Source organism: Arthrobacter sp. NPDC058127, assembly GCF_042884555.1.
Lineage (GTDB): Bacteria > Actinomycetota > Actinomycetes > Actinomycetales > Micrococcaceae > Arthrobacter.
In genome coordinates, this window is sequence record NZ_JBHVTT010000008.1 from 74,115 (window position 1) to 131,785 (window position 57,671).

A 57,671-nucleotide genomic window follows, 5' to 3' on the forward strand; every position below is an offset into this window, starting at 1 on the left:
GGTCTCGCCGGGGGGGGGGGCCGGGCGGGGGCACGGGGGCGCCCCCGCGTCCCCCTGGCAACAGTGTGGGGGGCCCCCCCCATTGTGTGGGGCCCGCCCCCGCGGGGCGCGCCACCAACACTGCCATGTTCAGCCCACATGCACCCAGGGCCTGCGTGTGATGTCCGGTTCGGCTTCGCGGAGCACTTCGCGGGTCACCGGGGCGATCTCGCCCTCGCCGAAGAAGAGGAACTTGCTCAGGTTGGCGATGGGGTTGCCTTCGGTCCAGCGGAAATAGATGTGCGGCATGAGCCCCGTGACGTCCCGGATGTGGAGGAGTACCGCGGCCAGCGTGTTGGGCACGTTGTTGCTGTGGATCTCCAGGATCTTGAAGCCGTGCCGGACCTTGCCTTCCACGAGGAGTTCCTGCTCGAAATCGGAGCTGTCATCCACGATGATCTCGATGAAGATCGCGTCGCTGTCCACCGGTAAGTGGTTGGCTTGCTGGGCATGCTGCAATTTCAACTGGTACCGGTCGGCGCTCAGTCGCTTCGGCTCGTGCGCGATGATCCGGATGGGGCCTTCCTCGTTGGAGGCCGTGAATTCAAGCGCCTTCTGGTCCATCTTGATGTGCGTAGCCCGCAATTCGAAGGACCGGCGTACCCGCGACGCGAAGCTCACCAGGACAATGCCGAGGATGAACAGGGCCGCGATCCTGATGCCGTCCGGGCGTTCCACCACATTGGCCACCGTGGTGTAGGCGAAGACGACCGCCACCGCACCGAAAGCGAGGGTCTTGCCCCTCTGCTTCTTCCGGCGTGCGGACAGGGTGACTGCGATCGACGCCGAGGTCATGAGGACCAGGACGCCGGTGGCGTAGGCGCCGCCTTGGGCTTCCACGTTTGCCTCGAAGACCAACGTGATGATGAAGCCGACGGCGGTGAAGACCAGGACCAGGGGGCGGACGGCTTTGGTCCACGCCGGGGCCATGCCGAAGCGAGGCAAATAGCGCGGCACGAGGTTCAGCAAGCCGGCCATGGCGGAGGCGCCGGCAAACCAGAGGATGGCGATGGTGCTGATGTCATAGACCGTGCCGAAGCCGTCGCCCAGGAACTGGTGCGCAAGGAATGCGAGGGCTCGACCGTCTGCTTTCCCTCCCGGCTGGAATTCAGCGGCCGGAATCAGGAACGTCGTGATGAAGCTCGAGGCCACCAGGAAGGCACTCATGATGAGTGCCGCCGTCGTAAGCAGTTTGTGGGTGCCACGGATGCGGCCCACGGGATTTTCCTCGGTGTCGCTGGGGCTGCCCTTGATCTGGGGCATGACCGCGACGCCGGTCTCGAACCCTGAGAGGCCCAGGGCAAGTTTCGGGAAGACCAGGAGCGCGATGCCCACCATAACCAAGGGGTTGCCGTGCTGCTGGTTCAGTGCTGCCCACCAATCGGTCACCACATGTGCCTCGGTCACCACGTGCGCCAAACCGACCGCGACGACGACGGCGTTCAGCACCAGATAGACGCCCACCAGCACGACGGCGACGTTGATGGCCTCCTTGAATCCCCTGAGGAACACCACGCCAAGGCCGGCGATGAGCGCCAGGGTGATGGTGATTTCCTGGCCGTGGAGCCATTCCGGGGCAAAGGGGTTTTCGATGGCGTGGGCGCTCGCGTCCGCGGCGGAGAGGGTCATGGTGATCATGAAGTCCGTGGCGGCGAATCCCAGCAAGGCGAGCACGAAGAGTTTGCCGCCCCAACGGGGGAGGAGCCGCTCGAGCATCGCGATGGAGCCTTCGCCGCGGGCGCTTTCGGAAGCCACCCGGCGGTAGACCGGCAGGGCGCCGAGCAAGGTGACGGCGACCAGGACGATCGTGGCCAACGGCGAGACGATGCCGGCCGCAAGCGCCGCAATGGCGGGCTGGTAGCCGAGGGTGGAGAAGTAGTCGACGCCGGTGAGGCACATGACCTTCCACCAGGACTGGGGAGTGTGGCCCTCGTCCGGTTTGCCGTGTGGACCCTGGCGCTTTCCCGAGGTCTCAGGCATTCCGTCGAGCAGCCATCGCTTGAATTGCCCCTGTTTGATGTCGCCCGCGGGCTTGCGCCGGTCAGAGGGTTCGGCCGGCGGCCTGGTCAGCGTTGTCACGTGGTCCTTTCGCGCAGCCTGGAAACTGCTCCAGATGGAGCGTACGGGTGTACCGGGGAGTGGATGCCCGTCTTTATGGAATCTTTACGCCGCTTGTGAGGCGGGTCACTTCTAGGAAAGACGCATTCAAGCATTTGGCATGTGAGCGGCATCACGTAGCATATAGAACGTCCTATGTTGGATGTGACCAAATACGAAAGGGCTACGCATGAATAACCCGCTACTCAGTGACAGGGTCAGGAGGCGGCCGGGATGGAACCAGGGAAGACTTGCCGTCTCCTTGGCAGCCGCCGCAGTTCTCGTGACGTCAACCGTTGTGCCCGCCTATGCCGCGTTGGACCCGTTCCCAAGTCCCAACGTTCCCTCCAACCTTCCGGGAAACTACGCCGAGCAGGTCCTCGCTTCCAACGGCGACAACGCCATCGACCCCGTGCTCGGCAAGTACTACCGGATCGTCGCTCTCGCGGATCTGGGCGACGGAGTCCTCCTGGCTTCCTACGACGGCCGTCCCGATGGGGGCGATTCACCCTCTGCCAACTCCATCGTCCAACGGCGCAGCACCGACGGCGGAAAGACGTGGGGCAGTCCCACGTTCATCGCGCGGGGACAGATGGGCTCAGCGGGCGTACAGAAATACGGGTTCAGCGACCCCAGCTACGTCGTGGACAAGGTCAATGGGACGGTGTTCAACTTCCACGTCTATTCCAAGAACCAGGGATTTGCGGGCAGCTTGCTCGGCAATGACGATTCCGACGCCAACGTGATCAGCTCGCAAGTGTCGGTCTCCACCGACCGCGGACTCACCTGGTCCACGGATCCGGCCAATCAGCCCACACTGCCTGTTCCGTCCGGCTACCCGGCGGGTTCGGCCTACGCCGGGTTCGCGGGTCCGCTGGTCACCAGTACCGTCAAGCCAAACGGCAGCACTGTCAACGGCGTCCCCAACGTTGGCGGCGTGGTCAGCATGTTCGCTTCGTCCGGCGAGGGCATCCAGCTCAAGTACGGGGCGCACGCCGGGAGGCTCATCCAGCAGTTTGCCGGAACCATTGTGCAGTCCGATGGGAGCCGCCAGATCCAGGCGTACAGCGTCTACTCCGATGACCACGGCAAGACGTGGAGCATGGGTAAGCCCACCGGAACGGGCATGGATGAGAACAAGACGGTGGAACTCTCCGACGGCCGCGTCATGTTGAACTCGCGGGACAGTACAGGCGCCAATCCGCACTTCCGCAAAGTGGCGTATTCCTCCGACGGCGGTGTCACGTACAGCACGCCGGTTGCCGAGGCCCAGCTCCCGGATCCGCGAAACAACGGCTCCATCACGAGGATGTACCCGGACGCGGCTGCAGGATCGGCGGATGCCAAGAAGCTGCTCTTCTCCAATTCGCCCACTCCCACCGCCGGCGGCGCGCGGGTGGACGGCACTGTCCGCTACTCTGCCGACGACGGCAAGACGTGGGGCTCCTCGCGCGTCTTCAAGCCCGGAAGCATGTCTTACTCCACCCTGAGCGCCCTTTCGGACGGTACTTTCGGCGTCCTGTACGAAGGTGACAACAACACCATCACCTTCGGGAAATTCGACAAGGCCTGGCTGAGCCCGGTTGCCGCCGTCGTTGTCCCTGGCGCGGCCACCGTCACGAACGGCGGCAGTGCTCAGCTCGGCGTGACCGTCACCAACAACGACAGCTCGCCGCTTCCTGCGTCGACCGTCAGCCTGGATGCCTTGCAGGATTGGACGTCGACGACGGCGCAGCTCGCCGCCCTCGATCCGGGCGCCTCGGCGACTGTCGAGCTGACTGTCACGGCGCCGTCGTACGCCAAAGCAGGTGCGGTCCCCTTGACCGCCAGGTTGAACGTCGGCGGGTCATCGATAACCGCACCCGTATCTGTGACTGTTGCGGGTGGTTCCGCCAGCAACGTGGTGGGCGCCTACATTTTCGGCGCCCGCAATGACGCCGGAAGGGACCTGGCAACCCATCCGTATGCTGTGGGCAGTGCCGTGCCCTACAAGTTCCGGGTGTACAGCGCGGGCAACATTACGGAATCCGTTGTCCCGCAGTCCGGCAACTTCCAGCCGTTCCTGCCGCCAGGCTCGGGCAACTGCCGGTTCAGCGCCCTTGGTGTGTGGGGCAACTACCTCTGCGGCACGCCGCAGCACACCGTGACGGCGGACGAAGTGGCTCAGGGATTCTTCGTTCCCAGCACCGTCTGGCAGGTAACGGGCAGTGGTGCTGCCACCCAGAACTACGCCGTTACGGGTGACGAGGTGGACCTGCTGGTCCGCAATCCCCAAGTGAACGGATCGGTGGTGCCGGCCTTCAACGATGTAGACGGGGACGGGTTTGCCGGTGCGGGAGATACGGTGACCTTCGCCTACACATTGACCAATAGCGGCAATGTGGCGTTGACCGACCTTTCGGTTGCGGTCATCGGATTGTCCAAGCCCACCCTGGCCGTGGGTGAGTCGGTCAACCTCGCATCCACCTATACGCTGACAGACGCCGATATTGCTGCCAAGCAACTCCCGGCGACGACCATCCCGGTCAGCGCGAACAATGGCGCCAAGGTCGCGTCCCTTCAGTTGGCCAGGGAAGCGGTCGCGCTGAAGGTCAAGCCTGCAAAGCCAAGCAGGGAGCCCGCCCTGGCTTCCCAGGAGTTGATCGGCACGAATCCGCCGCTGGACTTGGGGCTCGGAACGGATAAACACCGCAGCGGACAGGCTGTGACGGTCCACAACGTGGAGTATGGCCAGTGGTACTACGTCTATGTGAACAAGCGGAGCTACCGTCTGGGCTGGTTTTTCCCGACGCAGCAAAACACCCTTTCCTTCGTGCTGCCCGACGACGTGAAAACCGGAATGGACAGCCTCGTTGTGCTGGATACCGAAGGCCGTCAAGTGTCATTCGGAGACTTCCAAGTGACGCCCTTCGGGAGCAAGTAGCCCGCGAGGGGACATGAGGTGACGAGCTGGGCCGGGCGCGGGGGTGCCCGGCCTGGTCTTGTTGTGGGGGAGTTGCGGGTCTTTTGCTGGCGTAAACAAGTGATGCATATAAGACAACTTTGAGTGTATGATTGGTGTCACAGTCATACCCCATCCCGCCTATTCACAAAGGAGTGGCGCATTTTGGAAGAGCTTCGTATTGAGGCCAACGGCAACCTTGGTCCCATTGATTCGGCCCGAATCCCGCGCTATGCCGGTGCCGCCACCTATGCCCGCTTGCCCCGCTTGGACCAGGTTTCCAAGGCCGATGTCACGGTAGTCGGCGTCCCCTTCGACTCCGGTGTTTCCTACCGTCCCGGTGCCCGCTTCGGCGCCAACCATGTGCGTGAAGCCAGCCGTTTGCTGCGCCCGTACAACCCGGCCTGGGACGTCAGCCCCTTTGAGAACATCCAGGTTGCCGATGCCGGCGACATGGCCGTGAACCCGTTCAACATCAACGAGGCCATCGAGACCATCCAGCAGAACGCGCTGGATCTGACGGCCAACGGAAGCAAGCTCGTCACGCTCGGCGGCGACCACACCATCGCCCTGCCGCTGCTCCGCGCCGCCGCCGAACGCGCCGGCGAACCCGTTGCCATGCTGCACTTCGACGCCCACCTCGACACCTGGGACACCTACTTCGGCGCCGAGTACACCCACGGCACCCCGTTCCGCCGCGCGGTCGAAGAGGGCATCCTGGACACCGAGGCCATCAGCCACGTCGGTACCCGCGGCCCGCTCTACGGCAAGAAGGACCTCGACGACGACCACCGCTTCGGCTTCGGCATCGTCACCTCGGCAGACGTCTACTACCAGGGCGTCCTGGAAACCGTGGCCAAGATCCGGGACCGCATCGGCAACCGTCCCCTGTACATCTCCGTGGACATCGACGTCCTGGATCCGGCCCACGCTCCGGGTACCGGCACGCCTGAAGCCGGTGGCATCACCAGCCGCGAGCTCCTCGAAATCATCCGTGGTTTCCGTGGGATGAACCTCGTCGGCGCGGACATCGTGGAGGTCGCCCCGGCCTATGACCACGCCGAGATCACGGGCGTCGCCGCCAGCCACGTTGCCTACGAGCTCGTCACCCTCCTGGCCGACAACGCCGTCGAAGGCAACCGCCATGGCGCCCCGAACGGCTATGCCGCACAGGCCCTTGGCCAGGAATCCCGGCGCCCGGCCGGTTTCGCCGCGGCGGTCACGAAGTGACGGACCAGCGCAACGGCGGGGACCTCGTCGTCGAGACCCTTGAGGCGCTCGGTGCGAAGACGGTCTTCGGCATCCCGGGCCAGCACGCCCTGGGCCTGTTCGACGCGATGGGCCGCGGCAAGCTGCATTTCGTGTCCTCCCGCGTGGAGAACAACTCGGCTTTCGCCGCGGACGGGTATTCCCGTGCAACCGGTGAGGTCGGGGTGCTGTTCCTGTCCACCGGTCCGGGCGCATTGACGTCCCTCGCCGGATTGCAGGAAGCGTACGCGAGCGGCGTGCCGATGGTGGTCGTGGCGAGCCAGATCCCCTTGGAGGGCCTGGGGGCGCGCCGGAAGGGCATGCTTCACCAGCTCGATGACCAGAAGGCCTCGGCCGCGAACGTCACCAAGAGCCAGCGCCTCATCCAGCACGCGTCCGGGATTCCGTCGGCCATCCAGGATGCCTGGACCGAGGCCATTTCCTCCCCTCAGGGCCCGGTGTGGATCGAGATTCCGCAGAACGTGCTCCTGGACCCCATCATGGTCCCGCCGGTGGAGGACGCCCTCGCCGAAGCGGCCGACAACCCGCCGCGCGTGGAGCTGATCCGCGAAGCCGTCAAATGGCTCTCGACGGCGGAGCGTCCGGCGATCATCGCCGGAGGAGGCACGCGCCGTGGCCGGGCCGAAAAGTCGCTCTTGTCGATCGCCGAGAAACTCCGCGCCCCGGTGATCTGCACTCCCGGTGGCAACGGAGCGTTCCCGTGGACCCATGAGCTGTCCCTGCAGTCCTGGATCGAAGACCGCCACATGACGGATGTCCTCGAGGACGCCGACGTGCTGATCGTCATTGGTTCCTCCCTGGGCGAGGTTACGTCCAACTACTTCACCTTCGAGCCGCGCGGTCGCATCATCCAGATCGACGCCGAACCCCGGGTCCTGGAGTCCAACCGGCCCGGCCTGGGCATTCGCGCCGACGCGGGTCAAGCCCTTGCCGCCCTCGATTCTGCCTTGGACGATGCGCTTGCTGCGGCGGCGGCCGCGCCGGACTGGCACGGCACCACGCCCGAAGACCTCGTCAAGGAGTCCCTGGCCAAGGTCAAGGCACGGCTTGAAGAGCAGGACCTCGGCAAGGAACTGAAGTTCATGGCCGACATCCGCGAAGCCGTTCCGGCGGACATGCAGACCTTCTGGGACATGACGATCTCCGCGTACTGGGGTTGGAGCTGCTGGGATTCCCGCGAAGGCCAGTTCCACTCGGCCCAGGGCGCCGGCGGTCTCGGCTACGGCTTCCCGGCGGCCATCGGCGGTGCCGTGGGACTGGAAACCGTGGGCAAACCCAGCCGCGTGCTGGCCGTCTCCGGCGACGGATCCTCGATGTACTCGATCTCCGAGCTGGCCACCGCCAGGCAGCACAACATCCCCGTCACGTGGCTCATCGTGGACGACGGCGGCTACGGCATCCTGCGAGAGTACATGGTAGGAGCCTTCGGCAAGGCCACGGCCACCGAGCTCGCCCGCCCGGACTTCGTCAAGCTCGCCGAGGCCTTCGGCGTCCCGGCCCGCCGTGTGGCCCCGGGCGACGTGGGGGACGCGCTCCGGGAAGGCTTCGCCGCGGACGGCCCCAACGTCGTCGTGGTTGAAACCCTCCTCAAGATGTTCGGCCCCACCCACTTGGGCGACTGACACCCCAGACGCTTCCCACCCCGGCGCGAGCTGGCAGATAATGACCCTTTTGTCGAAAGATGAGGGCATTACCTGCCAGCTCGCGCTTGGTGTTTAACGCACATCACGCATCATTAGTTTCCCAAAGCAATCATTTAGGCGTATAGTTGCTTTAGGCAAACAAAAGTGAGGTGTCTTCCATGGCTGTAGCATCCAGCACAGCAACCGAACTCGTCCATCAGATTTTCGATCTCCAGCGGGTGCTGCGTTGCATCGTCACCGCGAACATCGCGAAGGATGCCGACGTCGGGTTCGCCTTGCAGGGCGTGATGCGCTTCATCGGCGAGGGGGAGTCCCGGGCCACGAAGCTTGCATCCCGGCTCGGCGTCAGTCCACCGGTCCTCAGTAGGCACATCGCCGAACTGGAGGAACTCGGTTTGGTGGTCCGGCGACCCGATCCTGCCGACGGCCGGGCACAATTGGTGGCCCTCTCCGAAGCCGGCATCGAAAAGGTCCGGAACTTCGAAGAACAGCGCAGCCTCAATTTGCGGGCCTACCTCGCGGAATGGAGCGAGGAAGATGCCCTGGAGGCAGGGCAGGTCCTGGAGAAATTGACCACATCACTCAACCACTCAGTCCGGGCAACGGCGGCCGGCTCCCACCACTTGAACCACACAGCTTAGGAGCAGCAGCAATGGCAACCCGAATACAAGAACGTTCGACGGCGGTGCCCGCGGCATCCGCGCCGATGACGCACCGCCAGATCATGGAAGCCCTGACAGGCCTCCTAGCGGCATTCTTCACCGCTATCCTGAGCAGCACCATCGTGGCCAACGCCCTGCCGACCATCATGTCCGACCTGCACGGCACGCAAACGGACTTCGCGTGGGTCATCACGGCCGCGCTGCTGGCCAACGCCGCCACGACGCCCATCTGGGGCAAGCTTGCCGACCTCTTCGACAAGAAGCTCCTGGTCCAGCTGAGCATCGTGGTCTTCGTGGCCGGCTCGGTCATGGCCGGCTTCTCCCAGAGCATTCCCTTCCTGCTGACCGCCCGCGTCATCCAGGGCATCGCGATGGGCGGCCTCACCGCCTTGGCCCAGGCCATCATCGGCACCATGATTCCGCCGCGGGACCGTGGCAAGTACTCGGGCTACATGGGCGCCGTCATGGCGGTCGGTACCGCGGGTGGCCCGCTGCTCGGCGGCTTCATCGTTGACAGCCCGCTCGGCTGGCGCTGGACGTTCTTCGTCTGCGTGCCGCTCGCCGTCATCGCGCTCATCCTGCTCCAAGTGACCCTCAAGATCCAGCACATCAAGCGCCCGGCCAAGATCGACTGGTTCGGCTCCATCCTGCTGACCTCGGGCGTGAGCCTGCTCCTGATCTGGGTTTCCTTCGCCGGCAACCCGGACTACTACGACTGGATCTCCTGGCAGTCCGCCCTCATGGTAGGCGGCGGCGTGCTTCTCCTGGCCCTGCTGGTAGTGGTCGAATCCAAGGTGGCCCAGCCCATCATCCCGCTGAAGATCATCTCCCAGCGCACCACCGCTTTGGCGATCCTGGCCTCCGTGGCCGTCGGTATCGCGATGTTCAGCTCCTCCACGTTCCTGGGCCAGTACTTCCAGGTAGCCCGCGGCGCGACGCCCACCGAGGCAGGCCTCCTGACGCTGCCCATGATTGCCGGAAACCTCTTGGGCTCCGTGGCATCCGGCCAGCTGATCAGCCGATTCGGCAAATGGAAGCGATACCTGTTGGCGGGTACCGTGTTCCTTGCCGGCGGCCTTGCCTTCACCGGCACCATCGACCACACCACTGAACTGTGGATCACGTGCTGCTACACCGCCATCTTCGGCCTGGGCCTTGGCTTGCTGATGCAGAACCTGGTCCTTGCGGTGCAGAACACCGTCCGCGCCCAGGACATCGGCACGGCCAGCGCCTCCGTGGCGTTCTTCCGCTCCGTCGGCGGCGCGATCGGGGTTTCCGTGCTCGGTGCCATCATGGCCACGCACGTCAAGGACCTTGCCACCCAAGGCCTCGCCGCTGCACACATTCCGGTGAACGGTGGCTCAAGCAATGCGAGCATGGACCTGACGGACTTGCCCGCCCCGATCCGCGACATCATGCGTGCCGCCTACGGCGATGCGACCGCCCAGATCTTCATGATCTCCGCTGTCATTGCCCTGGTCGCGTTCATCGCCGTGCTCTTCATCAAGGAGGTTCCGCTGCGGAAGACCGTCGACGCAACGCCTGCGAAGGAGCTGCTGGCAAACGCTTCCGGCGAGGCAAGCATGACACTGGACACCTCCACTCTGCCGGTTATCGAATCCGCTGAGTTTGCCCTGGCAGCCGACGACGGCGGCACCCCCTTGGGTGCCACCCGCGCCCGTGCGGCGGCCGAGAAAGAGCACGATGAGCTGGACCTTGAGTTCGCCCGCATCTTGACGCAGGAACGGCCGGACCCGGCCGCGGGCCGGCGCGAAGTCCAGGACCAGCTGGCCCGCACCCAACGGTTGCTGGCCGAGCAGCAGCTTCAGCTGAGCCAAGCACAACGCGAGCTCCAGGCGCGCGTGCACGAACAGCAAGCCACCGCCGTCGAGCAGTCGAAGATCGCCGAGGAATTGGCCGCGCTGCGCAAGGAACTCAAGCGGGAACGCCGCCGCCAGGAAAGGGCTGCCTTGCTACTCCTTGCCGGGGATGCGTCCAGGGCAGGGGAAACCGGGCGGCACGCGGGCTAGGGGGAGTCGCCTCCGCCGCCTGCGGGAGGCGGGCTAACCGCGGCCGGGCCGGGAGCCTGCGGGACGCGGGCGGGGAGCCGCTGCAGCGAGTTTGGAGGCGCTGCAGCGGCTCAGCTACGCCGCAAGGATGATATTTAGCTATCGATATTTCGCTGAGGCAACGGATTTCGTAGAGTTGAGGGACTAATACTGTCAGCGCCTGCTGCTACCTATGTATTAAGTCATTCGCACTAATTCATTCGCGCACTCTCATTAAGGATCCGTGGGCATGCTTGTCACCCTGATACGGCGCTACTCCAAGCCGTATTTGCCGCAGATACTGGCCGTCATCATCTTCCAGTTGGCCTCTACCATTGCCACCCTTTACCTTCCAAGCCTCAACGCAAAAATCATCGATGAAGGGGTATCCCGGGGGGATACCAACTACATCTGGCAAACCGGCGCGCTGATGCTCGCGGTCGCGCTCGGCCAGGTCGTCGCGGCCATCGCCGGGGTCTATTTTGGATCCCGCGTCGCCATGGCCATGGGTCGCGACTTGCGCAGGGATGTCTTCCGCAAGGTCAGCAGCTTCTCGGCCAAGGACGTCAACAGCTTCGGCGCACCCACGTTGATCACCCGTGGCACCAACGACGTCCAGCAGGTCCAGATGCTCATGCTGATGGGCCTGAATTTCATGGTTTCCACGCCCATCATGTGTGTCGGCGGCATCATCATGGCCTTGCGCGAGGACCTCAGCCTCTCGTGGCTCGTCTGGGTCTCGGTGCCCGTCCTCGTGGCCGTGGTTGGTTACCTCGTGGTCCGGCTCATGCCGCTCTTCCGTTCCATGCAGAAGAAGATCGACGCCATCAATGGTGTCCTGCGCGAGCAGATCATTGGCATCCGCGTGGTCCGGGCCTTCGTCCGTGAACCCTACGAGGCCAAGCGCTTCGGTGACGCCAACAAGGACCTCACCCTGGTTTCGGTCAAGATCGGCAACCTGTTTGTCTTGATGTTCCCGGCCATCGGAATGATCCTGCACCTTTCCACGGCGGCAGTGCTGTGGTTCGGCGGCCAAAGGGTGGACGCGGGAAACATGCAGGTGGGTTCCTTGACCGCCTTCCTGCAGTATCTCCTGCAGATCCTCATGGCCGTCATGATGGGTACCTTCATGGCCATGATGATCCCGCGCGCGTCCGTGTGTGCGGACCGCATCGGTGAGGTCCTCGACGTCGAACCCTCCATCCACGATCCGAAGGCGCCCGTAGCGCCCGCGGAAAAGAAGGGGCGCGTCGAATTCCGCGATGTCACCTTCAAATACCCCGGCGCCGAAGCTCCCGTGTTGAGCAACATTTCCTTCACCGCGGAGCCGGGCCAAACGCTCGCCATCATCGGGTCCACCGGCGCAGGCAAGACCACCTTGGTGTCCTTGCTGCCGCGCCTGTACGACGTCGCGTCCGGCGATGTGTTGCTCGACGGCGTTCCGGTCACCAGCCTGGACCGCGACGAGATCACCAGCCGAGTGGCCACCGTTCCGCAGAAGCCGTACTTGTTCTCCGGAACCATCGAACACAACCTGCGCTTCGGCAAGACCGACGCCACGGACCAGGAACTCTGGGATGCGCTGGAAACCGCGCAGGCCAAAGACTTTGTCATGGAAAAGTCCTCCGGCCTCAACCGTCGGGTGGCCCAAGGCGGAACCAACGTCTCCGGTGGCCAGAGGCAGCGTCTCTGCATCGCCAGGGCCTTGGTGACACAGCCCAAGGTCTACCTCTTTGACGACTCCTTCTCGGCCTTGGATGTGGCCACGGACGCCCGCCTTCGCAGGGCGCTGAAGGAAAAGACGCAGGATGCCACGGTCATCATCGTGGCCCAGCGCGTCTCGACCATTGCGGACGCGGACCAGATCCTGGTCCTGGACAACGGCAGAATCGTTGACCGCGGCACCCATGAAGAACTCCTGGAAACGTCACCCACGTACCAGGAGATCGTCGAATCCCAGCTGAGCGCGGAGGAAGTGGCATGAGCGAACAGAATCAGCAAAAGCGCGGCTGGGCCGCGAAAGCCGAAGCAGCGAAGGCTGCGCGCGACGCTGCGGAAGCGAAGGATGCCGACGCAGCCGGTGCCGTTACAGCGGTGGACGATGACGATATCGAGGAAACCGAATACACCCCGGGCGAAGCCGACGGCGGCATGTTCGGCAACCTGCCGGCCAAGAAGGCAAAGGCCTTCGGACCGTCGGCCAAGCGGCTCCTCGGGCTGCTCAAGCCGGAGGCTGCCGGAGTCGTCTTCGTCATCGGCCTCGTGGTGGTCTCGGTCGTCCTGAACGTCATCGCCCCGAAGATCCTCGGCAGCGCCATGGACGTCATCTTCGGCGGCGTCATGGGCAAGCAATTGCCTCCCGGCGTGAGCCAGGCCGCCTTCGCCGAAGGACTCCGCCAAGCCGGCCAGAACAACTTCGCGGACATGGTCTCCAAGATGGAGCTCACCAACAGGATCAACTTCTCCAAGCTCACGTTCCTGATCTCGATCGTGCTCTTGATGTACTTCGTGGCCAACATCTTCCTTTGGGCCCAGGGCTACATCCTGAACAAGATCGTCATGAAAGTCATCAACCGGCTCCGCAACGACGTCCAGGCCAAGCTCAACCGCTTGCCCCTGAACTACTTCGACACCCGCCAGCGCGGAGACATCCTCTCCCGCGTGACCAACGACGTCGACAACGTCCAGCAAGGGCTGCAGCAGGCGTTCGCCCAGCTGGTCAGCTCGGTGCTGACGGTTTTCGGCATCACCATCATGATGTTCATCGTGTCCTGGCAGCTCGCACTCATCGCGCTGGTTGCCTTGCCGCTCTCCGGCGTCCTTGCCGGCGTGATCGGCTCGCGCAGCCAGAAGCTCTTCGCCGCCCAATGGAAGAACACCGGCTCTCTCAACGGCCAGATCGAGGAATCGTTCTCCGGCCACGAGCTGGTCAAGGTCTTCGGGCGCGACGCGGACATGCTGGAGCGCTTCGACGAACGCAACGAAGCCCTGTACAAGGCCTCGTTCGGGGCACAGTTTGTTTCCGGCATCATCTTCCCGGCCATGAACTTCGTGTCCTACCTCAGCTACGTGGGCATCGCCGTCGTCGGTGGTTTGCGTGTGGCCTCCGGGTCCATGAGCCTTGGCGACGCCACGGCGTTCATCCAGTACTCGCGTGAATTCACCCAGCCGCTCGGCCAGATCGCCGGCATGGCCAACATGCTCCAGTCCGGCGTGGCCTCTGCTGAGCGCGTTTTCGAGTTCCTGGATGCAGACGAGGAAATGCCGGAGAACGCGGCCCGTCACCTGCCCCCGCGCACGGACGGCCACGTCGAGTTCGAGAACGTGTCCTTCAGCTACGTCGCCGACAAGCCGCTCATCGAGAACCTTTCCCTCAGTGCGGAGCCCGGACACACCGTGGCGATTGTTGGACCCACAGGTGCGGGCAAGACCACCCTGGTCAACCTCGTCATGCGGTTCTACGAGCTCAATTCGGGCCGTATCACCCTGGACGGGGTGGACATCAAGGAGCTGAGCCGTTCCGAGCTTCGCTCCAAGGTTGGAATGGTGCTGCAGGACGCTTGGTTGTTCGGCGGGACCATCTACGACAACATCAAGTACGGCAACCTCGACGCCACCGAGGAGCAGATCATGGAGGCGGCCAAGGCAACCTACGTGGATCGTTTCGTACGCGCCTTGCCGGATGGGTACCAGACCATCATCGACGAGGAAGGCAACAACGTCAGCGCGGGGGAGAAGCAGCTCATCACCATCGCGCGCGCCTTCGTTTCCGATCCCTCGCTGTTGATCCTGGACGAGGCCACGAGCTCCGTTGACACCCGTACCGAGCTGTTGTTGCAGAAGGCCATGGCTGCCCTCCGCACGGATCGCACGAGCTTTGTCATCGCCCACCGTTTGTCCACCATCCGCGACGCCGACACCATCCTTGTGATGGAAAACGGCAGCATCGTGGAGCAGGGCAACCACAACCAACTGCTCGCATTGCAGGGTGCGTACTACCGCCTGTACATGTCGCAGTTTGCCGGTGAGGATGCCGAGGAAACCGTTGTGGATGACTCGACGGCGGTGCACAGCTGAGCCAGCGAATTACGGTCCACGTGCCGATGCGTTGGGGAGACATGGACGCGTACGGGCACATCAACAACGTCCAGATCGTGCGCATCCTCGAAGAGGCGCGTATCGCGGCCTTCGGTCCGCCCCGCGGTGCCGGACTCCCCGGAGTGGAACCACCGGTCTCCGTCTTCGACTCTGTTGAAGACGGGGTCATGACCCTTGTGGTGGAGCACAAGGTCCGGTACGTCCGGACCTTGGAATACCGGAACATTCCAGCAATCGTTGAGATCTGGGTCGGCGCCGTGAAGGGTGCAAGTTTTGACCTCCATTACGTCATCAAGGATCCCGTGACCGGCCAGGACTGCGTCAACGCGAGCACCCATCTGGCGTTCGTCGACGAGTCCACGGGCCGTGTCCGCAGGCTCACTCCCGAACAGAAGCAGCAGTTGGAGCCCTATCGGGCCTAGCGAAGCATGGCAGCACGCCCTGGGCATTGCCGGTGGACGTAGAGTTTCCCCATGAAACTCGAGATCGTCGCCGTCGGTGCCCAGGGCGCTGCCGTTGCCGCCGAAGAAGGCGCGGACCGGATTGAACTTTGCAGCGCTTTGGAGCTCGGGGGACTGACCCCGAGCCAAGGCCTGATGGAAGCCGCGCAGGAAGCTGCCAACGGACGGCTAGAGATCCACCCGCTGATCCGTAGCCGCCCAGGGGATTTCCTGTACTCCGACGCCGATGTGGACACCATGGACCGCGAGATCCGGTTCCTGCTAACCCAAGGAGCCCAGGGCGTAGTGATCGGAGTCCTCACGGCAGACGGTGACATCGACATCCAAGCCACGCGAAGGCTCACCGACACAGCACTGGAGGCAAACCCCAACGCCCAACTGACCTTCCACCGGGCCATCGACCAGACCCCGGACCCCGCGGTCGCCGTCGAGCAGCTCGTGGAGCTTGGATTCACCCGGGTGCTTAGCTCCGGCGGCGCCGCCACGGTGGGTGCGGGGATCGCGACCCTCGAGCGCATGGTCCAGCGGGCAGCGGGGCGGCTCGAGGTCATGGCAGGCGGCGGACTCGCCCTGGACAATATCCCGGCCCTGCACTCAGCGGGACTAAGCGCGGTCCACTTGTCAGCCAAGACCACGGTTTCCACGCGGAAGAACCGAGGTGACTCCTTCGGCACACCCGGCGAAGCAGACCCGACGGCGTACATGGTCACCAACCGGGACCTGGTGAGGGCTGCCCGCGCTGCGTCCCGCTGACCCAACTGACTAGCATTTGTTGTCGTTTTGGGCGCTGTAAACGACATTAACTGCCAGCTACTTGGGTGGGTCCCTTTACACGGCGGCGACTTGGGTCAAAGATGGGTGAAGTCTTACGATCGAAAATAGCCTCCAGGAGTCACAAAGATGCAAAACCTGAGCTTCTCCACCATCACCCTGAACATGGCGGAGTTGGGTCCCAATAGCCCGCTGCCGGTGGTCATGGCAGAGTTGGACCAGCCGTACAGAATCGGCGACGGCGTCCCGGAGGAACTACAGGCCGCGGCCCGCTACGGCCAAGTGCCGAACATGTTCCCGTACTTGATGCAGGACGGCTACTCCCGCGAGCGGACCGCCCACGACGTGCCCGCCGTCGTGCTGGAGAACAGCAAACTGCGTGCAGTTGTCCTCCCCACCTTGGGCGGCCGGCTCTGGGAGCTCTTCGACAAGGCCTCGGGAAAGCAGCTCCTTCACACCCATGAAACCCTGCAGTTCGCCAACATCGCACTGCGCAAGGCCTGGTTCGCCGGCGGGCTCGAATGGAACATCGGCACCCGCGGGCACTCGCCCACCACGTGCGATCCGCTGCACACGGCGATCGTCAAGTCCCCCGAAGGCCACGACATTCTGCGCATGTGGGAGTTCGAACGCCTCCGCGAGGTGGTCTTCCAAGTGGACATGTGGCTTCCTGAGGACTCGGACGTCCTCCTCACGGCGGTCCGGATCAGGAACCCGCATGACCACGAGGTCCCCATGTACTGGTGGAGCAACGCCGCTGTTCCCGAGACGGCGGAAACGCGCGTGATCGCGCCCGCCACGGAGGCTTTCGGGAGCGATTACACCACCGATATCGCCCGCGTCCGGCCCACGGAACACCAAGGCATGGACGCTACCTGGCTGGTCAACAGCGCGCACGCCGCGGACTTCTTCTTCGACATCCAGCCGGGGCACCGGCATTGGATCGCCGCAGTGGACCACGACGGCGATGGCCTGGCCATGCTGTCCACCAGCCTCCTGCGGGGGAAGAAATTGTTCGTGTGGGGCCAGGGCGACGGCGGGAAACGCTGGCAGGAATGGCTCAGCCCCGGTGCCGGCCCCTACGCCGAGATCCAGGCTGGGCTCGCCCAAACCCAGTTCGAGCATCTGGCCATGCCTGCCGGTGCCGAGTGGAGCTGGGTAGAGGCCTACGGCAACGCCAAGCTGGATCCCGCAACCTCCCACGGCCAGGATTGGGATGCCGCCGTGACCCACGCCAGCACCCGGCTCGAGGACCTCGTCCCGGACGCCGAGCTCAAGGTCGCCCTCGCCGAAGCCGCGCGGAACTATGCCCTGCCCCCGGACGAGATGCTGGTGCGCGGCAGCGCCTGGGGTGCTTTGGAGAGTGCCCGACGACGACACTCAGGCCGCGCGTGGCCGGACGAAATCGGGACTCCCTTCACGGATGATGCAACCCCTGACGCGATCGAGGAAACAGGCCCGTGGCACAGCCTGCTGGACGGGGCGAGTTTCCTAGGCGCCGGGAGTTTCGTGGCTGGAGCCGATTGGGAAGAACTGTTGGCAAAGGATGGCGGAGCGGAAGCGCAGTTCCACCTGGCCACGATGAAGCACGCCCGCCAGGACCTCGCCGGTGCGATCGCCGGGTATGGCGCAGCCCTGATTGCCGACGCACTCTCACCACGTTCCAGGGTCCTCGCCCTCCGTGGCCGGGCCCTTGCGCTGCTTGCCACCAACAAGACCGACGAAGGCTTGGCTGAACTTGCCGCAGCGAGCCGGCTGGAACCGTCCAACCTCCCCTTGCTGAGCGAAGCCATGACCCTCAGCATCCGGCACGGAGACCCCGCCCAAGCACTCGCCCTGGCGAGCGAGGCACCTGCCGGAATGTCCGACGTCGGACGCGTCCGCTTCCTGACGGCGCTCGCCCTCGCGGGCGTCGGCAGGGGCCCGGAGGCGGCAGCGATGCTGCGGGACGGCGTCGAAATACCGGACATCCGGGAGGGTGAGGACGGGATCGCAGCCTTGTGGCAGGAAGTGTGCCCCGGGGAGCCGGTGCCTGCCAGCTACCGCTTTGGGATGCACTGACTTCCGGGGTGCACCGGTGCGGGGCGCATGCGGCAGGAGGAAAGATGTGGGACGCATGTGGCAGAACGTGTGAGGCGGGACGGATGTGGCGGGGGTGCCGACTTTGCTTGGCCAGCATCAAGACAAACCATGTAAGTTGGCATGGTGACTCCCTCCACCAAAACCCCGCTGACCCGTGCCCCCGGTATCTCCAAGGAGATCGAAGATGCGGCGTGGTTCGTGCTGGCCCCGGGGCTGCAAGGCAAGGCCTCGGCGCTCGACGGCAGCACCCGCACTTGGACGGTGGACGCAGCCGGCGAGCTCTTGGAGCGCTTGGAACGCGGCGTCGGAGACTCCAAAGCGCCGATGATGACCAACCTGCGCCAAAACCTGGAAGGGGCCTCGCGCGAGGCCAAATTGCTCGCCGTCGAACTCCTCTTCCTGCAGTCCCTGCCGCTTGCACACGAGGTCAAATCGCTCAAGGTCAAGCGCGCCCGCGTTGCCGAAGCCGCCTCCTGGCTCGATCCCGAACTCGAGCTCCCCAAGGAGCTGTACGAAGGGATGACCGATCACGGCGTCATCCGTGACAGGACCGCGGAGTTCAACTGGACCATCTGGGACCACCTGACCTGGCTGTGCCGATTCGTGGCGCACGTGGATGGCCAATCCAACGCGAGCATCAACAAAGCCCTCAAGGACCCGCTGAAATTCCATGAACTCGCGGCGGCAACCCCTGGGGACCAGCCGGCCATCCGGCGCAGCATCGAATACTTGGCGTGGCCGAGCTACTTCGAGCCCGTGGTCGCCGACGTCGAGCGGCGCGAAATCAGGGACGCCTTCGCCTCGCTCGTTGGCGGTGCCCACGGCGAAACGGAAGCCGACATCACCGCGGATGTCCACCGCATCCGGCTTCACCTGGACGAACAGGCGGGCCAGCGCATCGATTGGTACGATCGCCAGCTCGTCAGCCAGTGGCGCAAAGTGGGAGATCCCGGCCGCCGTGCCTGGCTGCTGCGCACGCACCAGGACTCCGCCGAGCTCCTCGCCGCTTGGCGGGAAGAGGAAAAGGCGACGCTCGACGTCGAACACCTCCGCGAACTCACCGCCGGGGTGACAGCTGGAGTGGTCCAGCATGCCGTGGACGAGGACTACAAGCACCTCGGCTACGTGGAGCGGGAGGACACCAAGACCGCCGTTTTCGCGTTCCTGACCGTGATGAAGCCCGGCGACCTCGCCCTGTTCCAGAACTCCGGAGCCGTCAGGATCGGCGTGGTCCTGGGCGAGCCGGAACACAACGAGGACAACCGCCGGCTCCGCCGCAAGGTGCGTTGGTTCGATGAGACCCACCCGATTGCCGAGGCACCGCGGCACGTCCAGCGCCAGCTCTCCACGTCGGGGATCGTCGTGGACGTTACCAGGGTCATCCAGTCGCTGCAGTCCCTCCTGCCCGCCGAAGCCGAATCCGACGGCGAGGAAACCGCCGCCCCGGACACCGTCGTCGAACCCGTGATTGAAGGGTTCCACCCCCTCACGGAAGAGTTCGCGGCGTCCCTCCACATGGAGCTCGAGCCGCTCAAGGAGATTGCCGAACTCCTCGAGGAGAACCGCCAATTGGTGCTCTACGGCCCTCCGGGAACCGGAAAGACCTACCTCGCCAAGCACTTGGCTGCAGAGCTCGCGGGAGACAGCACCGATGAGCGCGTCAAGCTGGTGCAGTTCCACCCGTCCTACGCGTACGAGGACTTCTTCGAGGGGTACCGGCCGGACAAGACCGACGACGGCCAGGTGTCGTTCAAGCTCGTGGCCGGACCGCTGCGTCGGCTCGCGGAAGAAGCCGCGAAACCCGGGAACTCCAACAAGCCGTACTTCCTCATCATCGACGAGATGAACCGGGCAAACCTGGCAAAGGTTTTCGGTGAGTTGTACTTCCTGCTGGAATACCGCGACGACCGCATCTACCTTCAGTACAGCCCCAACGAACCGTTCAGCCTGCCGGACAACCTTTACATCATCGGCACCATGAACACGGCGGACCGCTCTATCGCCATGATGGATGCGGCCATCCGCCGTCGCTTCGCATTCGTGGAGTTGCATCCGAAGGTGGAACCGATCCGCGGTTCGCTCCGGCGGTTCCTCTCGGCCCGCGGCCTGGACACCCTCAACGCGGACCTTCTTGACGCCCTGAACGACTCCATCGACGATTGGGACCGGGACCTGATGATCGGTCCCTCCTACTTCATGAAGAACGCGGCCCAGAACCCCGCGGGGCTGCGCCGGATCTGGAAGTACGAACTCATGCCACTCCTGGAGGAGCACTACCACGGTCAGTTGAACCGGGCCCAGCTGGAGGAGCGCTTCGGTCTGGACCAGTTGTTGGGTCGACTTGCGGTCCGCTAAGACCGCGCCACCGCGGCCGGCCCGCGCCCCGGGCATCGGAAAGCTTGCGGTCCGGCCGTCCACGAAGGCTCCGGCTGTGCGGCACATCGTCATGGACGAGCTCTCCGGTGGCATCGTGGACAAGCTTGATCCGGAAACCGCGGCCCTCCTCAACTCGAGCGGGCTCGCGAAGGCCTCGCCCATGGGGATGGGCCTCTACCGCATCGAGCCGGTGGGCAAGGTCGGGTCCGTGCGGACGCCGACGGTCCAGTTCGAGGTACGGCCCAAGGACCGCCTTGGCTTGAACCGGCTCCTCTTCCTCCTCAGCTACGCCGGGGACCAGGGATTCCGCGAGGATTCCGTGGCCGCCGTCGAGCACAAGGACCTGTGGAGCGCCCTCGCCGAGTCCCTCGCCCAGTTGGCGGAGCGGGCACTCAGCCGCGGCCCGCTGCAGGGTTATCTCACCGTGGACGAGTCCCTCCGGACGGTCAAGGGCCGCATCCGCATCTCGGACCAGATCTCGCGCCGCCCCGGGATGCTGGTTCCGCTGGAAGTCTCCTACGACGAATTCACCGAGGACATTGCCGAGAACCGCATTCTGCGTGCCGCCCTTGAGCGGATGGGCAAGGTTCCCGGCGTGCGGCAAAACGTCCTGAGCCGCTTGCGGCAGCTCAAGGGAAAGCTCGACGCCGTCACGCGGCTCCAGTCCGGAGCGCCCCTTCCGAAGTGGCAAGCCAACCGGATGAACCTCCGCTACCATCCTGTCCTCCGCTTGGCCGAGCTCATCCTGCGGAATGCCTCTGCGGAAGCGGGCGAGGGGAAGCAGCAGACCGCCTCGTTTGTCGTGGACATGTCCACTGTGTTTGAGGAATTCGTGGGTGTGGCTTTGCGGGCGGCCATGCGGGCACATCCGGGTGAAATGCGGCTTCAATACGGCGCCACCCTCAACGAAGCTGTCCGGGATTCGGACCGGCTCACCGTGCGCCCCGACGCCGTGCATTTCCTGGGTGGCCGGCCCGTAGTGGTGTACGACTCCAAATACGCGTCGGCCACGGATTCCTGGGCCTCGCTGAACGCGGACCACTATCAACTCCTGGCCTACTGCACCGCGCTGCAAGTTCCCACGGCATGGTTGGTCTACGCGGGCAAGGGCGAGATGAAGCTGCGACGGATCCTCAACACGGATATCGACATTGTGGAGTACCCGCTGGACTTGTCGCGGCCACCGGCGGAGATCCTTGCCGCCGTCACGGACCTGGCCCAGCAGTCCTGGGGAGAAGTGGTGCGCCAGGCCCGACTATGAGGTGCTGGTTCTAGTTCCGTCCGGGCGGCAGGCGGACTAGCCTGAGAGAGCAAGTCACTGCAGATGGAGGCATCATGCACGGCAAGAAAAAGAAGAAGTCCTGGAAGGACATGACCCCTGGGCAACGGGTAGGCGTGCTTGTGGTGGGTGCGGGACAGATGGCGTTGCTCATCGCGGCACAACGCAGCATTTCCAAGACACCTGCGGCCCAAATCAGGGGAAACAAAGCTGTATGGCGGGCCGCGAGCTTCATCAATTTCTTCGGGCCGCTGAGCTACTTCCTGTTCGGCCGCCGTCGAGGAACTGCGTAAGCTGATTCTCCAAAGCCGAACGGTCCCGCAGTTCGCATTCCCACACGGTGAGAACCTCCCATCCTGAGGCTCTCAGCAGTTCGCGCTGTCCGGCGTCGCGCTCCCGGGTCCGGTTGCGCTTGGCTGCCCAGAAATCGGCGTTGCCCGTCGGCGCGTGCTGGCCGGCCTTGCAATCGTGGAAGTGCCAGAAGCATCCGTTCACGAAAATCACCTTGCGACGGCCGGCAAACACGAGATCCGGGCTGCCGGGCAACTTCCCGCCCGAGGCCCGGCCATGGAGCCGGTACCGGTAACCCTTGGCATGCAGGAGCCGACGGACCAAGAGCTCGGGCTTGGTGTTCTTGCCCCGGATCTTGGACATGTTCAGGCTGCGTTGCTCAGGCGTCAGCAGGTCGCGGCTCTCGCCCATATCCTCAGTCTACGCAGCGCACCCTGCAACGCTCGCTCAGGTATGTGGGCACTTCCTCGGACGCTCGCTCACGTACGGTGCCCAAGACCAGAACGCTCGCTCACGTATCGGAACGTTTGGCGTGACGCTCGCTCACATGATGTGAGCGAGGGTTGGCCTGGGGGCGGCTTGTTTGTGAGCGAGCGTTGGGTGGAAATGGCCCATAGGTGAGCGAGGGTCGGTGGGGGTCAGGCCGGGACACGGAACGTGAAGGTTGTTCCTTCGCCGGGGACACTCTCAAGGCCAATGGTCCCGCCGTGGGCGTCGACGATTGCCTTGCAGATGGAAAGTCCCAAGCCGACGCCGTGAATGGCCGTATTGCGCACGTTTCCGGCCCTGAAATACCGGGTAAAGGCATCGGCTTGGTCCTGCTTGTCCATTCCCATGCCGGTGTCTTTGACGTGGCACACCAGCCCATTTTCCTCCTGCCGCAGCGTGACGCGCACGTCGCCGCCGTCGGGGGAGTATTTGATGGCGTTGGAGATGAGGTTGTCCAGCACCTGGGAGATCCGGTTGGCATCCACGTGAGCCTCCAGGCGTTCCGGGGCGTCGACCTGAAGCCGCACCCCGCCGTCGTTAGCTTTCGGCCCGGCCGACGCAACGCTTGACTTGACCAGTTCGGATACGTCCACCGCGTGTGGCTGGACGATCATGCGGCCGGAACGGACCGCCAACAAGTCGGAGACGAGGGAGAGGAGCCGGTCAGCGTTTCGTTGCACAATCTGAAGCTGCTCCACCACCCAGCCCGGGAGGTTTTCGGCCTCCTCCAGCACAAGGTCCACGTACCCTGTGATGGACGTCAGCGGGGTACGGAACTCATGGGAAACGTTCGAGACGAAGTCGTCCTTCGCGGCAAGCGCGTCCACCAGCGCCGTGACGTCGCCGAAAACGACCACTGAACCTAGGTAGTTGCCGTCGCAGTCCTTCATGGACCGCGCGCTGGTGGTGAAGGCACGCTGCTCCCTGCCCGTCCCAACCCAGACGAGGTAGTCCGTGAACTCCTGCCTCAACGCTGCACGACGCATCGGCCGGCGATCCGCGTCCGTCGGGGTCACACGGTCGGCGTCGAAAACCAAGACATCTGGCTCGCCGTGGCGATCGGTGTCCCCGGAATCCTCGAGCACCTGGTTCTCCCGCTGCTTGCGGTTCGCCATCATTTCGCGGCCATCGGCGTCAATGGCGACGACGCCAAGGTGGACGGTTTCAAGAACTGTGTTGAGCAATCGTTCCTTCTCCCGGCTGTCCGCCAAGGCGCGGAGCAGTGCGGCGTCCCTTTCCTCAAGGCGCTTCTGCTGGGCGACCATGCTCTGGGTCATCACGCCGATGGAAACGCCGATACCGAGCATCATGATGGGCAGCAGCAATCCCCGCAGCAGATCCTGCGGCGTGTGCGTTCCATGGATGAATTGCGGCGTCCAAATCATGGCGAGTGGCCCCAGGAACGAGACAACCAGGGCCGAGCGTAGATACAACCCCGAGGCGCAGAGCCAGATGACGGGAAAGACAGTCAGGAGGCTGATTCCGATGGGGCTGTCTTGTCCCCCCTCACGCCCTAGCCCGATGGACACCATGTCAAGGAGCGGGACGGTCAGGAATGTTGGAAAGGGGAGTCTGTCCCACGGGACTACCTGGCAGAGGACCCACGCTGCAGCTTGGGTAGCCAGGAAGACGACGAAGAGGGGATTGCCGAGGGTTGCGGGGAAGTAGAGGCCAACCAAGACCGCAGTGAGGCACACCGTCACGGTCAGCGGCAATTGGCTGAGTGCAACGCGATCCTTGAGTGAGTACTCATGGAAGGCGTGCTGAAAAAACATCACCCGGCCGCTTTGGGCGTCCCATTCAAACGGACGTTTCATCAGGCCAAAATTCGCATTTGTTCAAGGTCGCGTCGCATGCCAGAAAGGATACCGGCAGCCCGATATACTTCCATTCGTAGCGGGCTGGGAGGGCTGCAAATGACTGAATTACGGGTTGGGCTCGTCATAGAAGACGATCACGACATCCGGGAATTGGTCCGCGTTGTCCTCAGCCAGGCCGGCTTCGAGGTTCACGTGGCGACTAGCGGGGCGGCCGGCATCCGGGCAGCTCGTGATCTAAACCCACATGTCATCACCTTGGACTTGGGCTTGCCGGATATTGATGGCTTCGAGGTGGCACGCCAGGTCCGGAACTTTTCCGATGCATATATCGTCATGTTGACGGCCAAGGCCGACGAGCTGGATACCCTGCTCGGCTTGGAATCCGGCGCTGATGACTATTTGACCAAGCCGTTCCGGCCCCGCGAGCTTCGCGCCAGGGTGGCCGCCATGATGCGTCGCCCGCGCTCAAGGCCAGCGACAGGGCATATGGCTTCGTCTTCCCAACGGACCTTCCGGCACAACGGGCTGGTATTCAGTTACGCGACGCGGACCGTTTCCATCGACGGCCAGGACGTACGGCTGACCCCAACCGAGTTCGATCTGCTGCACTCTTTGCTTGAGGCCGGCCGCACCGTCTTGAGCAAAGCGGACCTTGTGCGCCGCCTCCGGAACGAACCCTACGACGTCGGGACCTACACGAGCGACGCCGACGAACGGTCCGTCGAGGTCCACATCGGCAATCTTCGCCGCAAGCTCGGCGACGACGCGCAGAACCCGCGCTGGCTGCAAACAGTGCGCGGCGTCGGCTATCGGCTGGCCCCGGCAAAAACATGAATTTCTCGCGTGGCGGGCCGGGGTCACGGTCTCCGGGTCACGCCCCAAAGTACGGACTGAGGTCTGTGGCGGACATTTGCTCACATGATGTGAGCGAGCGTCCGGCCAAAAGTCGCCATATGTGAGCGAGCGTTCGGCCAAAAGTGGCTAGATGTGAGCGGGCGTCCGGCCAAAAGTCGCTATATGTGAGCGAGCGTCCGGCCAAAAGTCGCCATATGTGAGCGGGCGTCCGGGGTTTGGGTCAGCGGCCGACCACCACTGTCCGCGGCGCTTGGAAGGACAGCAGGCGGAGCCACTCGGGTTTCGGCTCTGCCGAACGGATGCCTTGCAGTGCTGCCGCGGTTTCCTGCACGACGACGGCGGCCTCCAGTTCCGCGAGCTTCGCACCAAGGCAACGGTGAATCCCTGAGCCGAACGCCAGCCCGTAGGCCGTAGGACCCTGCCCGGATGACTCGTGGTTCCCCGTGAGTTCGAGGAGGATTTCGGCGCCCGCCGGGATGCGCTCGCCGTCGAGCACGGTGTCCTGGGCGGCAATGCGGCGCCAGGTGGGGACCGAAGACTCAGTCGCGAGGACGTGCCGGATGAGATCCCGGGCCGTGGTGCCGGAGGCAGCGTCCTTCCAGGCAAAGCCTACTGATCCCTCGGCGAGCCGGAAGAACGCCGTGCTGATGAGCTGGGTGGTGGTTTCCTGCCCCGCGATGAGCAGGAAGTAGCCGAGGGAACAGATCTCGGGAGTGCTGAGACCGTGTTCCGCCAAGGACCTGAAGAGATTCCGCCCGGGCGAGGCCACGGCTTCGAGGACGAGTTCCCGCAGCCAGCCGTAGAACTCGGCCGCGCTGTGGGCTAGTTCCAATTGCCGCTCGGGATCCGGCCAGCCCCAGAAGAGCTCGAGGGAGTCCAGGCTCCAGGCTTTGAGCTCCGGAAGGTCGCGCACCGGAAGCCCCAGAAGCTCCAACATCACGATCGCCGGCGGGTAAGCGGCGACGGCCTGCACGAGGTCCACCTGCCCGACTGTTTCCAGCAGCCCAACAGCAGCGGCAGCAGCATCCCGTGCGATCCCGCGGATCCGCGGCTCAAAGGCCCCTACCGTGGCAGGCGTGAAGTACCCGGCCACCACCTTCCGGATGCCCGCATGGGAAGCCGTATCGTTGCTGGCCAGCACCGGCGGCAGCGCGAAGCGCGCCCGCTGCAGCACGCGCAAGGACTGTCCGGACAACGGCGTCACGGCGATCAGCGCATTCGCCGGACTGAAGTTCTCCGGCCGGTGCAGCACCTCCCGCACAGCCGCAGGCTCCCGCAGCACCATATATGGGCACGTCTGGGCGCTGGCAAAAGCCGCGTTCATGACCAGACCCCGTCCAAGCAGTCCAAACCGTCCAAGCAGTCCAAACCGCTCAACCAGTGCACACTCGCCGCCCTGAACGTCACCGGTGGGAGATCCGCGGCGCGCTCAGGCAACACCCCAAGGAGCGGCCGCAATGCACCGAGGGTCGCCCGATTGCCGTGTTCCAGTACGCCCGGGTTGTCCGGCCAGGTTCCCAGGACCACGCCATGGATGGCCAGGTCCCGGCGTTCCAAGGCCTCGAGCGTCAGCGCCGTGTGGTTCAGGGTTCCCAACGCGGGGCGGGCAACCACCACAAAAGTCGCGTCGTTCCCAAGGTGACTTCCCAGATCTGCCAGCGTTCCGCCGTCGGGGTCCAACTCCACGAGGAGGCCGCCGGAACCCTCCACAAGGACATGGTTATGCGTGCTGGCCAGTTCGCGGACGCGCGCGGCATGTGCCGACAGCGGGGGCAGCGTGACTCCGTCCAGCGCCGCTGCGGGCACAGGGGCGAGGGGTTCTCGGAGCACGACGCCGGCCTCGGACGTGAGCGGTCCGGCCAGGCGGGTGATTTCGGCACAGTCGGAGTCGCCCGCCCCGGCGCCGCTCTGGCACGGTTTGTACACGGCCACCGAGCGGCCGTCCGCTTGCAGTGCGGACGCAAGCGCCGCCGTCGTGACGGTCTTGCCGACGCTGGTGTCCGTTCCGGTGACCAGCACGATGTGTGGCAGTTTCATGGCGTTTCCTCCAGGATGCGTCGCAACGTTGCGCACGCGTAGTCGATGTCGTCGGGCGTGAGGGTGGCGCGGGCCGTCAGCCGGAGGCGCGAGACGCCGTCGGGAACCGATGGCGGCCGGAAGCAGCCGACGCGGACACCCGCCACGTGTGCCGCCTGGCTCGCCGCAAGCGCGGCAGCGGCGGACGGCATGGGAACGGATTGCACGGCACCGGCCGTCTGAATCGGCGCGCCAACGGCCCCGACGGCGGCGCCCGGCCGCTGTAGTGTTGGCGCGGGTAGCGCAGGCGCCAGTCCCGCCGTGAGGCTGGCGGCGTTCCGGTGGACGGCCGCGGCGCGCCACGGTTCCGTCCGGATGATCCCGACGGCGGCCAGCGCGGCAGCAGCCGACGACGGCGCGAGCCCGGTGTCGTAGATGAAGCTGCGGGCCCGGTTGACGAGGTGTTCGCGGAGCAGGGCACTGCCAAGGACGGCACCGCCTTGGCTCCCGAGCGACTTGGAAAGCGTCACGGTCAACACCACGTTCGGGTGGCCTGAGAGATCCGTTCCGGCAACCGAACCGTGACCTTCAAACGCGCCGCGGCCGGCAACGCCGAGGCTGTGGGCTTCGTCCACGAGGAGCATCGCGTCGTGCTGTTCGGCCAGTGCCAGCAGCCGGGGGAGCGGGGCGGCGTCGCCGAAGACGCTGTAGATGGACTCCACCGCGATCAGGGCCCGAGGTTCCGTGCGCCTGCGCAAGTGGTGCTCGGTTGCGCCGAGATCGTTGTGCGGGACCGTTTCCACCCTCGAACGGCTCAAGCGGAAACCGTCAATCAGCGAAGCATGGCAATGTTCGTCGGCCACAATGAGGGTCCCGGGGCCGCCGAGCGCGGTAGTGACGCCCAGATTCGCCAAGTACCCGGAGGAGAAGACCAGCGCCGATTCCATGCCCGTGAGGTTCGCGAGCTCGGACTCGAGTTCCAGGTGTAGCGCCGTGGTACCGGCAACCAGCCGCGAGGACGTGGCACCGGTTCCCCAACGGCCGATCGCCTCCCGGGCAGCCTCTGCCAGCCTCGGGTCCGTCGCGAGGCCAAGATAGTCGTTGCTCGCCAGATCCACCCCGGAGTCCCCGCCGAGGCGCGTCATGGGCGTGCGGACGAGGCCCCGGCGCTCGCGGACCTCGGCTTGCTGTTCCAACCACGCGGTCATGGACCTGCTCATGGGCCGTGCACATCGGCCACGGCCGCCACCATGCCTTCGGCCATCCGCCGGACCTCCTCGGCGGTGCTGATGTATGGCGGCATCGCGTAAACAAGGTTCCGGAACGGCCGTAGCCAGACTCCGTGCCCGACGGCGGCACTCGCCACTGCGGCGACGTCGACTTCCGTGTCCAACTCGATGACGCCGACGGCGCCGATCGTGCGGACCTCCTTGACGGCGTCGAGCGCGCTGGCGGCATCGAGGCCGGCCGCCAGGCCCGAGCCGATCCGGGCCACATCGCGGCGCCAGGTGCCGTCGTCGAGGATTCCCAGGCTCGCGTTGGCCACTGAACACGCGAGCGGATTGCCCATGAACGTCGGGCCGTGCAGTAAGGCACCCGCAGCGCCGCTCGAGACCCGGGCGGCCACCTCGCCCGTGCAGAGCATCGCGGCGAGCGTGAGGTAACCGCCCGTGAGGGCTTTGCCGACGCACATGATGTCCGGAACCACCCCGGCATGCCCCGCGGCGAACAGCTCGCCCGTGCGGCCGAAACCAGTGGCGATCTCGTCGAGGATCAGGAGGATCCCGTGCCGATCGGCGATGTCGCGGAGGATGCGCAGGCATTCGGCGGCGTAGACGAACATGCCGCCGGCGCCTTGAAGCACGGGTTCCACGATGATCGCGGCCAATTCGTTGGCGTGCTCTTGGGCGAGAGCTTCGGCTTGCGCCTGCCATTCCGCGATTTCCTCGGGTGGCGCGCCCGCGGCGGGCGGCCGCTGGGCGAACACATTGGCGGCGAGCAACCCGGGGAACGCCGAATGCATGCCGTCCACGGGGTCGCAGACTCCCATCGCCGCGAAGGTGTCGCCGTGGTAACCGCCGCGGATGCTGAGGAAGCGTTGCCTCTTGGGGAATCCCGAAGCGGTCTGGAACTGCACCGCGAGCTTGAGCGCCACCTCAACGGACACCGATCCCGAATCTGCCAGGAAAACCCGCTCCAACCGCGGCCGATCAGCCGCGGAAGGCGCCATGGCAACCAGCCGTTCGGCCAGTTCCACGGCAGGTTCATGGGTGAGGCCGCCGAACATCACATGGCTGAAGGTGTCTAGTTGGCGCTTCGCCGCGGCATCCAGGACGGGATTCCGGTACCCGTGGATGACCGACCACCAGGAGGACATGGCATCGAGCACCTCATGCTGACCGCCGGTTTCGTCGCGGAGCCGCAGCGTCACGCCGTCGGCGTCTTCGACTTCCCACAATGGCAGCGTCCCCGACGCCGGAGCATACGGATGCCAGAGGCTCGCCCTATCTCGCTGGATGACGCTCATGGCGTGACCCGGCCGTGGCGCGAGCATTCAGCGGTCCAACCGAGCGGTGTGACCTGGACTTTCATGCGGCGCCGGCATTGGGCGCAATAGCGGGGAGGTTCCATCGCGAGGCGCTGCTGGCAGCCCTGGTGAGCGTCCGACGTCGGGCGCTCGCCTTGCGCTACCGGCTCGCCTTGCGCGTCTTGCGTGGCGGGACCGCCGCAGTGCCCGCAGAAGCTCGGTGTGTCGGTGTTTGGAACAGTGGCGTTCACAGCGACTTCTGGAGTTCCTTGATGGGCATGTTCAGCTCGACGAGGAGGTTGAGGTCGGCGTCGGCGGGTCGGCCGAGTGTGGTGAGGTAGTTGCCGACGATCACGGCGTTGATGCCGCCCATGAGGCCTTCGCGCGTGCCGAGGTCGCCCAAGGTCAGTTCCCGTCCGCCGGCGTAACGAAGGACGGTCCTCGGCATGGCGAGGCGGAACGCCGCGATCGCGCGGAGGGCGTCTTTGCCGTCCATGATTCCCTGGTTTTCGAGGGGCGTCCCGGGGCGCGGATTGAGGAAGTTCAGTGGGACTTCGTGGGGTTCGAGGGCTGCGAGCTGGCTCGCGAGTTCGGCGCGCTGGGCGTTGGTCTCGCCCATGCCGATCAGGGCTCCGCAGCAAAGTTCCATGCCGGCTGCCTTGACCATGTTGCAGGTCTCGAGGCGTTCCTCGTAGGTGTGGGTGGTGACCACTTCGGGGAAATAGCTGCGCGCGGTTTCGAGGTTGTGGTTGTAGCGGTGGACGCCCCATTCGGCGAGCTGGTCCACTTGGCGCTGGGTGAGCATGCCCAGTGAACAGGCGATGTTGATGTCCACTTCCGCGTTGATCCGGTCGATCGCGAACTTGATCTGGTTCATGAGCTTGATATCCGGGCCTCGGACGGCTGCGACGATGCAGAACTCCGTGGCCCCGGTGGCAGCGGTTTCCTTGGCGGCCTTCACGAGCTCGGGGATGTCGAGCCAGACGCCGCGGACCGGACTGTCAAACAGGCCCGATTGGCTGCAGAAGTGGCAGTCTTCCGGACATCCTCCGGTCTTGATCGAGATGATTCCCTCAACTTCCACGTCCTCGCCGCAATGCTCCAAGCGGACTTCGTGGGCTAGCTGAAGGGCTTCGGGAATGGCCTCGTCCGGGAGCTCCAGGATCTCGAGCAGTTGGGATTCGCTGAGGCCTTCGCCTTTCGCGAGGACTTGCTCGCGGGCTGTTTCCAGAATCGGAAACGCGGATGTACGCCTTGGGTTTGGCTGGGTGGTCATGATGCTCCTCGGCCGTTACTTGCGGGGGATGGTGCGTTCCTTCATGACGGTAGTGGGACTGTGGGGCGGCGATTTTGTTGGACGTCCACAAACCCGGGGCTGCAATCTTGGCGGCCGACTCGCTGGATAAGTTACAGCGCGGAAACATCGTGGTGACTCCGTGGTTCCATCCCGTCGATAGCGTCAAGGCCATGTTCAGAGGGGAAACATGTCCAGACGAAGAAAGTTGCGGGGATGACTGACGATTCGAAGACAACGCAAGTGCTTGAACCCCCGATGGCGGGTGGCTCCCCGGTGGGGGTCGCCGTCGTCGAACCTTCCGAGGCGCTAGGCTCGGGGAGCCGCGCGGCGGGCAATACCGATGCGATGAGCGCGGCGAAGGAGAGCCTGGAGGACTACACCCTCAGGTTCGCGCCACGGTCCTACCGGAAGTGGGGTGCGGGCGTCGTGGCGACGAGTGCGCTCGGTGGGATCGCCTATTTGGCTGATTTCTCGATCGGCGCGAACATCGGTATTTCGTACGGCACCGTGAACGCTATTTTGGGAATTGTGGTGGCGGCGGTGGTTATTTTCGCCACGGGATTTCCCTTGGCCTACTACGCCGCCCGGTACAACATTGACCTCGACCTCATCACGAGGGGCTCCGGATTCGGCTATTACGGCTCGGTGGTCACCAACGTTATTTTCGCGACGTTCACGTTCATCTTCTTCGCGCTCGAGGGTTCCATCATGGCGCAAGGCCTGGAACTTGGCTTGGGCATCCCGCAATGGCTCGGTTACGCGGCGTCCACGCTTATTGTCATTCCCTTGGTGATTTACGGGATGAAAGCCTTGTCCAAATTGCAGGTGTGGACCACTCCGTTGTGGCTGCTGCTCATGGTGGTCCCGGTGGGGTATTTGGTGATTTCGCACCCGGAGAGCATCGGGGACTTCTTCGCGTATACCGGCAAATCCGGCGCTGAAGGCACCAGCCTGGCCTCCGTGATGCTGGCCGCGGGTGTTTGCCTGTCACTCATGGCGCAGATCGCGGAACAGATTGATTACCTGCGCTTCATGCCACCCAAGACCGCCGAAAACAGCGGTGCCTGGTGGCGTGCCGTGATCCTGGCCGGTCCGGGCTGGGTGATCTTCGGCGCGATCAAGCAGATCGTGGGTATGTTCATTGCCATCTACCTGATTGCGACCCTGGATCCAGCCGCGTCCGTCCACGCAAACGAGCCCGTGCACCAATTCCTTGGCGTGTACCAGGAAATGATGCCGGCCTGGCTGGCGATGACCTTGGCCGTGGTTCTCGTGGTCATTTCCCAGATCAAGATCAACGTGACCAACGCCTACTCGGGCTCGCTCGCGTGGACCAACAGCTTCACGCGTATCACCAAGAGCTACCCGGGCCGGATGGTGTTTGTGGTGGTGAACCTGGTGATTGCGCTGGTGCTGATGGAAGCCAACATGTTCGAATTCCTGAACACCATTCTTGGTTTCTACGCGAATTGCGCCATGGCATGGGTTGTTACCGTCGCGTCCGATATCGCCATCAACAAATACTTGCTCAAGATTTCGCCCAAGGTTCCCGAGTTCCGCCGCGGCATGCTTTACGCCGTCAACCCGGTGGGCTTTATCTCGATGCTGGTTTCGGCCGTCGTCTCGATTGCCGTGTTCTTCGGCGCTTTCGGCTCCGCTGTCCAGCCATACTCGCCGATCTTCGCTGTTGGGCTGGCGCTTGTGCTGACGCCTGCACTGGCTGTGTTGACCCGCGGGAAGTACTACCTGCGCCGCTCCGACGACGGAATCGATCTACCGATGTTCGACGCCGACGGCAACCCGAGCGACGCCAAGCTTTTGTGCCACGTGACGGGCCTGGAGTTCGAGCGTCCGGACATGGTCCGCTCGGCCCAGGACGGGCCCGACGGCGAGCCGCAGTTCATCTCGTCGCTCGCCTTGTCGACGGATAAGTCGGGGGAGTTGGTACTGCCGGCTCAAAATTAGGCGGGAGTTCGACAGGTTCCATAGGCCTCGACGACGGATGGGCGGCCTGGCCGCGGTCCCGTCGTCGAGGCCTTTGGCTTGTCTTTGTTGTGTCTGTTGTGTTGCGCCGCGCTGGTGAAGCGATGTCGTGTAATGAGCCGGAGCCTGTGGATAACTTTCCCGCCACGATGGGCAATTGAGTTACCCTTTTGGGAAACGTTTAGTCTTGAAAACTATTTGGGGATAGCAAACCATGACTCCACGCACCTCGATTTCCGCTCGCTCTTTCATCATTGGCAGCCTCGCAACGGCGTTGACGCTGACCGCTTGCGGGAACAACACCCAGCCGCAGTCTGCGTCACCTACGGTTTCCGCTTCAGCCAGTGCCACGGCTACGCCCTCTCCGACCTCGACGGCTGCCTACAAACCAGCGGATGCCAAGGGGAAAGCGGAGAACGTGCCCATTCCGGTGCTGCCGGAGGCCGCGAAGGCGAACACGAAGGAGGGCGTGGAGGCGTTTGCAGCCCATTGGTTTCAGGTAATGGGTTATGCGTATCAGACCGGCGACATTGGGCCGCTTACAAAGATCACTGGAGCAAACTGTGAGATGTGTGAAGGGGTCAAGAGAGCCGTTCCGAAGGCCTATACCAGCGATCGCTGGATTAGCGGTGGCATCTTTTCAACGCCGTCGGTTTCGTCTACCTTCAAGCCGCAACCCGATCAGAGCATTCCGGTAGTTGTTCAAGTAATCCAGAGCAAGATCTACTACTGGAGCCCGGACGGCACTGAATATCGGAAACCGACTGAGGCGACGAACACGGGCAACGTTGCATTCTTACGATTTGTCGATGGTGTTTGGAGGCTCGACGCAGTGAATCCCTTGCAATGAGCCGGGGAAGCTGGCTCCGAGTCAGCCTAGGTTCGATATGGCTTTTTCTCTTGGTCAGCGTTGGTGAGCAGCCAGCTGGCGCCGTAGCTGATAGTGAAGAGATTGGCTGGACCAACCTCGGCGTAAAACCGATTGTGTACGTCCGTGACCCGGAAACGGGGGATCTTGTGCCGTCCCCACCAAACTATGTCAGCGACGACCCCAACCAATACAAGGCAGACCTCCAATGCCAGGTTGATCAGGATTCGCTGGCGAAGAAGTGCCTACCTGGTCAGTTGCAATGTCCGCCTCGTGAGGCTGGCGGAAAACCAGGCACGGCGGTCATTTGGAAAGTCGCTCCGAAGTCGGTTTCGAACCCGGTGTGGACTGACTGGACTCCCAACGGAAGTGGCCCGTCGTGCCTCTACGACGAAAAGCCAGAGGATCTCTTGCCGAAAATTGCTGCAAGGATTGAGAGCGACTTCCGCAACCTTCCGATCAAACCGGCGGAGCTGAGGGCCCAGCCAAGCCCGCACACGCTCAAGGGCGCTGAAACAAACATCTTCGCGGACGCCGTTGAGCAGCAATTCGATGTGACGATCCTTGGCCAGCGAGTCCACATAGTCGCAACTCCAGTCGAGTACACCTATGCGTATGGGGACGGCAACAGTCTCGGGCCAACCCCCTTTGCTGGCGGGCCGATCCCAGAGGAACAATGGGGCCAAAAGACGAGAACGAGCCATGTGTATCAACAGACCGGTGACTTTCAGTTGTCCGTGACCACCACCTTCCGCGGCACCTACTCCGTGAACGGCGGCCCGAACATGCCGATTCCGGGCACAGGACAGTTTGCATCGCCGCCACAGAGGGTGAGCGTGTGGAGGTCGATCACGCGCAACTACGCCGACAACTGCATCGTGAATCCGCGGGGCGAGGGTTGCCCAGGCGTCCCCTAAAATGAAGCGCCTACGTCCGAAGTTCCCTGTCGATCCTGTCCATTCGTGCCCGCACCAGCTGGAACCGTGAATCGTCGGGAGCCATGAGACTCGCCAAGGTCATCGCGGCTTCGGAATCGTCCGAGCCCATGTCCGTGGAACACCAACGGCTGATCAGTTCAGCATCACCGCTTGCCCGAACCGACGCGGCGACAGCCTGGTCCAGCTCGTCGCGCATCAGCTCTATGGCCAGGGTTACCGAACGGTTCAGGATGCGCCCTGAATACGCGGCCACGGCATCGTGCACCCGTCCGGCCCGCAAATGCTCGGCGACTAGTCCGGCGTCGGTCACTACTGTCACGCCCGGAGCAAAACGGTACGGATTCGCCTCCACCACATTTCCGAGCAACGCACGGATCCGGTGCATCTCCGTCCGGATGGCCGTGGCGGCACCATCTTCGCCATGCAGTTGATACGCGAGCTCATCGGCGCTCCACCCCTGTGTCCTGGAGGCAAGCAACGCGAGGATCTCCGCCCGGCGCAGCGTCACCGGAAGCCGGCCGCCGCCGTCGAGCTCTGCCGTCGGCTTGTCGCCGAGCAGCCCCAAAAATAGCGTCGAAGCTATGCCGGGACGAAAGTGCCCGACGGCGGCGCGCTGACTCGGGTCCGCCGTCGCGCCTTCCGACCGTAGGAGCTCCTCCGCGAGCCGGACGCCGCAACGCACCATCCGCAGGCTATCCGGCGTCACCGAATCGATGGGCCCCGACACATCCAGGATCCCGACAATGTCCCCGGTGAAGGGGTCGCGGATGGGCGCTGCGGTGCATGCCCAATCGTGGTGGGTCCGGACGAGGTGCTCGGCGGAGAAGAGCTGGGCGGCGTTCCCCGAGATGAGGGCCTCGCTGATGGCGTTGGTGCCGACTCCAGCCTCGGACCAATCGGCACCCTCCACGAATTCGAGGGAGTCGGCCTGCCGCAGCGCGGAACCGCTGCCGATTCTCCAGAGCACCTCGCCATAGTGGTCGGTGACGATCAGCAGGTGGCGGCCCGCGGCGGACTCATCGGCAAGCAACTGCGAGAGCGCCGGAACCACGCTGGCCAGGCGGTGTCCTTTCCCGAGGGAACGGGCTTCGGCGACTTCATGACGGTGGGCCGGGCTGTGCCGATCGGGGTTGATGCCAAGCGCGATGGACCGCTGCCAGGACTCCACGAGGGACGTTGGCAATAACGGATGAGGGGCGCCGGACAAGGCAGCCTCGTGGGCCATGCGGAGCGTCTTGGCGTATTCCAACGGCGAAGAGAAGCGCAGTCCCGGATCTGGGATCAGCGCGCTCGGGCCGTGACGCATGCGCAAACTCCCAACTCGCCATTGAATCGCTGGATCGACGGCCCAAACCCGCGTGGGAACAAGGAGAGGAGCCCGTGTCACCCGATTGTAACCCCCTGCGGCATCTACTTGTGATGCGAGTCACTCACCGGACAGTTGCCACGGAACCGGGAATTGGCTCATCGTCAGCGATGGAAAGAGGAGAAATGCCTGAGACCGCAAACGGCATGGCCGAGGCTTGGCTGGCGCAGTTCGATGAGGCGCTGCGCAGCAACAACACCGAGGCTGCACTGGAACTGTTCGAAGACGAATCGTATTGGCGCGACTTCGTTTCCTTCACATGGAACTTGAAGACCCTCGAGGGCAAGTCCGAGATCAAGCGGATGCTGGACGCCACGCTCCCGAACGTGCAGCCAAGCAACTGGAAACTCGCCGAAGATGCTACGGGCGATGCGGCGAACACCGAGGCCTGGATCGACTTTGAAACTGCGCAGGCTCGTGGCCACGCACACCTTCGGCTGCGCAACGGCAAGTGCTGGACCCTGCTCACCACGATGCAGGAACTCAAGGGTTTCGAGGAAAAGAAGGGCCCTAACCGGGAGCAAGGAGTGGCCCACCACATCAGCAAGGGCCGCAAATCCTGGCTCGAACTCAAGGAAGAGCAAGAAGCCAAGCTTGGCTACGAGGAGCAGCCCAACACTGTCATCATTGGCGGCGGCCAGGGCGGGATCGGGCTCGGAGCGCGGCTGCGCAGGCTCGGAGTCTCCACCATCATCGTCGAGAAGAACGAGCGCCCGGGCGACTCCTGGCGCAACCGCTACAAGTCGCTGCACCTGCACGACCCCGTCTGGTACGACCACTTGCCCTACATGAAGTTCCCGGACGACTGGCCCGTCTTCGCAGCCAAGGACAAGATCGGCGATTGGCTGGAGCACTACAGCCGGATCATGGAACTGAACTACTGGTCCAAGACCGAGTGCGCCAACGCCCGGTGGGACGAGGACCGTGGCGAGTGGGAAGTCAGCGTCATGCGCGACGGCGAACCGATCACCTTGCGTCCGAAGCAGCTGGTGTTCGCCTTGGGCGTCTCCGGGTACCCGAACGTCCCCGTGTTCGACGGCGCCGAGAGCTTCCTGGGGCAGCAGTACCATTCCTCCAAGCACCCAGGCGGCGGTGACTGGACCGGCAAAAAGGCCGTGGTGATCGGCTCGAACAACTCGGCTCACGATATCTGCGCAGACCTGTGGGAACACGGCGCCGAGGTCACCATGGTCCAGCGCTCGTCCACGCACATCGCCCGGAGTGAGTCCCTGATGGACCTGGCGCTCGGCGATCTCTACTCGGAAAAGGCGCTAGCCAACGGAGTCACCACAGAGAAAGCCGACCTTCTCTTCGCTTCCTTGCCGTACCGGATCCTGCCAGAGGCCCAGATTCCGGTCTACCACCAGATGGCGGAGCGCGACGCCGAGTTTTACTCCCGGCTTGAGGCGGCCGGTTTCGATCTCGACTTTGGAGTGGACGGCTCGGGCCTCTTCCTGAAGTACTTGCGACGCGGCTCCGGCTACTACATCGACGTCGGTGCATCCCAGCTGATCATCGACGGACGCGTGAAACTCGCGAACGGCCAGGTCAGCAAGATCACCGGGAACGCCGTCGTGATGGACAACGGCACGGAACTGGAAGCCGACGTCATCATCTACGCCACCGGCTACGGCTCCATGAACGGCTGGCTCGCCGACCTCGTCTCACCCGAGGTGGCCGACGCCGTCGGGAAATGCTGGGGATACGGTTCCGACACACCCAAGGACCCCGGCCCCTGGGAAGGAGAACTGCGCAACATGTGGAAGCCCACCAACGTGCAGAACCTCTGGATCCACGGCGGAAACCTGCACCAAAGCCGGCACTACTCCAACTACCTGGCCCTGCAGCTCAAGGCCAGGGCGGAAGGCCTGCCGACCCCGGTGTACGAGCTCCAGCCATCGCACCACACTCGCTGAAGCGGTAAACACGCACGTTCGACGGCGGCACCCAGCCTTTCCGCGGAAGGCGGGGGCCGCCGTCGTCGTGTGATCCGCGTCTCAGCAGGAATAGTTGCAGGCGCGCGGCAGTTGCCCCCAGTGGACCCGTTCCCGTTTGAAAGGCACTGCCCATGTTGTTTTCTCCTTTGACTCTTGGCGAGATTGAACTTTCCAACCGCTTGGTCATGGCGCCGCTGACCCGTGTCCGATCGGGCTCCGAAGGAATTCCCGGCCCGTTGGTTGTGGAACACTACCGGCAGCGTGCCTCCCTCGGGCTGATCGTCAGCGAGGGCACCTACCCGACGCCGGCAGGCAAGTCCTACCCGGGCCAGCCCGGCCTCGTCACGGAGGAACACATCGCGGGCTGGAAGAAGGTGACAGACGCCGTCCATGCTGAAGGCGGCCGGATGTTCGCCCAGGTCATGCACGGTGGGCGCGTCTCCCACGCCGACATTACTGGCGGGCATGAGATCGTGGCACCCAGTGCCGTGGCCATCGACGGCGAAGTCCGCACGCCGAATGGCAAGAAGCCGTACCCGGTGCCCCGCGAACTGAGCACTGATGAACTTCCCGCAGTGATCCAGGAAATCGTCACGGCATCCAGGAACGCCATCGAGGCAGGATTCGACGGCGTCGAACTGCACTCTGCCAACGGTTACCTGCTGCACGAATTCCTTGCCCCCAACACCAACGTCCGCACCGACAGCTACGGTGGCTCCCCGGAAAACCGGGCCCGCTTCGTGATCGAGACGGTCAACGCGGTGGTTGAAGCATTGGGCGCCAACCGGGTGGGCATCCGGATTTCCCCTGAGCACTCGGTCCAGGGAATCGCCGAGACCGACCCCGCCGATGTCCGCGCCACCTATGAAGTCCTGGTGGACACCATCGCCTCGCTCAACCTCGCCTACCTCAGCATCCTCCACCATGATCCCAAGGGTGAACTCGTGCAGGACCTGCGCGAGCGTTTCAACGGCACGTTCCTGGTGAACACCGGCTTCGGTGTAGTGACCACTCGGGATGAAGCCCTGGCACTCGTGGCCGACGGCCACGCCGATGCCGTGGTGGTTGGCCGCCCGGCCATTGCCAACCCGGACCTTGCGCGCAGGTGGCGTGAGGGCCTCCCGCTCAACGAACCGGACCCGTCCACGTTCTATGGCGAAGGCGCCAAGGGGTACACCGACTACCCGTTCTACGCCAACTAGAACGCCTGAACCCCGACGGCGGCACCTGCGAAAGGTGCCGCTGTCGCGGTTTAACCGAGCGGGAGGGGCTTCAGAGTCTGTCCCGGGCGTCCGAGGCCACCACAAAGGGACCATTCCTATAGGATTTGTCTATGAAACTCGCTTCCTCACGGGACCGCGCCCCTGGCCGACCCGTCAGCCGCCAGGTTCTCGCCGACCACGTCTACGAGGAACTTCTCGCGTGGCTCATGGACGGCCGGCTCGAACCAGGAGCCGCGGTCAGCATCGACGGGACGGCGCGGGAATTGGACGTTTCGCCGACACCCGTGCGCGAGGCACTGGCGCGGCTGGAGCACACAGGCATGGTCCGCCGGGTCGCCCTCAAGGGTTACAGGGTGGCCCCGGTGTTCACGCGCGAGGATTTTGCCGAACTCATGGAGGCCAGGCTCGCGATTGAGCCCGTGAATGCGCGCTTGGCGTGCAGCCGGATCACGCCGGAGGATTTGGCGGCTTTACGAGAGGCTGTGAAGGACCTGGAGACTGCTCCTCGAGGCCCGTCTTTCGTGGAATTCCGGGACTATCTAGAGGCCGATGAGCGCTTCCACAAGCTGATCGCCGAGCAGTCCGGCAATCAATTCATGCTTGCCGCCTACACCGCGCTGGGCGGCCAGGTCCAGCGGTTCCGGCTGTTCGGGGGAGTGGGCATCACCGACGCGGACCAAGCCATCGCGGAACACCAAGCGGTGCTCGACGCGCTGGCGAGCGGTGACCCGGAACAGGCCGCAGCCGCCATGGCCGACCACGTGCACAAGGTCCGGGCCCGGGCCATCGCCGACGCTCCCGCTGACTAAGCCATCGCGGGCCCGGGCCATCGCCGACGCTCCCGCTGACTGAACCGTCGCCTACAGGCCGAGTCCGACGGCGATAAAGACGGCGACCCGACGCCGCCAGACCCTCAAGGCCCGTCTAACGGCGGGCCTTTTTGTGTGCGTGGCGAACGCGATATCTCGTGACCCTCTTCACAAACATATGTAAGACATATAGGATCTTTGATGACGCTAGGCGGGGTGCGAAAAGGCGGGGCCGGCCTGCGGAAATCCGAACAAATATGTTGACAGCCTCGTCCAGATAGTAAATCCTATAGGAAACAGGATTCCACGAAGGAGTGAAAACTATGGCTTACACCGCCGAAACCTGGCCCATCACCGCGGCCCTGCTCCAGTTCCCCGGCACTGACGCAACCGGACAGCACATCAACGACGCCGATGCTTCCGCTTGGGCTGAGGTCCTGCAGGAAGTCAAGGACGCAGGATTTGCCAACGCAGACCTCACGGACAGCTGGGTCCGCCCCGGCGACCTCAGCAAAGAACGCCTCGCCGAGTTCAAACAGACCGCAGAACACGTTGGCATTGGCATCCCCGTCATCTCGGCCATCCGCCGCAGCGTCATTCACGCCCGCGACTGGGCAGAGAACCTGGCGTACAGCCACCGCACCATCGACGCCGCGGCCGAATTGGGCTGCGAGGTTGTCTCCTTCGGACTCCACCAGGCCATCTCCGCCGAGCAGCAGAAGCAGCTGTGGTTCTGGACGGTGGAAGGCTACAAGGACCCGGTGGGGGACAAGGAAACCTGGGGCAACGCCGTCGTCCGCTTGCGGGAACTCGGTGAGCACGCCGCGGAAGTCGGCATTCTCCTGTCCCTCGAAATGTACGAGGACACCTACCTCGGCACCGCCGACTCTTCGGTCCAGCTGGTGCAGGACATAGGGCTGGACAACGTTGGCCTCAACCCGGACCTTGGCAACCTCATCCGACTCCACCGTCCCATCGAGGACTGGCGCGAGATGGTAGCCAAGACCCTGCCGTACTCCAACTACTGGCACATGAAGAACTACATCCGCGACGAAGACGTGGCCCGCGACAGCTACATCACCATGCCTGCGCCGATGGAGAGCGGCCTCATCAACTATCGCGAGGCCTTCAAGCTCGCGCTATCGGTAGGCTTCCAAGGCATCCTGTGCACCGAGCACTACGGCGGCGACGGGCTCAGCGTGACGGCGAGCAACCAGGAGTACCTCCGGCGGCAGGTCCTTCCGAGGACAGAGAACTACGTCCTTGGCCAGAGCCAGGTTGCCCAGGGCCGGCAGCTGCCTTCCGGCCGGACCACCCCCGCGACAGCCCAGCAGTCCGCATCCTCCGAACTGGCTGGCGTGTAGCCATGACAAGGATTTTCGACAACGCCGCAGACTTCGCGGACGATGCTTTGGACGGATTCGTCGCCGCCAACCGCGGCTATGTTGCCCGCGTGGACGGCGGAGTGGTCCGTTCCACCGAAGTCCCCTCCGGACAGGTCGCCCTCGTGGTGGGCGGCGGCTCGGGACACTACCCTGCGTTCGCCGGACTGGTCGGGCCGGGCCTGGCAACCGCCTCGGCGTGCGGCAACATGTTCGCCTCCCCGGCGGCGGGCCAGGTCTACCGCGTAGCCAAAGCAGCCAACGCCGGAGGCGGCGTCCTGCTCAGCTACGGCAACTACGCAGGCGACGTTTTGCACTTCGGCCAGGCTCAGTTGCGCCTCAACGCGGAAGGCATCGAGACCCGCACCGTGACCGTTACCGACGACATCGCCAGCGCTCCGTTGGACCAGATCGAAAAACGGCGGGGAATCGCGGGCGATCTCACGGTCTTCAAGATCGCCGGCGCCGCGGCCGAAGCGGGACTGGACCTCGACGCCGTCGAGCGCTTGGCCATCAAAACGAACTACCGCACACGCTCGCTGGGGGTGGCGTTCGACGGTTGCACCCTCCCGGGCGCATCGGATCCGCTGTTCCACGTTCCGGCGGGCCAGATGTCCCTTGGCCTCGGCATCCACGGTGAGCCAGGCATCTCCGAGCACAAAATGCCCACCGCTTCCGAGCTCGCCGAACTGCTCGTCTCCAAGCTCCTCGACGACAAACCGGACGACGCCGGAAACCGCGTGGTGGCGATCGTCAACGGCCTCGGCACCGTCAAGTATGACGAACTCTTCCTGCTCTTCGGCAAGATCGAAAAGCTCCTCAGCAAAGCAGGCCTCACCGTGGTGGAGCCCGAGTGCGGCGAGCTCGTGACAAGCCTGGACATGTCCGGTCTTTCGCTCACGCTGCTTTGGCTGGACGAGGAGCTCGAGCAATATTGGGCAGCACCCGCGGACACCCCGGCATTCCGCAAGGGCAACCTCGCGCCCCGCCGGCCCCGCAAGCAAGGGAGCGTCGCCGCGGTGGACGAGTCCGACGTCGAGCAGCCCACCGCGGCTGCCGCCGGACTCGGGCGGCAGGCCGTGGCCGTTCTCGCCCAGGTGCGGGACGTCGTCGTCGAGCATGAAGAAGAACTCGGCAAGCTGGACGCGATTGCCGGCGACGGCGACCACGGCATCGGCATGCGACGCGGCGTCGACGCGGCCTTCGCCGCCGCCGAGACGGCAAGCGGAGCATCGGTGGGGCGGATCCTGACGGCGGCGGGCGAGGCCTGGAGCGAACGCGCCGGCGGAACCTCGGGCGCGCTGTGGGGTTCGGCGATCATCGCGGCAGGACAGGCGCTCGGCAACAAAGCGGGCTACTCCGGCGAGGATGCCGCGGCTGCCGTCACCGGCTTTGTGGACGCGATCACCGAGCTTGGCAAGGCCGAACCTCGCGACAAGACCATGGTGGACGCGCTGCTGCCGTTCCGGGATGCATTCCTGACAGAGTTCGACGCCGGAGCCCCGGTTGACCGGGCCCTCGCGGCTGCTGCTGCGGCAGCCGAGGCCGCGGCAGCTGAGACAGCCGGCTTGCGTCCGCTCAAGGGCCGGGCCCGTCCGCTCGCTGAGAAGAGCCTGGGCCACCCTGATCCCGGTGCCGTCTCCTTCGGGCTGATCACGGCGAGGATCTCACAACATATCGATTCACAGCTGGGCGGTTCACTGCTAGCGCCCCCAGCAGGAAACGGAGTTAAAGCATGACCACATCAGCAGGCTGGCGGATCATCGTCGGCAACGACGAAGCCGGCGTCGAATACAAGCAGGCACTCATGGCACTGCTTGAAGCCGATCACCGGGTGGCGTCCGTAAGCGACGTGGGGGTCGGGGCCAACGACTCCACTGCCTACCCGCACGTTGCCGTGGAGGCGGCACGCAAAGTAGCCGCGGGCGAAGCGGACCGTGCCCTGTTGATCTGCGGAACGGGCTTGGGCGTGGCCATCGCGGCCAACAAAGTCCCCGGAATCCGTGCCGTCACCGCGCACGACAGCTACTCCGTGGAGCGTTCGGTCCTCAGCAACAACGCCCAGGTCCTGACGATGGGACAGCGGGTGATTGGCTTGGAACTGGCCAAGAAACTCGTGGGCGAATGGCTGGGCTACCACTTCGACGAGACATCATCTTCCGCCGCCAAGGTGGACGCCATTTGCTCCTACGAGCCCGATTACACAAAGGCAGTGTGACATGACTGAATCAACAAGCAGCGCCGCAGGCGACGGAAGCGCGGCCCGGAAGATCGCCGTCGTCGGCTCCGGTTACATGGGCGGCGGGATCGCGCAGGTGCTGGCCCTCGGCGGGGCACGCGTGGCGTTGGCGGATGTGTCCGCGGAAATCGCGCAGAAGAACTACGACCGCCTGCTGGTGGAGTCGGACGAATTCGTGGCCGCGGGCCTCTTTCCTGAAGGTTCCACGGCAATCCTGAAAGCCAATCTGTGGGCCGCGAAGGACATCGAAGAGGCCGTGGTGGACGCCGACTTCATCGAAGAAGCCGTTCCAGAGGTCCTCGACATCAAGCACCAGACCCTCGCCCGGATCAGCGCGGCCGCCCGTCCTGACGCCCTGATCGGCTCCAACACCTCCACCATTTCCATCGCCGATCTCGCCGAGGCCGTCGTCGGTCCGGAGCGATTCCTGGGCGTGCACTTCTCCAACCCGTCGCCGTTCATTCCCGGCGTCGAGATCATTCCTCACGCCGGCACCACACCCGAGACCGTGGCCGCGTCCCGCGAACTGGTCCACGCGGCCGGCAAGCAAACCGCCGTGGTCAAGGACGTCACTGGTTTCGTGCTTAATCGGCTGCAATACGCGCTTTTCCACGAGGCCGCGCAGCTGGTGGAGCAAGGGATCGCAACAGCGGACGACGTCGACACCCTCGTCCGTACGACGTTCGGCTTCCGCTTGCCGTTCTTTGGTCCATTCGCGATCGCGGATATGGCCGGACTGGACGTCTACAACTTCTGCTACAAATCCCTGCAGACCGGATTCCCGGAACGCTTCGCCACCCCGAAGATCCTGAGCGACCTCGTCGAGGCGGGAAAGCTCGGGACCAAGACCGGCGCAGGATTCCTCAACGTTCCGGCGGAACGCACGCCCGAACTCATCGCCTACCGGAACAAGGCCTACGTGGCCATGCAGAAGCTCCTCGACGAGCTCGGCCCGGCCCCCATCAACTAGTCCCGACATTCACAGGAGAATACCCATGAGCACCTTCCCCGCAGAACGCACAGCAATCGTCACCGGCGCCGTCTCCGAGCGCGGCATCGGCCGGGCTACCGTCAACTACCTCGCAGCACAGGGCTGGAACATCGGCATCATCGACCTCGACGACGCCCTCTGCAAGAGCACCGCGAAGGAAATCGCCGCCGAATATGGCGTCCAGGCCTATGGCGTGGGCGCCAACGTGGCCGATGAAGCATCCGTGCGCTCGGCGATCGACACGCTCGAGGCCGAGCTGCCGCAGATCGTCGCCCTGGCCAACGTTGCCGGCGTCAGCTCACCCATCGGATACCTGGAACTCGAGCCCGCCGAGTGGAACCGCGTCCTGAACATTAACCTCAACGGCGTCCACTACGCCACCCGCCGCGTGGCCGAGTCCATGGTCAAGAACCGGATCGGACGCATCGTGAACATCTCCTCCGTTTCCGCCCAGCGCGGCGGCGGGACGTTCTCCAAGACCCCGTACTCGGTGGCAAAGGCCGGAGTCATCGGCCTGACCCGCGCAACCGCCCGCGAACTGGGTGAGTACGACATCACCGTCAACGCCATCTCTCCCGGCCCGATCGACACCGACATCATGGGCGGCACCCTCAGCGAGGAACGCAAGGACGAACTCACCAAGGACCTCGTGGTGAACCGCGTTGGCTCCACCCGGGACATCGCCGCCGCCATCGCCTTCCTCATCAGCGAGGACTCCGGTTACATCTCGGGCCAGACGCTGAATGTCGACGGCGGCTTGTACATGCACTGATTCCGGACCGCACCACCCTTTGACATGCCCCAACCCTGACTACTCAGCTCTGATTACTCAACAGTCTTTACTCAAAGAGGAGTTTCGATGTCCCTTGCCAGTTTATCCACGAAGGAGATGCTGGATTCGCCGGTCCTGAGATCGGCGATCCGCAAGGCTGCCACCCGGCTCATGCCGATGCTGGTCATCCTCTATGTGGTCTCCTTCCTCGACCGCACCAACGTTGGTTTCGCTGAAGCCGCCCTCGGCGCGGACAAAGGCGTCTCGGCCGGAGCGTTCGCGCTCGGGGCCGGCATTTTCTTCATCGGTTACGCAATCTTTGAAATCCCCAGCAACCTGCTGCTCAAAAAGGTCGGCGCCAAGATCTGGCTCGCCCGGATCGCGATCACGTGGGGCCTTGTTTCGGCCTGCTTTGCTTTCGTCCAGGGCGAGACATCCTTCGTGATTCTGCGGTTCCTGCTCGGCGTGACCGAGGCGGGACTGTTCCCTGGCGTCATCATGTACCTGGCAGAGTGGTTCCCGAACAAGGTACGCGTGCAGATGTTCGCGATCTTCTACCTCGCCCAGCCGTTCTCCCAGATGATCGGCAACCCACTCTCCGGCTGGCTCATCAACATCGGCGACCAGATTCCGGGCGTCCGTGGTTGGCAGGTCATGTTCTTCACCGAGGGCATCCTGGCCGTGCTCGCTGGCGTTGCGGCGTTCTTCTTCCTGATCAACGGGCCGGAGAAGGCCAAGTTCCTCAACGTCGACGAGAAGTTCGCGCTCAAGGAGATCATGGCGCAGGAAGACACGGTCAAGGATGAAACGGGGCCGCGAGGCGTGTTCGCAGCGATGCGCAACGGCCGCGTTTGGTACTTCACGATCATCTACTTCTGCCTGCAGATCGCCGTCTACGGGGTCACCTTCTTCTTGCCGCAGCAGGTTTCCTCGCTGACCGGCCAGAAGGTGGGCCTCGCCGTCGGCCTGCTGATCGCGGTTCCGTGGTTCTTCGGCATCTTCTCCTGCTACCTGATCGGCCGTGCGGCGAACACCGTTGCCAAGCGCCGCATGTTCGGCACCGTGCTGTTCCTGTCCACGGGTGTCTGCATCCTCGGTTCGGCGTGGGCCGGGACCAACCACCAGCCGGTGCTCGGGCTGATCTTCATCACGCTCGCGGTGTGCAGCTTCCTGGCAGTCGGTCCGGTGGTTTGGGCCTACCCGACGGCGTTCCTCGCCGGCTCCGCGGCCGCCGCCGGTATTGGCCTGATCAACTCGCTGGGTAACCTGGGCGGTTTCGTGGCCCCGATCCTGCGGACCGCGGTCAACAGCGCCACCGCCGACCCCACGGGATCGGCCGGCGTCTACGCACTGGGAATCCTTCCGTTCCTGGCGGCCGCCATGATGCTCGGCACCCGGGCGTTCAAGAACAAGGCCGACGATCTCCTGGGCAAGTAGTCCCTTGTACATCGGTGTCAGCACCAAGATGTACATGGGCTACCGGCACAGCATGTCTTGGCTGGAGCAACTCCGAAATGAAGTGGACGCCCGTCCGGCCCTGGTGGCCGGGCGGGTGGTCCCGTTTGTGATCCCGTCGTTCCCCATGCTGCCCGACGCGGCCCGGATACTGGAAGGCTCTCCGCTGCGCCTGGGCGCGCAAAACTGCGGCTGGGCTGAGGGTCCGTGGACGGGTGAAGTGTCACCGTCATTGCTGGCGGAGCTCGATGTGCGGCTCGTTGAGATCGGACACGCGGAACGGCGGCGGCATTTCGCCGAGGACGACGCCGTGGTCGCCTTGAAGGTCCGGGCCGCGGTGGACGCCGGGCTGACCCCGCTGTTGTGCGTCGGCGAGGAGGCTGTCGCCGATCCGGCAGTGTCGGCGTCGTTCGTGTTCCGGCAGATCTCCGCCGCCGTCCGGGGCGACTGGGCGACGGCGGCCCGCCTGGTTATCGCGTACGAACCGGTGTGGGCCATCGGCGCGGCCGAGCCGGCCCGCGCAGCTTACGTGTCCGACGTCGTCGCTCACCTCCGGGGCTTGCTCGCCGAACATGGCCTCGCCGAGCTGCCGATCATTTACGGCGGCTCGGCCAAACCGGGGCTCCTGCCCGAACTGCAGGGCGTGTCCGGACTCTTCCTAGGCCGCTTCGCGCACGACCCCGCGAACTTCGGGGCTGTACTCGACGAAGCGCTGGGCTTGCCCAAAGCCCTGAGCTTGCCCAACTGAGTCGCATTTGTTGTCGTTTTCAGGCCTCATAACGACAACTAATGCGAGTTAGCTGGGTCGCCACGCTGGCATAGTCCGACAAAACCGCCCAACTGTTCCAGCCCTTCCGGCCGGGTGGGCAGGTAGTTTGTCAGCTCCGGTGAGCGTACGACGACGGCGCGCCACTGACCGCGCGACACCGCCACATTGATCCGGTTGCGTGAGAGCAGGAACTCCATGCCGCGCGGTACCTCGGCTGCAGCGGACGCAGCCATGGACACGATCACGACGGGGGCTTCCTGGCCCTGGAACTTGTCCACGGTCCCGACCCGCACACCGCGAAGTCCGGCCGCCCTCAGTTCGTGTTGGATGAGCTGGACCTGGGCGTTATAGGCCGCCACCACCAGGATGTCCTTTTCAACCAGAGGCCGTTCCTTGGCTGATTCCCGGGAGTCCAGCCACCCCAAGCCAAGGTGTTCCTTGACTTGGCGGACCACCTCCTCGGCTTCTTCGGGCGACTGGGTGGAGTTGCCGCTGTGCGGGACGTAGACGCATTCGACCCCGGCCCGCACTCCGGACAAACGCCGCCCGGAAGCAGCCGGTGCTGAATGCAGCCGGCCATCGTAGGACAGCTCCGACACGGCAGCACACAAATCCGGGTGCATTCGCCACGACGTCGCGAGGAAATAGCCGAGCTCCGCGGGCAGCGTGTGCATGCCGTGGGCCAGCCAGCCGAGAGCAGACTCGTCGACCGGTTCGGGGTGCTTGCCCTGGGTGACTTGGGGCAATTGCTGTGGGTCGCCGAGGAGCAGCAGCCTCTTCGTTGCCCGGCTCACAGCGAGGGTGTTGGCGAGCGAGAACTGACCGGCTTCGTCGATCACGAGCAAGTCCAGGGACTGCGCCGAGACGGTCCGGCCCGTCATGGTCCATGCCGTGCCGCCGATCAAGCAGCCGCCCGGCGATTCAAGCAGTCGTTCAATGTCGTCCTTGGTCTGCTGGTCCCAGGGAACAGGGTCGTCATGCTTCACTTCCTTGGCGATGAGCGCAGGATGCACCCCCGCCCGCACTGCGGCGTGGAGCATGTTCTCGACGACGGCGTGGGACTGTGCAACAACCCCTACCTTCCAGCCAGCACGCACCAGCCGCGCGACAACGTGCGAGCCAACGTAGGTCTTGCCCGTTCCCGGCGGCCCTTGGACGGCAAGGTATGACCGGTCCAGATCCGACACGGCAGCGGTGATGGCGTCCACATAAGCATCGTCGCCGGATCCGACGGCGGGCAGTTCCGCAAGCGTGGCCAGCCGAGGCGGGATCCGGCGCAACAGGTCCAACGCCGGATCCTTTGGCCATGACGGCAGGCTGGCACGCACCTTGACGGCCAGTTCGCTCAAGGCCTTCCGCTGCCCGTCCGTGTTGACTGGAGCATCGGGCGTCAATGCCATGGGAAGCTGCGAGTATTCCTCGGTACCTTTGGGCAGTCGCTCTGAAATGGTCACAACGTCCGAGACGCCGTCGTCAGGCTCCGAAACCGTGCTGCCGTCATAGGGGTCGTCGGGATCGCGGACCTCGATCACCTCTGTGCCGGACATTCCCGATCTGCCGAGGGCGCTTTCGTTCTTGCCAAGGAAGGCATCGGGGAGTGGAGGCCCGTACATCCGGAAGAACTTCTTACCGGGCGCGAAACCGGAGCCGTCGGCGGCGTGGCCGAACAGCCGTACCTTCCGGGCCGGGTTGCTGCGCGGAGTCGGCTTGGCCCAGTCCGCCAGCACTTCGCCGCCTTCCACGATGAAGCAGTCCCTGGTGTCCTCCCACTCTGAGACGGGCCGGTCCAAGCGGTCGAAGTGTCCCCACCAGAATTGCTTGTCTTCCCGGCGGTGAAATCCAACCGCGGCCGCAACCAGCGACACCGCCCGGTTGTCGTCGGATCGGAGCGCTTCGTCCGGCAATTCCGCAAGGTAGTCGAGGAGGGCTGTTTCCTCGGGTGCGGCCTCGTACTTGTCCGGCTCGGTCTCCGCGGGTAGCCCGGGTCCCGAAGCAGCCGGAAGACCGGGTTCAATAGAGCGCTCCGCTGCCAGGCCCAGCAGCCAATTCCGCAGTTCCAGGGTGGAGAGGCAGTCGTATTCGTTGTAGTCGGAGATGCCCGCCAGGATTGTTGCCGCTTCATCTTCGCGGTTCGCGTCCCGGGCCGTGCAGTAGTTGGCGTAGGCAACCACGGAGGCTCCGGCGTCGGTCACGTCACCCGAACGCAAATGCTTGCCCATATACAGGGGTTCGAGTTTCTTGATGCTGTAGGAGTCTTCAGAGATGCGGATGCTGTGCCGCACGGTGTCGTAGAGGTCCACCAGCACGCCTTCGCGCAGGAGGTTGTCCACGGCGGCTTCGCCTACGGTGTGGATGACCGACAGGTTCCGCAGCGCGGTTTTCTCATAGGCAGCGTAGTGGTAGATCCGCATATCCGGATACTTCATGCGGCGTTCTTCCACGTAGTCGAGGAAATCGATGAACGCCTGCCGTTCCTCAGCCCGGGAATGTGCCCAGAACGGCTTGAACACCGGAACTTCGCCCGGCTCCGTCGGATTTTCGATCACCCCGAACAAGTACTCCAGTCCCCAGCGGCCGGTTACCGGGTCTTGCCACAGGGGGTCTCCCTCGAAGTCGAAGAAGATGTCTCCTGCGTCGGGCCGGGGGAGCCGGGCCAAGGAGTTGGACCCCAGGACGGAATAGCTGATGCTCTTCGCCGTGCCGGTCTTATCGGTGTAATTGACGGTGCCATCGGGTGTGGCTGTCCCGGTTTGCAGTCGGGCTTGTTCCTGTAGGCGCCGGGTGGCGGAATCGGCGGCGTCGGGCATCCCAGCAAGGGCGTCGATGTTAAAGATCCCTGCTTCGATGAGCTTCTTGCGCCGGGTGATCCTCATTCCCGCCACCATCAGCAGGTCCCTGTGGAGGCGCACTTGTTCTTTGCAGTAGTCGCAGCGACCGCAAGCGGTGATTCCCGGCGCGCCCCATTGGATAGGCTCCAGCCGCGATCGGTGCGAGTCCGTCAAGGCGAGGAAGCGGTCCCGGCGTTCACGGAAGACCGGCAGCACATCGGCGAGCCGGTGGTTGCTGTGCACATAGTCGAAGCCGCCACGGCCGTCCGATTCAGCAGCGTCCCGACCGGCCGCGTCCCGCTGAATGGTGGCACCCAGGACAAGGGTCAGGTCCGGGGCTGGAGTAATTCCGGCCTTGAGTAGCTGCTCGCCGTAGGCCGCTAGTTGCAACAGCGCGGTGACCTTGGCGTGGCGGGCGAGCTTGGTGTCGTACACCGCGTAGCTGCCGTCCGTCTGCTTGACGAGGAAATCGGACCGTCCGTGAAACTGACCGTCGAAGAACGCGGCCTGGAAGACCACATCCGCGCCGGATCGCAACGCCTCGATGGATTCCGCGTGCTTGGCTTGCAGGGTGGCGCGATCCATCGCTTCGGCGGGAACGACGTCGAACACCCCCTTGCGCGCAAGCGGATCCCAAGTGCCGAACTCGGCCACAAAACGGTCCAGCACCCTGTGCTCGTGAATGTCACCCAGCGCGGCGGTCCGTTCCAGCATTTCGTCGACGTCGAAAGCGGGCTTCTCCGAGCGGCCCAGCTTCTCATCCAACTTGCGCAGCAACTGGTACTCGCAGGTGGAGGCCGTCACGAGGTCGCTGGCGGAAAACACCAAATCCTGCGCTTGCCCTGCATCTACCGAATCGAGAAAAAACACCGTGCCCCCAGACCGTTGAGCTGATGAAGCCAAGCTATCAGTGCGGTCCGACAGTAAGGCAGCCCGGCGGTGGGGGCCAGTTCAGGTGCGGGTCAGCGCAGTGGCGGGGGTCAGCCGCCGAAACGGAGGGTGATCACCAGGCCGGCCAGCGCGACCACGCCGGCCAGGAGCATGGCTGCCATCGGATTACCGAAGTTGAGGGTCCATCCCAGGCCAAAGCGACGCGGAACCATCAGCGCCTGGTCTTCACGGTTGATGTAGATCAAACCACCCCGCCAGAATTTGTCGTCCTCCCGGTGGGTCAGGCCCGTGTCCGCCTCGCCCTCGTCCCGCTCACGGTTGTTCCTGGCCAAAACGACGACGGCGACGGCGACGGCTGCCAGGATCGGGAGCACCACTACCATCGGCGCCCACGGCGTGACGGTTCCCGTCCACATCAGCAGCGAGGATCCCAGCATCGCCAGATCGATCATCGCGAGCAATCCGAGGAGCGCCTTGGCGCCCAAAAGCATGTACCGGCGGTGCCAGCGGGCGGAGCCTACCGGGTGCCCCGGGTCGATGTCGGGCCGGCTGCGGAAGAAGATCGCCGCCGCGATACCCACGAGCAGGGCGGTCACGCCGATCTGCACGAATACCAGTGAAAAGGCGGTGCCGATCGATTTGGCGGCCAGGCGGTTGGGCATGCCTTTCGCACCGTAATGCACCGCGAGCACCTCGGGCATGGACGGGTAGCTGATGACGCCGATCACCACCGTGGCGACAATGACGATCAACGCCGGCGCCAGCCAGAGCCAGGGAAAGCGCGGTGGATCGGTCCGCAGCTCGGTATCCACCGCGATGACTTGGTGGACTCCCTTGTACCAGCCCCCGGCTGCCTTGGCGGTCCGGATCTCGTGGTTGGCCAAGAAGAAGCATCCGTACCAGGCGCCGACCAGCACCACCACGGCCAGCGGCAAGAGCAACGTTTCCCCGGTCACGCCGTACATGGCACTACCGACCACTGCGGCGATGATCCCGCTGAGGAGAACGCGCCAGCGGTAGATGCGGGTCTGCCTGACGACGGCCGGATCCTCGGCACGCTCGGCCGGTACCCGAACCCCGAAAGGCACGGTGGGGCTGTTGATCGAGGGCAGCACCAATGCGATGGCGAGCAGTAGTGCTGACAACGCGGAGCTCACGACGATGGCAACGATCATGGCATGTCCTCTGGCTGCGTGGTTCCAAATGAATCGAGTATCGACCGGCAGGACTTGAGAACTTCGTCGGCCGGCAATCCCCTGGCGACGGCTTCGGCCAGTAGGGTCCGTGCCCTCGCAGTCCACTCCGCGCCGAACGGCGGGTCCGCGACCGTGGGGGTCACCACCGCGCCGGTCTTTCGGTTGAGCTGGATCAGGCCTTGCTGGCGCAATAGGTCATAGGCTTTGTTCACGGTGTGGAAATTGATCCCGAAGTCCGCGGCGAGGGTCCTGGTGGCCGGCAACGAGCTGCCCTCGGCCAGCACGCCGTCGGCGATCGCCTCCACGATCTGGTCCCGAAGCTGCTGGTAGATCGGCACGTCGCTGGCCAGGTCTACGTTGAGGATCATCTCTTCCACCTCCGTCTTTATTATATAAGTTATAGAACAAGTAGCGGAAGATTCCCACCTCCCCGGAAAGCAGGCTTCGAATGACCCAGTCTGACGCCCAAACCTCCCAGACCGCCCAAGATCCCGCCTTCGAAGCCGCGTACCAGGCAGCCCGGAAGAGCCTTGGCGAAGGCGGCATCCCCATTGGCGCAGCGCTCGCCCGCGGCGGTGTGGTGATCGCGAGCGGACACAACGAACGTGTCCAAAACGGCGATCCGATCGCGCACGGGGAAATGTCGGCCCTCCGCGCAGCCGGCCGGCAGAAGAGCTACCGGGACACCACGCTCTATACGACCCTCGCGCCGTGTGCCATGTGCACGGGCACCATCATCCAATTCAAAATCCCGCGCGTGGTGGTGGGGGAAGCCCGCACGTTCGGCGGCGAATTCGAGCTCCTGCGATCCCGGGGCGTGGAGGTGGTGGTCCTCGATGACCAACGATGCGTGGACATGATGCGCACGTTCCAGGAAGAGAATCCGGAACTGTGGGCCGAGGACATCGCCGAGTAATCCCACGGGAGCGCCGAGTAGTCCGGGAAGCAACGAGCAAACAGCATCTGGCCACAGCCAAACCCCAAGCGTAGGCTGACAGCATCGGCGTCGGTGCCGGGGGGTCCGCGTCGATACCCAATCGATCAAGGAGGACTCATGAGTGTTGTGCGCGAATTCATGACCACCAATGCCCAGTGCGTCAAGGAAGACCAGTCGCTGCGTGACGCGGCTGTCCTGATGCGCGATCTGGACGTCGGTTCCCTGCCAATCTGCGGCAACGATGGAAAACTCAAAGGATTCATCACTGACCGCGACATTGTGCTCAGGTGCGTTGCTGAGGGATTGGATGCTGACCGGCTGACCGCGGCAGATCTCGCCCAGGGCACGCCGATCTGGATCGATGCCGACGCCAGCATCGACGCAGCTATCGACCTGATGGAAAAGCACCAGGTCCGGCGCCTTCCGGTCATCACCGACCACAAGTTGGTAGGCATCATCAGCCAGGGCGACATCGCCCGGAACTACACCGAGGAACGCGTAGGCGAATTGGTGGAGCACATCTCCGCCAAGACTCCCATGGCGCAACTGGGCTAACCGCAACTTTCGCACCCATCAAGCGTCACGGCCCCCGGGCCGTGGCGCTTCCGCGTGGATCAAGAAGTGCCGGAAGCTAGAGGAACGCTTCCCGCCCGGTGCCTTCCCGCATCACCAGTTCCCCGTCCTCGATGGACACCAGCAGGCTCTTCGCTTTTCCATGGAGCTTCTTGCTGGCGCTTAACTGACGGCTGGTGACCTCGACGCCCACCGTGGATCCCTTCGCCGGCAGCTCCACGGAAATCTCTGCCGCCATTCCCAGCATCTCCCGGGTAGATACGTCGCGCTCGTGGTGGGCCTCTTTGTGGTTGACGGTGACTTCTACGTCATCGGAGTCAAAGCCGTCCTGCAGGATGATGAGCAGTTCTTGCATGATGCGCCTCTTCCTTGAGTAGCATTCCTGACCGGATCAACGGCGGCTCTTTCCACTACAGCACTCCGCGCCGTCTTTAGGTAGGGCAAAATGTCATGGTGACCCATCTTCCCCAGCCCCAGTCAGCACAGCACCAGTCAGCAGACGCCGCCATCCACGCCCTGATCGCCGAAGAGCTCGGTGTAAAGGCCTGGCAGGTCAAGGCCGCGGTTGAATTGCTCGACGCCGGATCCACCGTCCCGTTCATCGCCAGGTACCGCAAGGAAGTCACCGGGACGCTCGATGACACCCAGTTGCGCGAGCTTGAGGAACGGCTCCGGTACCTGCGGGACCTCGAGGACCGCCGTCGAACGGTGCTTGAGGCGATCGCCGCGCAAGGCAAGCTGACCCCGGAACTGGAGGCCGCCGTCGTCGGGGCCGATACGAAGTCGCGGCTCGAGGACATCTACCTGCCCTTCAAGTCCAAGCGCCGCACCAAAGCGCAGATCGCCCGCGAGGCCGGCCTCGAGCCGCTCGCCGACGCGCTTCTCGCGAACCCGCAGCTTGAACCTGAGCGCGAGGCCGCCAAGTACCTCAACGCCGAGCACTCCATTGACGATGCCTCCGCGGCCCTCGCCGGCGCCCGCTCGATCCTCGTGGAGCGGGTCTCCCAGGACCCCGATCTCGCCGAAACGCTGCGCGAGCGGTTGTGGACCCAGGGCCGGATGGTGTCGCGCGTGAAGAAGGGCCAGGAAGCCGAGGGGCAGAAGTTCAAGGACTACTTCGAGTTCTCCCAAGTGCCTTCCGGCATGCCCGGCCACCGCGTTCTCGCGCTCTTGCGTGGCGAGAACGACGGCGTCCTTGAGCTTGACCTCGCCGAGGCAGAACCAGCCGACGACGACGCCCTGGCCGCCGCCCGCGGCCGCTACGAGAACGCTGTGGCCAAGTGCCTCGGGGTCGCCGAGCGCGGCCGGCCCGCCGATTCCTGGCTAGTCCAGACGGCACAGATCGCCTGGCGCTCGCGCATCCTGGACCGCCTGAGCAACGATCTGCGGGGCCGCATGTTCGCGCAGGCCGAGGACGAAGCCGTGCGCGTCTTCGCTGCTAACCTCCGCGATGTGCTGCTCGCGGCTCCGGCCGGCAACCGCGCAACGCTGGGCCTGGACCCGGGGCTGCGGACGGGCGTGAAAGTGGCGGTCGTCGATGGCACTGGAAAAGTCGTAGCCACGGATACCGTCTATCCGCACGCTCCGGCAAAGAAGTGGGACGAGGCTTTGGTGACGCTGGAGCGCTTGGCGCGACAGCACGGCGTCGAACTCGTCGCGATCGGCAACGGCACGGCGTCGCGCGAGACGGACAAGCTCGCGGTGCAGCTCATCAAGTCGCTGGCAGCATCCGGCGGTCCCACGTTGCAGAAACTCGTGGTGTCCGAGGCCGGTGCCTCCGTGTACTCGGCGTCCGCGCTCGCGGCCGCTGAACTGCCGGGCATGGACGTTTCCTTGCGCGGAGCCGTTTCGATCGCCCGGCGTCTGCAGGATCCGCTGGCCGAATTGGTGAAGATCGAACCGAAGTCGATCGGCGTGGGGCAGTACCAGCACGACGTCACGGCGGCGAAGCTGGACCGTTCCCTGGACGCCGTCGTCGAGGACTGCGTGAATGCGGTGGGCGTGGACGTCAACACGGCGTCGCCCGCGCTCCTGGCGCGGGTGGCCGGCGTCGGGCCGCTCCTGAGCGAGAACATTGTGGCGTACCGCAACGAAAACGGACCGTTCGCCAAGCGTGCCGACCTCAAGAAGGTGCCGCGGCTGGGTGCAAAGGCGTTTGAACAGTGCGCGGGCTTCCTGCGGATCACCGGGGGAGCGGAACCGCTCGACGCGTCCAGCGTCCACCCGGAAGCCTATTCGGTGGCGAGGAAGATCGTGGCTGCTGCGCACGGAGCTCCCGTGTCTTCACTGGACCCGCAGGCATTCGTGGACGGGACGTTCGGGCTGCCCACCGTGCGGGACATCATGTCCGAGCTCGAAAAGCCGGGCCGTGACCCCCGTCCGGCATTCGCCGCGGCGACGTTCTCCGAAGGCATCGAGAAGATTTCGGACCTCAAGCCTGGCATGATCCTGGAAGGCACCGTCACCAATGTGGCGGCGTTCGGGGCCTTCGTGGATGTCGGAGTGCACCAGGACGGCCTGGTCCACGTCTCCGCGCTAGCCAACAAGTTCGTGTCGGATCCCCGCGAAATCGTGAAATCCGGACAAGTGGTGCGCGTGAAGGTCCTGGAAGCGGATCCGGAGCGGAAGCGGATTTCGCTCACCCTTAGGCTCGACGACGAACCCGGCACCCCGGGCGGATCCGGTTCGCGGGGCGGCGGGCGTGACCGCGGCCCGCGCGGTGGTGAGCGCGGTGAGCGGCGCCCGGCGCCGCAGGCTGGACAGGGCGGTCGCAAGGCGGCTCCAGCGAAGGCGGCTCCTCAGGCGCCGGTCAACACGGCAATGGCGGAAGCACTGCGCCGGGCCGGGCTGGGGAAGTAGCCGCGGCCCCCCGTCCTCCACGGTGATTTCGAAGCAATGCTGCCGATTCCCGAAGCATGAGTGGCATCATGTAGAAGGTCAGAAGCTTGCGCCAGGGGGAGGCCGTGTTTCGAATGAGCAAGCGGAGGGAACGCTCTCAGACGTCCATGCCCCGATGGTGGCTGCTTGTCATCATCGTCTTGGAGGCCGCTGTTGCCTTGACGGCTGGCCTTCCCTTGATGCTGGGCGAAGAACCCTGGGACGACCTCGGTTGGCCCGTCTGGATTCCGGATGTCATTGCGTTGCTCGTGGTTCCCGTCGTGGTTTTCGCGTCGTTTTCTTTGGTGCGGCAGCAGTTCCGGGAGCGCGCTGAAGCGTCCCGGACCACCCGCCTGATGGATACGGTGCTGACCACAAGCAGGGAGTGGTTGTGGGCCATAGGACCCGACGGGCGCTTCACCTTCTCGAGCCCGGCGGGAGCGGAGTTGACCGGGTACGAGCCTGCCGAAATACTGGGCAGGCATTTCAGCCTGATCATTGATCCCGACGAGCTAGCGGACGCCCTGCAAGCCCTGGCTTCCACCCAAGACACTGCCGCCGGCTGGTCAGGACTTC

At 64.3% G+C, this 57,671-nt stretch carries 44 protein-coding genes (1 of these 44 only partly in view); 31 read left to right on the plus strand and 13 right to left on the minus strand.

Going from position 1 to position 57,671, the window contains the following annotated elements:
• Positions 1–129: 129 nt before the first annotated feature.
• Positions 130–2,118 carry an amino acid transporter gene (locus ACFVTG_RS12825; protein WP_390280927.1) on the minus strand — a complete coding sequence of 663 codons (1,989 nt, stop codon included), beginning with the start codon at positions 2,116–2,118 and terminating at the stop codon, positions 130–132.
• 208 nt (positions 2,119–2,326) lie between these two features.
• Here ACFVTG_RS12825 and ACFVTG_RS12830 point away from each other — a divergent pair, with 208 nt between their 5' ends.
• The 13 genes from ACFVTG_RS12830 (at position 2,327) to ACFVTG_RS12890 (ending at position 22,059) form a co-directional block, all read left to right on the plus strand.
• A complete protein-coding gene (locus ACFVTG_RS12830; RefSeq protein WP_390280929.1) occupies positions 2,327–5,059 on the plus strand; it encodes an exo-alpha-sialidase in 2,733 nt (910 codons plus the stop codon).
• 183 nt (positions 5,060–5,242) lie between these two features.
• A complete protein-coding gene (gene speB / locus ACFVTG_RS12835) occupies positions 5,243–6,307 on the plus strand; it encodes an agmatinase (protein ID WP_390280931.1) in 1,065 nt (354 codons plus the stop codon).
• Positions 6,304–7,968 (plus strand): thiamine pyrophosphate-binding protein, encoded by a 1,665-nt coding sequence (locus ACFVTG_RS12840; RefSeq protein WP_390280933.1) that lies wholly within the window; start codon positions 6,304–6,306, stop codon positions 7,966–7,968. Before speB ends, ACFVTG_RS12840 begins: the two co-directional genes overlap by 4 nt.
• Before the next feature lie 179 nt (positions 7,969–8,147).
• Entirely contained in the window at positions 8,148–8,630 is a 483-nt protein-coding gene (locus tag ACFVTG_RS12845; RefSeq protein ID WP_059388130.1) for a MarR family winged helix-turn-helix transcriptional regulator, read from the plus strand.
• Between the two features lie 11 nt (positions 8,631–8,641).
• Complete coding sequence (locus ACFVTG_RS12850; RefSeq protein ID WP_390280935.1) at positions 8,642–10,681, plus strand: MFS transporter; 2,040 nt, start codon at positions 8,642–8,644, stop codon at positions 10,679–10,681.
• A 268-nt stretch (positions 10,682–10,949) separates the two neighbouring features.
• Complete coding sequence (locus ACFVTG_RS12855) at positions 10,950–12,683, plus strand: ABC transporter ATP-binding protein (RefSeq protein WP_284751458.1); 1,734 nt, start codon at positions 10,950–10,952, stop codon at positions 12,681–12,683.
• Positions 12,680–14,776 carry an ABC transporter ATP-binding protein gene (locus tag ACFVTG_RS12860; RefSeq protein WP_390280937.1) on the plus strand — a complete coding sequence of 699 codons (2,097 nt, stop codon included), beginning with the start codon at positions 12,680–12,682 and terminating at the stop codon, positions 14,774–14,776. Before ACFVTG_RS12855 ends, ACFVTG_RS12860 begins: the two co-directional genes overlap by 4 nt.
• Before the next feature lie 26 nt (positions 14,777–14,802).
• A complete protein-coding gene (locus ACFVTG_RS12865) occupies positions 14,803–15,219 on the plus strand; it encodes an acyl-CoA thioesterase (protein WP_390281084.1) in 417 nt (138 codons plus the stop codon).
• A 51-nt stretch (positions 15,220–15,270) separates the two neighbouring features.
• Entirely contained in the window at positions 15,271–16,011 is a 741-nt protein-coding gene (locus tag ACFVTG_RS12870; protein WP_390280939.1) for a copper homeostasis protein CutC, read from the plus strand.
• Between the two features lie 147 nt (positions 16,012–16,158).
• Positions 16,159–18,090: a DUF5107 domain-containing protein gene (locus ACFVTG_RS12875; protein WP_390280941.1), complete on the plus strand. Its 1,932-nt coding sequence runs from the start codon at positions 16,159–16,161 to the stop codon at positions 18,088–18,090.
• 141 nt (positions 18,091–18,231) lie between these two features.
• Positions 18,232–20,466, plus strand: coding sequence for an McrB family protein (locus ACFVTG_RS12880; protein ID WP_390280943.1), 2,235 nt, complete (start codon positions 18,232–18,234; stop codon positions 20,464–20,466).
• A gap of 91 nt (positions 20,467–20,557) precedes the next feature.
• Positions 20,558–21,748, plus strand: coding sequence for a restriction endonuclease (locus ACFVTG_RS12885; RefSeq protein ID WP_390281086.1), 1,191 nt, complete (start codon positions 20,558–20,560; stop codon positions 21,746–21,748).
• Positions 21,749–21,822: 74 nt separating this feature from the next.
• Entirely contained in the window at positions 21,823–22,059 is a 237-nt protein-coding gene (locus tag ACFVTG_RS12890; RefSeq protein WP_284751463.1) for a PLDc N-terminal domain-containing protein, read from the plus strand.
• Here ACFVTG_RS12890 and ACFVTG_RS12895 read toward each other — a convergent pair.
• Both ACFVTG_RS12895 and ACFVTG_RS12900 read right to left on the minus strand, forming a co-directional pair.
• Entirely contained in the window at positions 22,001–22,468 is a 468-nt protein-coding gene (locus ACFVTG_RS12895) for a very short patch repair endonuclease (RefSeq protein WP_284751464.1), read from the minus strand. The two genes, ACFVTG_RS12890 and ACFVTG_RS12895, sit on opposite strands and share 59 nt — an antisense overlap.
• 227 nt (positions 22,469–22,695) lie before the next feature.
• Positions 22,696–24,363 carry a sensor histidine kinase gene (locus ACFVTG_RS12900; protein ID WP_390280945.1) on the minus strand — a complete coding sequence of 556 codons (1,668 nt, stop codon included), beginning with the start codon at positions 24,361–24,363 and terminating at the stop codon, positions 22,696–22,698.
• Positions 24,364–24,462: 99 nt separating this feature from the next.
• On the opposite strand from ACFVTG_RS12900, the gene ACFVTG_RS12905 reads away from it, so the two are divergent.
• A complete protein-coding gene (locus ACFVTG_RS12905) occupies positions 24,463–25,200 on the plus strand; it encodes a response regulator transcription factor (protein ID WP_390280947.1) in 738 nt (245 codons plus the stop codon).
• 241 nt (positions 25,201–25,441) lie between these two features.
• Here ACFVTG_RS12905 and ACFVTG_RS12910 read toward each other — a convergent pair whose 3' ends face one another.
• The 5 genes from ACFVTG_RS12910 to bioB form a co-directional block, all read right to left on the minus strand.
• Entirely contained in the window at positions 25,442–26,545 is a 1,104-nt protein-coding gene (locus tag ACFVTG_RS12910) for a cytochrome P450 (protein ID WP_390280949.1), read from the minus strand.
• Entirely contained in the window at positions 26,542–27,258 is a 717-nt protein-coding gene (bioD, locus tag ACFVTG_RS12915) for a dethiobiotin synthase (RefSeq protein ID WP_390280951.1), read from the minus strand. Before bioD ends, ACFVTG_RS12910 begins: the two co-directional genes overlap by 4 nt.
• The gene (locus tag ACFVTG_RS12920; RefSeq protein WP_390281088.1) at positions 27,255–28,445 is read right to left on the minus strand and encodes an 8-amino-7-oxononanoate synthase; all 1,191 of its coding nucleotides are present in this window, start codon (positions 28,443–28,445) and stop codon (positions 27,255–27,257) included. Before ACFVTG_RS12920 ends, bioD begins: the two co-directional genes overlap by 4 nt.
• Before the next feature lie 8 nt (positions 28,446–28,453).
• On the minus strand, positions 28,454–29,764 hold the full coding sequence (locus tag ACFVTG_RS12925) for an adenosylmethionine--8-amino-7-oxononanoate transaminase (protein ID WP_390280953.1): 1,311 nt from the start codon (positions 29,762–29,764) through the stop codon (positions 28,454–28,456).
• Between the two features lie 247 nt (positions 29,765–30,011).
• A complete protein-coding gene (bioB, locus tag ACFVTG_RS12930) occupies positions 30,012–31,040 on the minus strand; it encodes a biotin synthase BioB (protein ID WP_284751471.1) in 1,029 nt (342 codons plus the stop codon).
• 234 nt (positions 31,041–31,274) lie between these two features.
• Between bioB and ACFVTG_RS12935 the strand changes: the two genes are divergently transcribed.
• The 3 genes from ACFVTG_RS12935 (at position 31,275) to ACFVTG_RS12945 (ending at position 34,829) form a co-directional block, all read left to right on the plus strand.
• Positions 31,275–33,026 (plus strand): purine-cytosine permease family protein, encoded by a 1,752-nt coding sequence (locus ACFVTG_RS12935; RefSeq protein WP_390280955.1) that lies wholly within the window; start codon positions 31,275–31,277, stop codon positions 33,024–33,026.
• A 232-nt stretch (positions 33,027–33,258) separates the two neighbouring features.
• The gene (locus tag ACFVTG_RS12940; RefSeq protein ID WP_390280957.1) at positions 33,259–33,894 is read left to right on the plus strand and encodes a DUF6318 family protein; all 636 of its coding nucleotides are present in this window, start codon (positions 33,259–33,261) and stop codon (positions 33,892–33,894) included.
• A 50-nt stretch (positions 33,895–33,944) separates the two neighbouring features.
• Entirely contained in the window at positions 33,945–34,829 is an 885-nt protein-coding gene (locus tag ACFVTG_RS12945) for a hypothetical protein (RefSeq protein ID WP_390280959.1), read from the plus strand.
• Positions 34,830–34,839: 10 nt separating this feature from the next.
• On the opposite strand, the gene ACFVTG_RS12950 is transcribed toward ACFVTG_RS12945, so the two are convergent.
• Positions 34,840–36,156 carry a GAF domain-containing protein gene (locus tag ACFVTG_RS12950; protein WP_390280961.1) on the minus strand — a complete coding sequence of 439 codons (1,317 nt, stop codon included), beginning with the start codon at positions 36,154–36,156 and terminating at the stop codon, positions 34,840–34,842.
• Positions 36,157–36,341: 185 nt separating this feature from the next.
• Between ACFVTG_RS12950 and ACFVTG_RS12955 the strand changes: the two genes are divergently transcribed.
• The 10 genes from ACFVTG_RS12955 (at position 36,342) to ACFVTG_RS13000 (ending at position 47,772) form a co-directional block, all read left to right on the plus strand.
• Positions 36,342–38,132 (plus strand): NAD(P)-binding domain-containing protein, encoded by a 1,791-nt coding sequence (locus ACFVTG_RS12955; protein ID WP_390280962.1) that lies wholly within the window; start codon positions 36,342–36,344, stop codon positions 38,130–38,132.
• A 152-nt stretch (positions 38,133–38,284) separates the two neighbouring features.
• Positions 38,285–39,355, plus strand: coding sequence for an alkene reductase (locus ACFVTG_RS12960; protein ID WP_390280964.1), 1,071 nt, complete (start codon positions 38,285–38,287; stop codon positions 39,353–39,355).
• A gap of 131 nt (positions 39,356–39,486) precedes the next feature.
• Positions 39,487–40,185 carry a GntR family transcriptional regulator gene (locus ACFVTG_RS12965; protein WP_390280966.1) on the plus strand — a complete coding sequence of 233 codons (699 nt, stop codon included), beginning with the start codon at positions 39,487–39,489 and terminating at the stop codon, positions 40,183–40,185.
• 323 nt (positions 40,186–40,508) lie between these two features.
• Positions 40,509–41,549 carry a sugar phosphate isomerase/epimerase family protein gene (locus tag ACFVTG_RS12970; RefSeq protein ID WP_390280968.1) on the plus strand — a complete coding sequence of 347 codons (1,041 nt, stop codon included), beginning with the start codon at positions 40,509–40,511 and terminating at the stop codon, positions 41,547–41,549.
• 2 nt (positions 41,550–41,551) lie between these two features.
• Positions 41,552–43,306, plus strand: a complete 1,755-nt coding sequence (dhaL, locus tag ACFVTG_RS12975; RefSeq protein ID WP_390280970.1) for a dihydroxyacetone kinase subunit DhaL — start codon at positions 41,552–41,554, stop codon at positions 43,304–43,306.
• Complete coding sequence (locus ACFVTG_RS12980) at positions 43,303–43,785, plus strand: ribose-5-phosphate isomerase (protein ID WP_390280972.1); 483 nt, start codon at positions 43,303–43,305, stop codon at positions 43,783–43,785. The genes dhaL and ACFVTG_RS12980 overlap by 4 nt, the downstream gene beginning before the upstream one ends.
• A gap of 1 nt (position 43,786) precedes the next feature.
• Positions 43,787–44,776: a 3-hydroxyacyl-CoA dehydrogenase family protein gene (locus ACFVTG_RS12985; protein ID WP_390280974.1), complete on the plus strand. Its 990-nt coding sequence runs from the start codon at positions 43,787–43,789 to the stop codon at positions 44,774–44,776.
• A 25-nt stretch (positions 44,777–44,801) separates the two neighbouring features.
• Positions 44,802–45,569, plus strand: a complete 768-nt coding sequence (locus ACFVTG_RS12990; RefSeq protein WP_390280976.1) for an SDR family NAD(P)-dependent oxidoreductase — start codon at positions 44,802–44,804, stop codon at positions 45,567–45,569.
• Positions 45,570–45,656: 87 nt separating this feature from the next.
• Positions 45,657–47,006 (plus strand): MFS transporter, encoded by a 1,350-nt coding sequence (locus tag ACFVTG_RS12995; RefSeq protein ID WP_390280978.1) that lies wholly within the window; start codon positions 45,657–45,659, stop codon positions 47,004–47,006.
• A gap of 4 nt (positions 47,007–47,010) precedes the next feature.
• Positions 47,011–47,772 carry a triose-phosphate isomerase family protein gene (locus ACFVTG_RS13000; RefSeq protein ID WP_390280980.1) on the plus strand — a complete coding sequence of 254 codons (762 nt, stop codon included), beginning with the start codon at positions 47,011–47,013 and terminating at the stop codon, positions 47,770–47,772.
• Positions 47,773–47,810: 38 nt separating this feature from the next.
• Here the strand turns inward: ACFVTG_RS13000 and ACFVTG_RS13005 are convergent, their stop codons facing one another.
• The 3 genes from ACFVTG_RS13005 to ACFVTG_RS13015 form a co-directional block, all read right to left on the minus strand.
• Positions 47,811–51,491, minus strand: coding sequence for a TM0106 family RecB-like putative nuclease (locus ACFVTG_RS13005; RefSeq protein WP_390280982.1), 3,681 nt, complete (start codon positions 51,489–51,491; stop codon positions 47,811–47,813).
• Positions 51,492–51,601: 110 nt separating this feature from the next.
• Positions 51,602–52,687 (minus strand): DUF1648 domain-containing protein, encoded by a 1,086-nt coding sequence (locus ACFVTG_RS13010; RefSeq protein ID WP_390280984.1) that lies wholly within the window; start codon positions 52,685–52,687, stop codon positions 51,602–51,604.
• Positions 52,684–53,076: a GntR family transcriptional regulator gene (locus tag ACFVTG_RS13015; protein ID WP_284751488.1), complete on the minus strand. Its 393-nt coding sequence runs from the start codon at positions 53,074–53,076 to the stop codon at positions 52,684–52,686. The genes ACFVTG_RS13010 and ACFVTG_RS13015 overlap by 4 nt, the downstream gene beginning before the upstream one ends.
• 80 nt (positions 53,077–53,156) lie before the next feature.
• Here ACFVTG_RS13015 and ACFVTG_RS13020 point away from each other — a divergent pair, with 80 nt between their 5' ends.
• Entirely contained in the window at positions 53,157–53,624 is a 468-nt protein-coding gene (locus ACFVTG_RS13020; protein ID WP_390280986.1) for a nucleoside deaminase, read from the plus strand.
• A 138-nt stretch (positions 53,625–53,762) separates the two neighbouring features.
• Positions 53,763–54,200, plus strand: a complete 438-nt coding sequence (locus ACFVTG_RS13025; RefSeq protein WP_284751490.1) for a CBS domain-containing protein — start codon at positions 53,763–53,765, stop codon at positions 54,198–54,200.
• A 76-nt stretch (positions 54,201–54,276) separates the two neighbouring features.
• Here ACFVTG_RS13025 and ACFVTG_RS13030 read toward each other — a convergent pair whose 3' ends face one another.
• Positions 54,277–54,573: a hypothetical protein gene (locus ACFVTG_RS13030; protein ID WP_284751491.1), complete on the minus strand. Its 297-nt coding sequence runs from the start codon at positions 54,571–54,573 to the stop codon at positions 54,277–54,279.
• Positions 54,574–54,668: 95 nt separating this feature from the next.
• Here ACFVTG_RS13030 and ACFVTG_RS13035 point away from each other — a divergent pair, with 95 nt between their 5' ends.
• Positions 54,669–57,077, plus strand: a complete 2,409-nt coding sequence (locus ACFVTG_RS13035; protein ID WP_390280989.1) for a Tex family protein — start codon at positions 54,669–54,671, stop codon at positions 57,075–57,077.
• Positions 57,078–57,190: 113 nt separating this feature from the next.
• Positions 57,191–57,671 carry the beginning of an EAL domain-containing protein gene (locus ACFVTG_RS13040; protein WP_390280991.1) on the plus strand. It continues 881 nt past the right edge of the window, so 481 of the gene's 1,362 nt are visible here — the first part of the coding sequence; it begins with the start codon at positions 57,191–57,193; its stop codon lies beyond the right edge, outside the window.

What these genes read in the sequence shown, in the direction of transcription:
- ACFVTG_RS12830 (WP_390280929.1), top strand. Translation starts at nt 2,327, where the DNA reads ATGAATAACCCGCTACTCAGTGACAGGGTCAGGAGGCGGCCGGGATGG.
- ACFVTG_RS12845 (WP_059388130.1), top strand. Translation starts at nt 8,148, where the DNA reads ATGGCTGTAGCATCCAGCACAGCAACCGAACTCGTCCATCAGATTTTC.
- ACFVTG_RS12850 (WP_390280935.1), top strand. Translation starts at nt 8,642, where the DNA reads ATGGCAACCCGAATACAAGAACGTTCGACGGCGGTGCCCGCGGCATCC.
- ACFVTG_RS12855 (WP_284751458.1), top strand. Translation starts at nt 10,950, where the DNA reads ATGCTTGTCACCCTGATACGGCGCTACTCCAAGCCGTATTTGCCGCAG.
- ACFVTG_RS12860 (WP_390280937.1), top strand. Translation starts at nt 12,680, where the DNA reads ATGAGCGAACAGAATCAGCAAAAGCGCGGCTGGGCCGCGAAAGCCGAA.
- ACFVTG_RS12865 (WP_390281084.1), top strand. Translation starts at nt 14,803, where the DNA reads ATGCGTTGGGGAGACATGGACGCGTACGGGCACATCAACAACGTCCAG.
- ACFVTG_RS12870 (WP_390280939.1), top strand. Translation starts at nt 15,271, where the DNA reads ATGAAACTCGAGATCGTCGCCGTCGGTGCCCAGGGCGCTGCCGTTGCC.
- ACFVTG_RS12875 (WP_390280941.1), top strand. Translation starts at nt 16,159, where the DNA reads ATGCAAAACCTGAGCTTCTCCACCATCACCCTGAACATGGCGGAGTTG.
- ACFVTG_RS12880 (WP_390280943.1), top strand. Translation starts at nt 18,232, where the DNA reads ATGGTGACTCCCTCCACCAAAACCCCGCTGACCCGTGCCCCCGGTATC.
- ACFVTG_RS12885 (WP_390281086.1), top strand. Translation starts at nt 20,558, where the DNA reads ATGGACGAGCTCTCCGGTGGCATCGTGGACAAGCTTGATCCGGAAACC.
- ACFVTG_RS12890 (WP_284751463.1), top strand. Translation starts at nt 21,823, where the DNA reads ATGCACGGCAAGAAAAAGAAGAAGTCCTGGAAGGACATGACCCCTGGG.
- ACFVTG_RS12895 (WP_284751464.1), bottom strand. Translation starts at nt 22,468, where the DNA reads ATGGGCGAGAGCCGCGACCTGCTGACGCCTGAGCAACGCAGCCTGAAC.
- ACFVTG_RS12900 (WP_390280945.1), bottom strand. Translation starts at nt 24,363, where the DNA reads ATGAAACGTCCGTTTGAATGGGACGCCCAAAGCGGCCGGGTGATGTTT.
- ACFVTG_RS12905 (WP_390280947.1), top strand. Translation starts at nt 24,463, where the DNA reads ATGACTGAATTACGGGTTGGGCTCGTCATAGAAGACGATCACGACATC.
- ACFVTG_RS12910 (WP_390280949.1), bottom strand. Translation starts at nt 26,545, where the DNA reads ATGAACGCGGCTTTTGCCAGCGCCCAGACGTGCCCATATATGGTGCTG.
- bioD (WP_390280951.1), bottom strand. Translation starts at nt 27,258, where the DNA reads ATGAAACTGCCACACATCGTGCTGGTCACCGGAACGGACACCAGCGTC.
- ACFVTG_RS12920 (WP_390281088.1), bottom strand. Translation starts at nt 28,445, where the DNA reads ATGACCGCGTGGTTGGAACAGCAAGCCGAGGTCCGCGAGCGCCGGGGC.
- ACFVTG_RS12925 (WP_390280953.1), bottom strand. Translation starts at nt 29,764, where the DNA reads ATGAGCGTCATCCAGCGAGATAGGGCGAGCCTCTGGCATCCGTATGCT.
- bioB (WP_284751471.1), bottom strand. Translation starts at nt 31,040, where the DNA reads ATGACCACCCAGCCAAACCCAAGGCGTACATCCGCGTTTCCGATTCTG.
- ACFVTG_RS12935 (WP_390280955.1), top strand. Translation starts at nt 31,275, where the DNA reads ATGACTGACGATTCGAAGACAACGCAAGTGCTTGAACCCCCGATGGCG.
- ACFVTG_RS12940 (WP_390280957.1), top strand. Translation starts at nt 33,259, where the DNA reads ATGACTCCACGCACCTCGATTTCCGCTCGCTCTTTCATCATTGGCAGC.
- ACFVTG_RS12950 (WP_390280961.1), bottom strand. Translation starts at nt 36,156, where the DNA reads ATGCGTCACGGCCCGAGCGCGCTGATCCCAGATCCGGGACTGCGCTTC.
- ACFVTG_RS12955 (WP_390280962.1), top strand. Translation starts at nt 36,342, where the DNA reads ATGCCTGAGACCGCAAACGGCATGGCCGAGGCTTGGCTGGCGCAGTTC.
- ACFVTG_RS12960 (WP_390280964.1), top strand. Translation starts at nt 38,285, where the DNA reads ATGTTGTTTTCTCCTTTGACTCTTGGCGAGATTGAACTTTCCAACCGC.
- ACFVTG_RS12965 (WP_390280966.1), top strand. Translation starts at nt 39,487, where the DNA reads ATGAAACTCGCTTCCTCACGGGACCGCGCCCCTGGCCGACCCGTCAGC.
- ACFVTG_RS12970 (WP_390280968.1), top strand. Translation starts at nt 40,509, where the DNA reads ATGGCTTACACCGCCGAAACCTGGCCCATCACCGCGGCCCTGCTCCAG.
- dhaL (WP_390280970.1), top strand. Translation starts at nt 41,552, where the DNA reads ATGACAAGGATTTTCGACAACGCCGCAGACTTCGCGGACGATGCTTTG.
- ACFVTG_RS12980 (WP_390280972.1), top strand. Translation starts at nt 43,303, where the DNA reads ATGACCACATCAGCAGGCTGGCGGATCATCGTCGGCAACGACGAAGCC.
- ACFVTG_RS12985 (WP_390280974.1), top strand. Translation starts at nt 43,787, where the DNA reads ATGACTGAATCAACAAGCAGCGCCGCAGGCGACGGAAGCGCGGCCCGG.
- ACFVTG_RS12990 (WP_390280976.1), top strand. Translation starts at nt 44,802, where the DNA reads ATGAGCACCTTCCCCGCAGAACGCACAGCAATCGTCACCGGCGCCGTC.
- ACFVTG_RS12995 (WP_390280978.1), top strand. Translation starts at nt 45,657, where the DNA reads ATGTCCCTTGCCAGTTTATCCACGAAGGAGATGCTGGATTCGCCGGTC.
- ACFVTG_RS13010 (WP_390280984.1), bottom strand. Translation starts at nt 52,687, where the DNA reads ATGATCGTTGCCATCGTCGTGAGCTCCGCGTTGTCAGCACTACTGCTC.
- ACFVTG_RS13015 (WP_284751488.1), bottom strand. Translation starts at nt 53,076, where the DNA reads ATGATCCTCAACGTAGACCTGGCCAGCGACGTGCCGATCTACCAGCAG.
- ACFVTG_RS13020 (WP_390280986.1), top strand. Translation starts at nt 53,157, where the DNA reads ATGACCCAGTCTGACGCCCAAACCTCCCAGACCGCCCAAGATCCCGCC.
- ACFVTG_RS13025 (WP_284751490.1), top strand. Translation starts at nt 53,763, where the DNA reads ATGAGTGTTGTGCGCGAATTCATGACCACCAATGCCCAGTGCGTCAAG.
- ACFVTG_RS13030 (WP_284751491.1), bottom strand. Translation starts at nt 54,573, where the DNA reads ATGCAAGAACTGCTCATCATCCTGCAGGACGGCTTTGACTCCGATGAC.
- ACFVTG_RS13035 (WP_390280989.1), top strand. Translation starts at nt 54,669, where the DNA reads ATGGTGACCCATCTTCCCCAGCCCCAGTCAGCACAGCACCAGTCAGCA.